Here is a 57671-nt window from a genome sequence, read left to right as displayed (position 1 = left end):
TACGGGCGGGATGCAGATGATGCTGCCCGTACTGGCGAAAGAATCACATAGCGGAATCACACAGCTGCCAGCGTGCAGCGCCCGGGCACGCACTGCCGCAGGCCGCAGACAACGTGCGCGTGGCGGTGCCGCAACTTCCCTACGGATCGTAGGCTTTGGGGATGGCGAAAACCGCGGAGCCCAAGTACGGCGGCTTGATCTTCGACTTCTTCGGGGTCTTGACCTTCAATATGGTCGAGGTGATCTCCTCCTTCGAGGATCGGGAGAAGATCGCGCGGGGGACGTTCCTTCGTGGCTGGGCCGACCCGCGAGGGCAGGAGCTTTTCCGGCAGCTCGAGCTCGGCGCGATCAGCCAGAGCGACTGGAACGAGGGGTTTGGCGCCCTGATCGACGTCGCGCCTCAAAACCTGCTCGCCCGCTATCTCCACGATGCCTTCCCGGCCTACCACGTGCTCAAAGTGGCGCGGCAGGCGCGGGCCGCCGGGATTAAGACCGCGGTGTTGTCGAACAGTCTCGGGCGGGAACCGTACGACCCTTATGCGGGGTTCGACCTTCACAACACCTTCGACGAGGTGGTGTTCTCCGCGGATCACGGAGTGCGCAAGCCCGATCCCGCCATTTTTCACCTGGTGCTCGACAAGCTCGGTGTGCCGGCCGGGCGATGCTTGTTCGTCGACGACAGTGAAGGGAATCTCGCTGCCGCGTACAGGCTCGGCATCACGCCGCTGTTGGCACTGGACGAAAAGGTCGTGGCCTCCCGTCTGCGGGAAATGCTCGGTCTACCCGACCTGTAGGAATTCGCGTACGGCTGCGTGCGCGGTGTGTGTCGCCAGCTGGTTGCGAAGTCCCTTCAGTTCGGAGGCCGAGCGCGCGGAGTCCACCGAGCCGAGGCATCGGGCTGCGTGGCGCGCTTTGGTGATCGCGGCGTCCAGGTCGTGCATGGCAAGGTGCGCTTCGGCGGCACGGGCCAGGTAGATGGCGTGGGTTCGCGGGTATTCGTCGTCGCCGGGGTACGACGCTTCCGTGGCGGCCTCGAAGCGGCGTACCGCCTCGGCCGGGTCGCCGAGTTGCAGGGCGGCCGAACCGGCGATCATCTCGATCTCGCCGTAGTCCACCCAATAGAGGGTCTTCGGATCGTCGTCGTGAGTTCCTTTGTCCAATGCGGCACGAGCGACCTCGAGTTGGTGCGCGCACTCCCTTTTGGCGCCGGTCTTCGACAGTGCCCGAGCGGTGCGGGCGGCCAGCATCGCGTGCATGCGCGGAGTCGCCTTCCACCGCACCTGTTCTTGCGCCGTCTCCAAGAGCGACAATGCCCGGCCCGCCTGCCCGGGAGTGGAGTAGCACTGGACTGCGGCGAATGAGAGCGCGTACGCGCCGCTGATCGGATCCCGGGCTTCGGCGGAGGCTCGGAGGGAAGCGTCGAAGAAGCGCTGGGCGATGCCGGGGTGGCCTTGGTCGAACGCGTTCCACGCCACCTGCCGAGCCGCTTCGGACGCCGTGGAGTACAGGTGCTCCACGGTCGATGCGTCGTAGCGACCCGACTTGATCAGTTTCACGATCAATGTCAGTTCGCCACGCGCCAGTTGACACACCTCGCCGCTTCCGAGTTCGTCGTCGAGATGCCTCAAGTGATCAAGACGGCTGTCCACATGTGCCAACAGCGCCGGGCCGCTGGGGAGGTTCGTGGGTGTCCTGGTTGTCCGGATCGGCTCCAGGGCTTTGGACCAACTGTTCGTCGAAACGGAAAGCGCCGCCCCGGCCGTCAGGAAACCTCTGCGATCCACGCTGCTTCCATTCAACAGTTCGGCGAGAACCGCCAGGCTCTCCGGCCGGTCCCACGGCACGTCCCTGCCGATCGTCGAACCGGTTTCGTGGAGCGCCGCCGCAAAGGTGCCGCCGGTGCGCAGCACCCTGTCGTAGGCGGCGGCGACGGCGGCGGTCACCGACCGGTTCCCGTTCTCAACGTTGCGCAGGTACGCCTCGCCGAACCCCGCTTCACGTGCGAGCCTCGCCCAAACCATGCCGGATGCCCTGCGTGCTTCCCGCATGGCGTCACGAAGCTGTTCGGGCATCGAGGACAGCCTCTCCCTGCTTGGGATCGGTGCTGGATCGGGCCACGCCATTGTCTCCGGTTCGGTGGCGGTGTGTGCTCGTCTCGGGACATAAAGCGAGGATCTTCGCCCATCCGCCCACCATGTTTGCGCGGGTGATCCGAGTCCTTCACCGGGCGCTGCGGAAGCCCGGGGCCGGTGAAGGCAGGTCACGCGTCGGCACCGGGCCGCCGCCCGATGTTCCCGGCAGGGTTCCTCCGACAAGGATCAGGAGCACAGATGAGCACGCAGAACATCGCGCCGAGCGTCGAACCGCCCCAGAACGACGTCGTCGACGAAGCTGACGACCCGTTCCGGCTCGACATCACCCTCATCGAGAACACTCCGGCGACCGAGACGGTGCTGATGTGCAGCACCGGGGACAACTGCGGGAGTTCCTGCCCGAGTGCCTGCACCACCTCGTAGCCCAGGAAGGCGGCCGGGGGCCTGAGCCGAACGGAGCCGTCCGTTCGGCCCACGTGCCCCTCCTTCACGAATGGAGTGCGGGTGATGACGCGCTTACGACACAGCATGTATCGGGGTGCCGGCGAAGGGATACTGCGAGCCGCAGTGAACCTCGCGGGTCCGGACATGCCCTCCTGGCCGGGGCCGGCAGCGCTGCCCGAAGACTGGCGTTCGTGGCTGGGCGTGGTGTGGGCCGACGACACGTTCCGGAGGGCTGTGTCCGATGCCAGCCCCGATCTCGACCGGCAGGTTCGGGCGATCCTCGACGGGCGACCGGCGACGGCGCGCCGGGCGCGCCGGGCGGCACTGGCCACCGCCCGATACGCGATCAGGTACGCGCGCCGCTCCACGCCATTCGGCTTGTTCGCCGGCGTGGTGCCGGTCGAGTTCGGCGGTGCCACACGGGCACGCATCGGCGACCGGCACCGGGTTGTCGTCCGACCGGACCCCGTGGCGCTGGACGCGGCGATCGGGGAGTGGGAGGCGGACGGCGAGAGGATGGCCGAGGTCGACGTATGCGCCAACAACCTGGCCCGTCAGAGGGACGGTCGCGTCCACATCCCGTCCGAGGGCGCTTCGGAGTTCTCACTCGCGCTGACACCTGCGGTCGCGCTGGTCCTGGACGCGGCCCGCGCACCGATCCGTTACTCCGCCTTGGCGGACAAGCTCTCCGCCGAATTCCCCGATACGGACGAGCGCCACCGGACCCGGTTGCTGGAACAGCTCCTACGGGTACGGCTGCTGCGGTCGTCGTTGCGTGCCCCCGCCACCCTCGTCGATCCCACCACTCTCCTGCCGCCCGCCCTGCGCCGGATCACTCGCGCCCAAACGACGGCGCCGGATGTGCGACTGGACGCCTCGGTCCGTTTGCCGACGGCCGTGGAGACGGAGGCGGAGACCGCCGCGACCATCCTGACCAGGCTCGCCACGCACCCGACGGGGACAGAGGCATGGCGTCGCTACGCCGAGCGGTTCGCCGACCGCTTCGGCGAGGGCGTCGAGGTGCCGCTGGATCTGGTGACGGATCCCGACAGGGGCCTGGGCTTTCCCGAGGGATTCAACCACGTCTCCGAGCCACCCCGCCCGATGACCCGCCGGGATCGGCTGCTTCTGGAATTGGCAGGTACCGCCGCCGTCGAAGGCACCCGGTCGGTGGTGCTCTCCGGCGCCATGATCGAGCGATTGGAGGCCGCAGCGGGCAAGCCCACTTGCTGCCCGCCCCACCTCGAACTGTGTGCGCAGGTCCAGGCCGCCTCCAGGCAGGCCTTGGACCGTGGGGACTTCCGACTTCGGGTGGCCACGGTCTCCCGCGCGGCCGGGTCGATGACGGGCCGGTTCTGGCACCTGTTCCCGCAAACGGGTTCGACATATGCCGCCTTGCCCGCGGTTGAGTCCCACGCGGAAACGGCCCAGTTGTCGTTCCACGCCGGCCGCGTCTCGGCCGACCTGCTCACCCGCGCCCCGCAGGTCCTGCCCCGGCTGGTCAGCGTCGGCGAGTTTCGGTACCGGGAGGAAGGGGTGCTGTTCCCGCCCGACCTGGTCGTCGGTATCCGCGACGGTCGCCTCCATCTGGCCGAGGCCGCCACCGGGACGCACCTTGAGCTGCTCGCGGCGACCGCGATCAACTTTCTGTGGAACAACTACACCCCGCCACTGGCCCGGTTTTTGGCCGAGATCGGCCGCGCCGGGACCCCGCAGGTGACGTGGTTCGACTGGGGCGCCGCGTGGACACTTCCGTTCACGCCCGCACTGCACTACCGACGTTCGATCCTTGTACCCGCCCGATGGAAGCTACCCACCCGGACGCTGCCCGGCTCCACCGCCACGTTGGACGAATGGGCAGAGGAACTGCACGCCTGGAGGGGACGGTTCCGCGTGCCGGACCGGGTGCTCTTGGCACAGGACGACCAGCAACTGCCGCTCGACCTGTGCCATGACATGCACCTGGACCTGCTGCGCACGCACCTCGCAGCCGCCCCGACCGGCGTCGCGGTCCTGTATGACGCGCCGCCGCGGGATGCAGACGGCTGGATCGGTGGACGTGCCCACAGCATCGTCATCCCGCTCAGGGCACACCAATGAAGGCGACGGCCATCCCGCACAGAACGCAGGACCTGTCCGAGGGACCTCTGGGGGTAGCCCTCCTTCACCTCGAACGCGGTGACCTCGCTTCCGCGCGCGGCAGTCTGGCCCGTGCGGTCGCGGGCGGAGTGAGCGCCGGAGGCAACGCGTCGTTGTTTCATGGTGCCCCTGCGCTGGAGTTCGTGCTCGGCTGTGCCGGACGCACCGATGGTGACGTACGAACCGCCGTCGACCGCATCGTGACCACCCGACTTGCCGCAGCGCGTCGGCGGCAGGATTCCGGAGCACTGCCGCATCTCGCGGAGTTCGACCTCATCCGGGGCCTGAGCGGTTTGGGCGCGCTCCTTCTGACCCGCAACGGTGACACGTCGCTGTTGGAAGAAGTGCTGACGTACCTGGTCTCTCTGTCGCGGCCGGTCCTCGTCGACGGCTGCGTACTGCCGGGCTGGTGGTCGGACACCGGTCCCGCCGGCCAGGAGATGGACGGTGGACACGGCAACAATGGTGTCGCGCATGGGATCGCCGGCCCCTTGGCGGTGTTGTCCCTCGCCATCCGGCACCGAGTCCACGTGCCGGGACAGCGCGACGCCATAGAGGTGTTCGCGCGCTGGCTGGACAAGTACGGCCACTGCTACTGGATCACCCGCGACCAATTGGCCGCCGACGGGCCACCTGTCGCCGTGGCCGCGCGTCCGTCCTGGTGTTACGGAGAACCGGGCATCGCCCGGAGTCGGCAACTGGCCGCGATCGCCCTGAACGACCAGGCTCGTCGACTCGCCGCAGAGGACACCCTCGTGCGCACGCTGGCCGATCCGGAGCGCCTGGTACGGATCTCCGACTCCTCGCTGTGTCACGGCTGGGCCGGCCTGCTGACCCTCGTTCGTGCCCTTGCCCACGACAGTTCCGATTCGGCCCGGTTCACGTCGCTGATCGAAGACTTGGACAAGCGCCTGGCCGCCGACCCGGACCGGTTGTCCAAGCCCGGCCTCATGGAAGGCCGGGCCGGCGCGCACCTGGTACTCGAGGGCACGAACACCACCGCGTGGACCCGCGCCCTGCTCATCTCCTGACCCACCGATCATTCGCCCCGAGCCCTACGACCGAGGAGCGCCCACCCCCGTGGACATCGACGACGTGTACCTCACCGCCGAGAAGGGTTGGTGGCATGCCACCGTGATCTTCCCGGTTGGCAACGGAGTGAGTCCGGAGGCCACCAGGGCTCTGTCATGCGCACTGCGCGACCAGCGGTTCCACTTCCTCCGCAAGGACGAGGGGTTGAGACTGCGTACTGAGCGCTCCGCGGCGCTCCTGCTGGACGGGCTCGCAGCCGACGGGGTGATCGGCGGCTGGGTCGGCGGCGTCTACGAGCCGGAGATCGAAGTGTTCGGCGGCCCCGACGGCATGGACGTCGCGCACGATGTGTTCTGCGCGGACAGCCGTGCCGCCCTGGCCGAGACCGGAAACCCGGGTGCCAGGGAACGCTGCGTTCTGTTGCTGTCCGGCTTGAACCGGGCGGCCGGCCTGGACCCCTTCGAGGTCGGCGACGTCTGGGCCAAGCTGGGCTTCCTGCGGCCGACCGTGACCGCGCCCACCGGCCTCCCACGCGAGCGGGCGATCACGGCCATGCGGCGTCTGATGAATGCCGACTCCGCCCGGCGACCGGACGCGGAGCCCGGCTGGGCCGAGCGCGTCGCCGCGTTCGAGGACGCGGGCCTTCGGCTCGCACGACTGGCCGCCGCTGGGCGACTGACGCGGGGGCTGCGTGCGGTACTCGCGCATCACGCGGTCTTCGCCCTCAACCGCGCCGGTGTGCCCGTCGACGAGCAGGCGGCGACGGCATGGCTGGGCCGTCAAGTCGCCTTCACCGGTGCGGATGAGGCGGACGTGTCCACCGGCCGGTACACCTCTCCGGCCCCTACCCTCACTCGGATGGAGAGCACCCTGAGCCCCGCGACCGACCCCGCCGAGCTGCGCGAAGCGCTCGTGAACCGCCTCATCGACAGCGGCCACCTGCACACCTCCGCCGTCGTCACCGCCTTCCGGGACACCGAGCGGCACCGGTTCCTTCCCGGTGTCGACCTTCAGACCGCATACGTGGATGACGCGGTGCCGATCAAGCACGACGACAGCGGCGAGATGATCTCCTGCATCTCCGCACCCTCGATCGTCGCCACCCAGATCGAGCAACTCGGCGCCGAGCCGGGCCACAAGGTCCTGGAAGCCGGAGCCGCGACCGGCTACAACGCCCATCTGCTCGGACAACTCGTGGGCCCCGACGGCCACGTGTGGACCGTGGACGTCGACCAGGACCTCGTCGACCGCGCTCGGAAGAACCTCGCGCAGGCCGGAGCCTCGAACGTGAGCGTCGTCCTGGCCGACGGCGCAGCCGGCCTGCCCGAACACGCGCCCTTCGATCGCATCCACTTCACCGTCGGCGCCGGCGACGTGCCCATGCGGATCCTCGACGAACTCGCCCCCGGCGGACGCCTGGTCCTCCCGATGCGCATCCGCGGCAGCATCTCCCGCAGCTTCGCCTTCGAACGCGACGGCCGGACCTGGAAAACCGTCTCGTGCGAGATGGCCACCTTCGTGCCGCTGCGCAAGGGCGTCTGCGACGACGTCTACACCCTTGTGCCCATGGAGGGTGAAGGGAACGTGCGCCTGGAGACCTTCAGCGAACAGGACGTGGACCGCGACGCGATCCGCACTGTCCTCGACCACCCCTCCGCCAAGGTCTACTCCGGCGTGAAGTTCCGCCAGGGCGACCCGTGGGAGTGGCTGTACCTGTACCTGGCGTCGGTGCTGCCCAACGGCCTGTCCCGCATGCCCGGATCCCGTCCCGGCTTCACCCCGCACTTCGGATGGGGCTCCATGGCCGCGCTCGACGGGGACACCCTGGCGTACCTGACCGTGCGCGAAGGCGAGGACGAGCAAGGCAGGTTCTGGGAGATCGGCGTTATCGGCCACGGCCCGCGCGCTGCCGCGCTCGCCGAGCAGGTTGCCGGTGAGATCGGCGAGTGGGACCGCGGCTGGGGCAACACCGCGCCCGAACCCGGGTTCCGTATGGCCGTCGGCGACGCCCGCGACCAACTGACCGCCGCTGAACCGCGCTTTGTCGTCGACAAGACCCACAGCCGCCTCGTCGTCGACTGGCCACGCAGGAGCTGAGCCGATGATCCCCGCCATTGCAGCTCGCATCCCCCTGGTGCGCCGGCCCAAGGCGCCCGGGTTACCCCTGGCCGAGCGCATCAACGAACTCACCGCGCTGGCCATCCCGCCTGCCGACGCGGGTCATCGTGTTCTGGTGGCCCGCGCGAGTGGGGTCCTCAACTACGCTGCGCTGATCGCGTCCGACGTCGGGATGCCCGACCTGGCCGCGCAACTGTGCTGGAGGCAGCACCGCGTCTTTGCCGAAGCCGGACGCCTCACCGGGGACATCGCCGTGATGGCGCTCATGCCGGTGGTGAACTTCGCCCGACTCCTGATCCGCGAAGGTGACGGGGAAGGCGCCTACGAGGTCCTCGCGCGGTTGTACCGCGCCGCCCAACGACGCGGTACAACCGAAATCCGAGACGAGGCGGTCAACCTGTCACTGCTGACCGGCACGGACGCGGACCACCGGAAAGTTTGCGAGGAACTGTGGGTGACGGTGCTGATCGACGGTGCCAGGGCTCTGGCACGGATCGGCCGATGGACCGAGGCTGCCGAAACCATGGCCGCATACCGCGGCGTCGGCAACCGGCTGCTCGACGGCCGCCAGATCATGATCATGTCGATGATGGAACGCGGCCTCGACTGTCAGGCCCGCGCCGTGATCGAAGCCACCGTCCCCGCCGAACCGTGGGAGAACGTCGTCGCGGCCCTCCTGCGAGCCTGCTGCCGGCCCCGGCAGCCCGAGCCTGACCTTGCCCTGATGGAGGTACTCCCGGTTATTGCCCCACCCGACCCGGCGACCGCCGCCTTCCAGGCCCGAGTCGGGCTCACCGCGCTCGACCTGTGCCCCGAATCCATGAGCTCCGACGCCGCCTTCGTGCGCGCCGCTCTCGCCGATGTCGCCGTCCTCGACGCCTACGCCGCCCGCGACGTCTTGACCCACGGCCCGCTGCGTTCCCGCCTGAGCGGTGGGCAGACGCGGGAACTTCAAGCCGTACTGACCGCATCGGGGCTCGGTGCCGGAAGTCTCGCCGCGGTGCACGCGCATGCCCTTGCCGCAGCCGTGGATGCGGCCGAGAGTGCACTCCGCAGGCAGCTTTTGACGCGCCCATCGGACGATCGTGTCGTCGCGGACAACAATGCCGGGCCTCCTCCTCGACCCCATGATGTCTGTCGGTAGGGATTTCTACACTCTGCGTGATGAATTCGAGTCCGTGTCTTCCCTTCCCATACACAGCCCTCGCTGATCCGGCTCGTACCGACGGCGCGATCAGGAGACCGCAGGCCGAAGCCGGGTTTTGCCGGCCATCGGGGGCGTCTCGATGAGTGGTGAAGAAGGTGCCACGGCACCGAACCGGCGCGTCGGGTCCGGTGCGGGCGGAGTCTTGAACGTCGTCGGCGCCCACCTCTACCTGGAGGATTCCCGGGGGCGGGTTCTGCTCGGGTTGCGGCACCCCGATTCCCTATACGCGCCCTCGACCCACCACTTCCTGGCCGGGCACTGCGAGCAGGAGTCCGCCGTCGCCTGCCTCGTGCGCGAGGCCCAGGAGGAAGCCGGACTGGTGATCCACCCCGACGACATCGAGTTCGCACACGCCGTCCACCTCATGGAGCCACCGGGCACCCGACCCCGCATGCAGATGATCTTCAGGGCCCGGCGGTGGACGGGCACACCCGAAGTCCTCGAACCCGACAAGTGCCTCGGCTGGGGATGGTGGCACCCCCATGACCTGCCGGACCCGACCGTCCCCTACACGCGCGCCGCGATCCAAGCCATTCGAGCCGGCCGCCTGTATACCGAGCTCGGCTGGACCTGACACCGAGCACGTGCCCCGTCCGCGCAGAGAGGTCTCCCGCCCGTGAGCGAGCATGCACCACCCGCCCCTGTGACCGTTCCTCCGTCGCCTGGATACCGAACTACCGGGGCGCCGACGACCCGCCCACCGAAGACCACCGCCCCGAATCAAGCAGCGACGACCGCCGGTCGCAGGGCTGGGCCGAAGTGCGCCCACCCGGACGCCGGCCCGTCGGAGGGTGAGAATTGAGCGCGCCGGACCGACACGTGGAGCCCGTGGACGTCCACTTGATCCTGCGCCGCGACGGCGCCGCTGGGCCGCAGGTGTTGCTGTCGCGGCGAGCGGGGGCGGTGTATGCGTCGGGCCTGTGGCATCTCCCGTCGGGCCACCTCGACGGCCCGCACGAGGACATCGTCGACGCGCTCCTGCGGGAGACGACGGAGGAGACCGGCGTTCTCGTCGACCCGGCCGATGTCCGCGTCGCCGCCACGGTGCACCATCGCAGCCCGGAAGGGGGCGCCCGGGTCGGATTCTTCTTCGAGGTCCGGCGATGGCACGGCACACCGCAGGTCATGGAACCGGCCGTGTGCGACGCGATGGGCTGGTACCGCCTCGACGCGCTGCCGGCACCGATGGTGGCCTACTGCCGGGCCGGACTCGACACCTACCGGGCCGGCGGCCGGCTCGCCGTGCACTTCCAACTCCCCGGTGATCCGATCGCGTACGACGCCACGAAGGCCCGGCTGCGCATGGTCCCCGCCGTCGGTGACGCGGGCGCGGCACTGCCCGGGAGGGCCGCACGGATGCCGGCCGAACGTCCTGTTGAGAAGGGGAGCGGGGCATGACGGAAACCACGGGCCGGCTGCACGGTGGAGACGCCGACGCGGGGGAGCCGGATGCTGATACCCCGACCCGGGAGACGTTGACGTTCGACCACCCGGGCGGCGACAGCCTGGAGTTGGCCGAGCTGCTGACCGGCCGCAGCATGGCCCGCCGGTTGCCGTCGCTGATCCGCCGAACGTTCGCCCTGGCGTGGGAGGTCGACCGCACGGCGGTCGTGTGGCTGTTGGCCTGCCAGCTCGTGTCCGGAGTGTCCGCCGCATTGGGATTGTTCGCCACCACGGCCGCGTTCTCCGTGCTCATCGACACCGCCCACGACCCCGGTCGGCTCGGCGCGGCGGTCCCGGCGGTAGCGGTACTGGCCGGCGCCGCAGGCTTGCGGGCGTTGTTGGGCATCGTGATCCAGGGCTTGTCCAACAGGCTCTCGCCCCGGATCTGCCGCGAGGCGGAGTACAGGATGCTGGAGGCGGCGACCAACGCCGAACAGGCCGCCTACGACCACCCCGGCTTCAACGACAGATACGACGCGGCCGAACGGGGCGTGGACGTCAGCCAGGACATGATCGGGCAGTCGCAGAACTACATCTCCTCCCTGGCCACCCTCGTTGCCGCAGGCGTGGTGCTGGCCACCCTGTATCCGCTTCTGCTACCGCTGCTCCTGCTGGCGGCCGTCCCTCAGGCCATGGCCGCGATCCGCGGCGAGCGCGTTACGTACCTGGCGGTTGTGGCCACCCACAAGGACCGCCGGGTGATGTCCATGCTGCGCTGGCACTTGATCGCCAAGGAACAGGCCGACCAGGTTCGCACCGACACCCTGGCCCCCTATCTCCTCGACAAGTACAAGGCGAGCGCCAAGCGGGTGGAGGCCACCAACGACCGAGCGGCCTGGGAGCGGGCGAAGATCGCCGTGGTGGGCGCCGTCGCCACCGGACTGGTGTCCGCGGTGGTGTGGGGCGCGGTGGTGCTCCTGCTCGGGACCGGACGCATCTCCGCAGCGTCCGCCGGTACGGCGATCTTCGCTCTGCGGTCGGCGGGCACCGGACTGCAGGGCCTGGTCGGCTACGGCCGCGACCTGCTCCGGACCGGCCTGTACCTCGACGACTGGGAACGGTTCGTCACCGAAGCGGCGGGAGAACGCCTGAAGCGCGGCGACATCGTCCCGGACCGACCGCGGCACATCGCCCTTCGCGATGTCGTCTTCCGCTACCCCGAGGCCGACCGGGACACCCTGCGCGGCGTCGACTTCGATGTCCGCCAAGGAGAGATCGTGGCCGTCGTCGGCGAGAACGGTTCCGGCAAGTCGACCCTGATGAAACTGCTGTCGGGGCTCAACCTGCCCACCACCGGCACTGTTACCTGGGACGGGGTCGGCGTCGCGGACCTGGAGGCGCAGGCGATGTGGAAACAGACCTCGGTGGTTCCCCAGGTCTTCGCCCGCTGGCCCGTGACCGCGCGGGAGAACATTCATCTGGGCCAACCCCGCAAGGAGGGCGAGCGAGCCGTGCTCGCGGCGGCCCGCGCCAGCGGCGCCGACGACGTGATCCAGACCCTGCGTTCCGGAATGGGCACCCTCCTGGCTCGGGAGTGGTGGGGCGGCGTGGCCCTTTCCCCGGGACAGTGGCAACGCATCGCCGTCGCCCGAGCGATCCATCGCGATGCCGGTCTCTTGATCATGGACGAGCCGACCTCCGACCTGGACCCCCGCGCCGAGCACCGGATCTTCACCGGTCTCCGCGCTCTCGCCGGCGACCGTGCGGTCGTGCTCGTCACCCACAACCTGGCCAACACCTCCGTCGCCGACCGCGTGGTCGTCATGGAAAAGGGCCGTGTCGTGCAGAGTGGCACCTTCCACGAACTGATCGGCCGACCCGGCCTGATGCAGGACCTGTGGCGCCTCCAGCAGGACCGGGACGCCTACCGGCCGGGAGGAGACTCGTGACCGACATGCATCGGAACACCCCTTGCCCGTACGTGCCGTCGACCAGAGATGAGCGCAAGCCCGTGTAAAGCGACGCCTGGACGAAATACGGCACGTATCACCTCCAAAGAGGGACCGAAGCCTTTGAAGTCAACTGTCTCACCTGCGGATTCCAGCCGACCGCTTCCGGTGCCGAGGCGTTGGGCGACGTCACCGTCCGCCGGGACCGTTCGGGTGAACTCCCCCGCCCGTTCGGTGAGGTGGTGGCGGGTCAGGGGTAGCCGGTCCCCGGAAGTCGCGGGGCGCCATGTTGCAAGCGAGCCTGGCGGTTCCCGGTTTCGAGCCCCCATCCTTCAGGAGTTGTCCCCATGTGTATGCGCCTCCGACCGCGTGCGGCTCTGGCTGTTACCGCCGGCGTCCTCGCTCTGTCCCTCGTCGACCTCGCCATCGCCACGGCGGCCCCGGGCGTGGTGATCATGAACCGCCTCGGCCAGGAGAAGGCCGTCTCCGATCCGCAGGCCGACCAGTGCCAACCCGGGCTCGGAACCGGCACCACGATTTCCAACAGGACCGAGGGCACGATCCTGCTGTTCCCCGACAGCAACTGCCAGACGAAGGTCTACGACCCGCTGGAGCCGAGCCAGACCCGAACCGCGCAAGTCGGCAGTTTCATGGCTTTGGACTGAGCCCCGTACCGCCTCGCCTGCTCACCGCTCCGGACCTCGCCGGACCCATGGGCAGGCGATGGGCGGCGTCGAGAACCCGGAACGGGGAGCCGGGTCGGGGGTACTCGTTGTCGGCCGAGGTTCCGGCCGTGGACAGGGCACCATCCCCGAGCCGGGTCCCGCCCCCGCCTCCACCCTGTCCGGGGCCGAGGTACGGGTGCGGGTCTCGGTCGAACTGCTGGACATGAAGCAGCACGTACGCCCATGAGCGGTACGTCTACCGTCCGCGTTTGGATCCCGTTACGAAGCTGCGGGCGGCATGGTGTTGGAGGGCCCCACCAGCGTTGGGGCCCTCCGTCTTGCATGAGGGCTAGTCGTCGAATTCGCCGTTTCGCGCTCCTGCCAGAAACGCGGCCCATTCGCGGGCGTTGTACCTCTGGACGGCTCCGTTCGGGTCGGCCGGGTTTCGCAGTGCCATTCCCCCATCGGGGAGTGCCGCGATCTCGATCCGGTCGTTGGGGTCGGCTCCAGGCGCGGTCAGCCAGTGCGCCTCGGATAGATCCAAGGCGTAGAGGTTCGCCTTGTCGTCCGAGGTCATGCCTGGACGAACCTTCCGGTCTTGGCGGCGTCGACGAACTCGTGCCAGGCAGAGGCGGATACGCGTGTGACGGGCAGATCCGTGTTCTTGCTGTCTCGGATCGCCACGGCGGCAGACCCGGGGATGACGCCCGTTTCAACGCAGTCTCCTGCGTTGGCGGTAAAGGAACTCTTCTTCCAAGTTATGCCGTCGAGGTCGAGGGCATAGACGTCGTTCAGGTCCATGTCAGGTCCGGTTTCTCTTGGCCTTGATGAGGGCACGGGTGTCGTCCGCGCTGAGCGCGACCTTCCCCAGGTTCTTGAAGAGCCTGTTCACGCGCACCAAGTCACGGGGATCGTTCATAAATACGCTACCGCTGACGCCTTCGGAGAACGCCACGTCGGGGTCGCCGCCGTCGTAGGAGAAGACGTTGAAGGCTCCGGTATGGGTACCTCCCGCACCTGCTGTGTACGGGATGATGCGGAGGTCGACGTTCGGGAGTTTTGTGATTTCCAGAAGGTGATCGAGAAGTTCAAGATGTGCCTCGGGGCCGCCGACCTCGAAGGTGACGGCGGCTTGAGTGATAACCGCTTCGACGAAGAGCGGCTTCGGCTCGTAAAGGCGGCGTTGCCGCATCGAGCGAACCTCGACCAAGCTGTCGATCTGGTCCGGGCCGAGGGCGCTCCATCCGAGACTCGTCACCTCCCGCGAATACGCCTCGGTCTGGAGATGGGCGGGGATCAGGACGGGTTGGTAGTCGCGGCGCAGGCGGGCGTCGGCCTCGTATTCGAGGACCGTGGCGTAGTTGGCCGACACGACCTCGCCGAAGGCGTACCACCATGGCGGCGTCTCATCGCGGGCCTGTTCCAGGAGTTCGCGTAGGTCGACGAGGTCTTGGCCCTCGATTCCGTAGAGCTCCACGAAGCGGTCGAACATCTGGTCCGTGCAGGTGCGGTCTCCGGTCTCGATCCTCGTCACCTGCGCCGCGGTGACGCCGATCGCGTCGCCCACCGCCTTCGCAGGGGTTCTTCCGCGCCGGGCGCGAAGTCGCGATCCGAAGTCTCGTCGCGCTCGAAGGTTGCCCGGGCCGCTCGTGGCCATGTCGTCCTCCCCGTCGTCGTCGCGTAGATCCGCCGTGCCTGCTACCGCCCAGCATCCCGGAGCCGCTGCGAGCCTATACACCGAGGTTCGATGGGAATGTTCCAGGAAGTATTCCTGGAAGTGACTTGACGCCATACCAAGGAGAGATGGAGTCTGTTTCCAGTCACCGACTGCGTTGTCATGATCACAAGACGCAGCAGTGTGCGATGCCCGTGCGACCCGCAGGGAGACCCGCATGGAACTGCCCGCTCAACGACTGGAACTCCCGAGAACCACGCTCGCCGCCAAGAGCGCCCGCCTGCACACCGATGCCGTGTGCGCTGCCGTCGGCGCGTTGTCCGACGACGATCCCCGCTCGGTGGTCGTCGAGTTGGTCACAAACGCGCTGGAACACACCGACGGATCCATCGACTTGTTCTGGTGGGTCGATGGAGAACGGCTGCTCTTCGCGGTGACGGATGACACTTTCGTGGTACTGGCCTGGAGGGCACCGCGCGCCGAGCCCGATGCCGATGCGGAGGACGGACGGGGGCTGGAGATGGCCCTCGTCCTGGCGCACGAGGTGGCCTACGGGCCGTGCCCGGGTGGCGGGAAATGGATCCGGGCGGCATTCGCCCTACCGGCGTCGTCCGCCCCCGAGACGCTCGCGGCGCGGCGTCGTGCTGCTCTTGGACGCCCGATCTGGCACGACGCCCCGCCCGCGGCGTCGTACAGGTGCGACGCCGACGACGGGGCTACCCGACAAGCCGGGCCTCCGTCGATTGCGGTCTCGGGCCTACCCGCGATGCGCGGCGGGCCGCATAACCGTCGTGCGGTGGCTGTGGCGCAGCCGTGGCTGATGCGTGTACGGGAATTGTTCCGAACTCGAAGTCAGGCACACCGTCGAGGCGTTGCCGGACCGCGAGTCGCCACATCCAGATGTCGCGCTCGCTCTGTCTGGTGCTGTGTCTCGCCATCCTGGCCTCAACCTCCGACCGCCGGGCACGCAGATCGGCTTTGCCCCGAGCGAGGACCACAATCGGTTCTCCCGGCCCGGCGTCGACGGTGGAGACCTGTTTCCGCGTCGCCGAGCTACGAATTCGCCCCTTCTTCCCGGCACAGGTCGATGAACTCCTTGCGTCGGGTCGGGCCGCCTCGCTGCCTTCCGGGTCGGCCGGTCGGACGCGAGCCGCCCGCACGGCTCGCGTTCGATCCCATTCAGCCTCTCCGCCCCGATCCCCCCTTCGACCCCCTGCAGGGAGCCCGGGCCCGGAGTGCTCGCACGGGGATCAACGGCAATCCGACGGCGGCGCAGGCGAATCAACGGCGATTCGCCTGCGCTCGTACTTCCCCCCACATACCTCTTCGTCGCCTGCGAGGAATTGTGATCACGAACACCACGCACGAACACACCATGCGCGCCGGCCTGAGACGTTTCGGATACGCCCTCCTGGCCGGCGAGATCGGCCGGATCTGGACCGAACGCATCCGTGAGGAAGCCGTGGGTCTGTTCACCCCGGTTGCCCACGACGGCTGCGACGCGAAGTTGGTGAGGCCGGCTCGGAACGTCCGGTCGCTCTCGCGAGAGATCGACATCCTCGGGGACTCCGTCACCGTAAAGACGGCAGTTCGCCGGGTGTTGGCGGCGGATCACGTCGCCACCGTGACCTACGAGTTACTGCGGATACCCGCCCGAGACGGCGAACAGGCGCTCATCCAGGACGCCGTCGTCGAGGGTTTCGACGCCGACACGCACGTGTGCGCGTACGTCGCATTGGACTCGCTGTACGCACGTCACGACGCCGTCACGGTGTACCCGCAGGCCCACGATCGGGCCCGGACGCTTCGTGGGGATCCACCCGGCATCGACCCGAGCGCGTTACCGGCGTCGGGCGCGCGGCACATCCAACTGCGCCCGGGCGATGTCCTGTTCGTCCACGGATGGCTGCCGCACGGCTGGACCAACAACGCCGGTGGCCGGGATCTGCTCGTGGTACGGATCCTCTACCGAGGAGTCGAATCGCGGCCCGTGCCGAAGCCCGACATGGAATCCCCGATCACGGAAGCCCCGCGCCGCCGTGGCGACGAGTTGGGCCCGCAGGCGCGAACGATCCGGGTGGTGGCGTCGTGAGCGATTCTGTCTCGGATGCCGATGTCGACGCGGCCCGCCGGATGTACCACCGCGACGGATACGCGCAGTTGGGCAACGTGCTGGCCGAAGACCGCGTGGCGCGCCTGGAGGCGGAGGCCGTGCGCCTGTACGAACGGTGGGGTCCGACGCGCCGGGACGTACTTCGCCACCCTGTGGGCGCCGCCCGCAACGCCGACTCGCTCGACGGTGCCGCGTTGTCCGTGCTCTTCGACGAGTTGCTGCACGACCGCGAACTCGATCGCTGGGCAGCTCGGATCCTGGGTGGCGCGGTCGAGCCGGTTGACCTTGCCTTGAGGTACATGCTCCCGCGCACACCGTCTTCGCCACCGGTGCCGTGCGGACCTTGTTCGGCCATGGGCTCGTCGAACGACAGCGTCCACCTGTGGATCCCGATTCAGCGAGACGGCTCGTGGTGCCTGCGGGTCGCCTTGCGTAGCCACGTCCGTGTGATGTCCCCGGGGCCCGGTCTGTTTTGCCGCAGGCGCAACGGCCCTGGTCGGGTGGGTGGTTGTGGTGGATCGGATCCGTGCGTCCTCGCCGTGCACCCGCGTCTGTGGGTCGGCATGGGCGCAAACGAGAGCAGATACCTGCGGGCCTCGGCCACCCTCACCTATCGTCGCCACCACGCCGGAGACGGTCCGTGCCACTGACCCCCGATCCCTCGAAAGGCGCCTCGCCCGACATGCGTTCGGGCGGTATGGCGACGGCCGGGCACAGGCCGCTCGCGATGGAGATGGTGCTGCGCGAATCCGGGGGAGGACGGATCGGCTCCGCGCCGACGGCCACGGTTCATCCCGAGCGCGTGCTGCGGATCGTCATCACCTCGCCGGACAATCCGACGGCAGTACGGGTCGTCACCGCAGGTCAGGCGATCGCCGCCATCCGAACGGCCTTCGGGCACCGCATTCCTCGCCGGCCCCACCTGCCCGGGGGCAGCCCGCACCGCGCGACGCCGACGGTCCTGCACGCCTTGCACCGTCGCGCGTGCGACCCGGCCGGTCCCGGGCTCCGTCGTGTTCCGCCGCCGACGGTGGGTTGGCGACCGTTTGCCCGGACCGGCGTCACGGTTGTCGCCACTTGGCCCACCTCGAACTGACGCTCACTCGACTCGCCCGATCCCTTTGCGGAAGTGCACCGACCAGCGCAGCCGGCGCCGGGTTCGGCAAAGCCACCGCGCCTTGATACGCGGCGCCGGAGCAGCCCCGGTAGGCGGCTTCGCGCCGGCGTACCTCGTTCGCCCTTCCTTCCCATTGCCCTTTCGAACCCGGACAGGACCATGACCACCCACCACAACCACTCCCGACAACGACGCGCCCACGACCAGGTGACCGCATTCGCTGACGCACGACTGGCCGCGATCGTGCCCACCCTGTTCGACGGCACGATCGAATGGGGTGACGCCCACTCGACGTCCACCCACCACATCCGCGACGCGCTGCTGCACCGGGTCGGACAGGAACCATTCGCGGTCACGGCGTCCCTGGCCTACGGCACCCCGCTGCCCGAACTGCTGCACGAGCAGGGCGCGAACGTCGCGGCGCGCATGACCGCCGCCCACGGGCGGGCGAGCCGCGAGACCACTCGCGTCGTGGCCCACCGGGCGGTCCTGGCCGCGATGGGCTGCCCACCGGCGCCCGCCGTGCCAGCCCACTTGGGCCCGGTCCTGGTCGTCGAACGGACTCCGTCCGGCGCGACCCTGGCGTCGAAGATGCTCGATACACCGCACCAGGTCGTCGATCACATCGACCGGCTGTGGGGCTCGCTGGCTCTGCTGCGGCTGCGGACCGCCGCGAATCGCATGGCCGCCGCTGCCTCGCTGGACCGAGTCGGTTCGATCGAGGCGCAGTTCGCCGAGCTGTGGATGGCGGACCTGCTGCCCGACCACATCGCCGAAGCAGGCCGCGGATGGGTCTCCGGCGCCGCGCTGTCGGGGTTGCGTGCACGTCTGGTCCACGTCGCCGTGCGCCTCATGCTCACGGTCCCCGGAACCTCCGAGCGAGTGCTCGCCCACGGCGGACTCGACCCCGCCGACATTCTCATCCGCCTCCCGGCGCCTGTGCCGTCCTGCCCGCGCCCACACCTGGCCACCCCACACGCCGACCTGGCGACGCTCGTCAGCCGCACGGCCCAACACCTGATCGGCGCCCGAACCGGCACCGTCGTCGCGGACACCGTCACCACCGATCTGTACACGTGGATCACCGCGGTCGAAGGCCCGTTGGCCGCACACGGGATCCGCCGTACCCAAGGGCTACGTGACGTACTGCGCCTGTGGGCGATGGACACGCTCACCACCGTCGCCGGCCACCTTGCGCTGCCTCCGGACGTACCGATCCTGACACCGGCGCAACGCGGCCTCGCCGAGCGCGCGATCGAGGTCCTCGACCTGGTCGAGAGCATCACGCACAGCCTCCTCGGCGCCCACACTCCACCCGCGACCGCCCTGGCCGACGCCCTCGACCGCGTCATCGTCGCCGCCCGCGCCTGAACTCGCCCCGCGCGCCGCCCGGTCTCGGAACAGCCCGGCCCGGAGCCGGCCAAACGCCAACCCCGCACAGGAGATACACGTGCACGACCACGCCATCACCGGCGGCCCGAACACGCCACGGACCACATCCCACGGCTCGTCACCACGACTTCGCCAGGCAGACGCGAGCACCGTGCGACGGAGACTACGTGACGCGAACCGAGCCCGCGGATGGGCGGCACACCGCATGGATGTGGTCCTTCGCCAACTCCTCGACGGTGCGCACATCGTCCCGGGCACCGACCTCGGAGACCTATCCGGCCACACCGTCAGCGCCACCGCGGACAAGCGGCCCGTGACGGTCCGCATGGACTACGGGCGACCGGTCGCCGCACTCCTGTACGACGCCGAAGCCGCCGACGCGACCGTGACCTCGCTGCTGCACCACGGCCACGATCGCGTCGGCCGCCGCGTCCAACGCGATCTCGCCGACGCGCTCGCGTTCACTCGCGCCACCGGGCTCGACCGACCCGAAACCCTCGTCTCCCAAGGGCCGATCACCATCACCGAACACCCGGACGGGACCAGCCTGTCGGCGGCCGTCCTGGAACACCCGCACCGCACGAGCGCACTCCTGGAACACCTGTGGACCGCCCTTACCGCCACCCGCGACCCCGGCCTCGCCAGGACGGTGCCTGTGTCTGCGTCGAGCGGCCGGTCGGGCATCGAGGGCGAGTTCGGCTCGCTCTGGCACGGGATCACCCCCGCGTGGCCGGCCGACATCGGCACCGGGTGGATCCGCGCCAAGGATCGTCGCGCGTTCCGCGACCGGATCGACCACCTGTCCGTGGTCCTGGACGAACACCGCCCCGACGATCACCAGGACCGGCACGTCCTGGTCCACGGCAACCTGGACTGCGACCGCCTCGTCCTGGCCACGGACGGCACCTGGACCACCAGCCCGCGACCACACCTCGCCGACCCCGAGGCCGACCTCGCCCTTCTGGTCAGCCGCCTGATCCAACTCCTGATCGGCAGCGCCGCACCCCCCCACACGGTCGTCGCGGTCACCGACGCCCTGCATTCCTGGCTCACCGCGGACACCGGCCCGCTTCCGCCCGACCGCGACCGGTCCACCGCGCTGCGCGAGGTCCTTCGGCTGTGGGCCATGGACACCCTGACCATCCTGGCCACCTGCCTCGCCCTGCCTCCGTGCGTCCCCGGACCCACCGACACCCAACGCCACACCGCCCGCCGTGCGACCCGGGTGCTGAGCGTCGTCGCCACCATCGCCCGTGGCCTCGAACTCCGCCCCACACAACCCGAGTACGCCCTGACCTCGGCCCTGGCCCGCGTCCACGCCGCCTGCGCCGTTCCCCGACAGCACCGACCCGGCACCCGCAACGCATCCCACGGCTGACGGCCGCCCGACAAGGACGCGCTCCACAGGACCGTGGCGCCGCCCCGAACCGCCTCGACAACTCCCACACGAAACGAACAACGCCCCTCCCGACCACGACCGATCCACGTATCCACGCCTGAACGAAAGGCCCCGACGCGACCACCACCACCATCGACTTCATCACTGCCAACTTCGAGAACAACGGAGGCGGCGACCGCCAGAAATGGCACCGGACCCACGAGTACTACGCCTCGCTGCGCCCCGCCGTGCTCTTCCGGCAGGAGATGTGGGACGCCCTCGACAACAACGGTGAACTCGCCGACGCGGCCGAAACCGTACTCGGCATGACCGGATGGGTCGGCAAGGGCAGCTCCACCGCCCTGTACATCGACCCCGAGGTGTTCGAATCCCCGCGCGGCTGGGATGACAGCGGATGGCAACTGGAGCCCACGGCACGCGCGTTGCGCCTGCGCGACACTCACGCGGAAACTCTGCCGATCGTCTGTGTGTCCCTTCACCTCCCCTACGCCTCCTGCACCGGCCGCGCGATCGAGGGGGAGTACCTGACCCGCTTCCTCGACAAGGCGCACATCACCGGGAGCGGCGACGTGGTCAAACTGCCCGCCGTCCTTGGCGGCGACCGCAACAGCTACACCACACCCGTCCCCGGTGGCCCGCTCCTGCCGCCCATTGAGACGTTCACCGACCGCGTCCACCAAACCCACCGCTCCCGCTGCGGCCCCGACGGCGTGCGGATCCCGGACACCCACACCGACCAGGAGATGCGCACCGCCGGCGCCGAGGACGCCGCCCGCCACGTCGCACTCACCTACGGGCGCATGTCCGCACTCGCACCCACCGTCGTCGAAAACCCGAACAGGGCCCCGCGACCGCGGTCGACGGCTTCTGGCTGTCACGGATGCTCCTGCCGGCCCTGGTCGACGTCAACGTGATCGACATGACCGGACTCTCCGACCACCACGCGGTCCGCGCCCGCTTCCACCGCCCCACGCTCGCGGACATCCTGCGCCGCGCCGCAGCGCCATGCGCCGACCTCGGGCAGTCCTCGACCCGGACGCGGAGCGGGGCCCGATGAGCGGCACGAGCCGACCCCGCCTGGCATCGATCGTGCCACCGATGCCCGCGAAATCGACTGGCCGGCCGGCGGAACCGACAACTACCCACCCGACCGACCATTCTCCACGTCGCGCCCTGGGCCACACTCCGAGCAGGCGTCCCTCTGCGACTTCCGGGCACGCCGGGCTGCGCGCACCACTCGCGAAGGACAAACGCCGCCGTTGACGGCCGCACCGACCGGCACCGAGGGCTGCGGCGCCGGGGCGGCGACCCTGGTCATTCGGGCCGTGACGCCGGGCGGTCGTGGAAGAGAACCGCCTTCGCACGGCGTTGCCTGCCGGGAGTGCGCACGTTCCTCGGGGGGTATTCGCGATCACCGCCCTGAAGAGGAGACGTCCGCGATGCCCCCGTACCCCTTGCTGCCGGCCGCCCCGAAGCAGGCGGGCCCGGAGCTGTTCACGGTCGAGGACTCGGGAACAAGCGCCCTGATGAAGGCCAAGAGCGTGTGGTCGCCGGCACAGGGCGACACCTCCCGTAGCGGCCACTACACGGACGCCAAGGCCGTGACGAACAAGAAGTGGGGCAAGGTGGTGGTCGCGGCCCGCACCACGATCAAGCCGCACGTGGTCGTCATCGACCACGCGACCCGCAAGACGCTCTGGCACGAGAAGGACAAGGCTCTCCAGGACCTCTCGGGCGGGGTGCATTCGGCGACCGCCCTGCCGGACGGCAACGTGGTGGTCCACGCCCCCTGCTCCCAGGCCCCCACCAAGGACAACCTGGCCCTGGTCCGAGCCGCCGACCCGGGCAAGGTGATTCCCTACGACTTCAAGGACTCCCATGCGTCGGTGTGGATCGACGCCGGGGACGGCCACGGCGGAGGCCACCTGTGGGCGGTCGGACGCACCGGGCACGCGAAGGACAAGACAGGCAAATGTGTCCTGCGGGAGTACAGCTATCAGTCCGGCGATCACCCGTCCCTGACACAGGTGGCCCAGTACGACCTGGTCGCCAAACCCCTGGAACTCACCTACCTGAAGCAGACGGGCCGGTGGGAGAGCCCCCACGACGTCGCCCGCCATGACCGGGACACCGTGTGGATCAGCACGGAATCTCGCGTCGTTGCCTTCGACCTCGCCACCCGCACCGTCGGTGCCGCCCCGCCGGCCCGCTCGGTTTTCCAATCCGCGCACGAGCAGGGCGACCCGTTGACGTCCGCCACCAACCTCAAAAGCCTGAACATCCACGACGGCACGATCATGTACACCCAGAGCATGGGCGACGAAACGGACGCCAAGACGGTCTCCGTGGTGAAGGACGGAAAGAAGCACACCCTCGATCTCGGACCGGTCTACAAGGCGCGCTGGGCCTGGCCCGCCGGTCACTAGCGGTTCGCCGGGGTGTCCGTGCCGCCGTCACCCGCGGTTGGCCGCCGCTCGATGCCGGTCGCCGGTCGCCGACCCAGCCCTCCGCCCGACGCCGCATCCCCACCCGGAGCACCTCCGAAAGGGCTCACTTTGCGACAACGACCCACGAAGTCCGAGCTCGGATCGTGTACGGGGCGGGCTCGGCCGAGGTGGGCGCATGCGCATCTCGGCCACTGAACTACGCAGGCTTCTCGCTCCCGTCGTGTCGGGCGCGGGCCGCATTCCTCGGGCGACTCCCGCCAGAGGGCCGGCCCGGTTGACCGTGGGGATTTGCACCTACGACGACTTCGATGGCGCCTGGTTCACCATCGCCTCGCTGCTGCTGCATCACGGGGATGTCATGCCGGTGACCGAGATCCTGCTGATCGACAACAATCCCGAAGGAGCCGTAGCGGGCGTCCTGAAGTCCCTGGAGGCCGGTGTGCCCAACCTGCGCTACGTTCCGGTGACCACGGTGCGCTCCACGGCCGTCAAGCACATGGTGTTCCCGCTCGCCGCAGGCGAGATCGTCGTTGTTCTGGACAGCCACGTGCTGCTGGCTGCCGGTGCCCTGCGAGCGGTGCTCGACTACTTCGACCGGCGCCCGGGCTGCCGTGACCTGGTGCAGGGGCCGCTACTGCACGACGACGCAGTGACCGTGTGCGGTACACACTTCACACCCGTGTGGTCCGACGGGATGCACGGGCAGTGGGCGGTGGACGACCGGGCGAAGGACCCGACGGCCGCGGAGTTCGATATCCCGATGCAGGGCACGGGAGTATTCGCCTGCCGCCGTGACGCCTGGCCCGGCCTGAACACCCGGTTCCGGGGTTTCGGATGCGAGGAGGGCTATCTGCACGAGAAGATCCGCCGCAACGGCGGGCGCACCGTGTGCCTGCCCGCACTGCGCTGGCTACATCGCTTCGAACGTCCCTCTGGTGTCCCCTACCGCCTCGCCTGGGAGGACCACCTGCGCAATTACCTCATCGCGTGGAGTGAACTCGGCTGGGATACGGATCCGGTCCTGCGCCACTTCGCCGAACACATGGCACCGGAGTCCGTCCGGTCCATCCATGACGCCGTGGGTGTCGAACTCACACACCCAGCGGCCCTTTTCGACGGCGCGCTCTACCCGATGGAGCTGGGGGAGGGCCGCCCGCCGCCCACCGCCGAACATCCGCCGCAGGGCACGAGCGCGCGCCCACCCGTGCCCTGCGGCGATGCCGTGGCCGCAGTTACCCACGACGACCCACAGGTCGCCGAGCTGCTGACTCACCGCCGGCTTTTGACCCATGCCCATCTCCACGGCTGGGACAGCGTTCTGGTGGCGGACAGTCTCGAGACATTGTCCGCCTGTACGCACGAGAGGTTGCGGTGCGAGTACCCGCCGCATCCCGACCTGGCCGTCCACCTCCCGGAGGCGAACGGCCGAGGCAACGGTGGGACCGCGGGGATGATGGTGGCCTATCGACGCGCCGCCTATCGGTCGGTCCTGGCCGAACTGCCCGCGGGGCCGCGGGCGGCGCGACGCTGGCTCGACCGGAACGGACCCGTGCCCGCGTGGCTCGCGTCCAAGGCGGCCGAGGACCCCGGCCCTTGAACACGACCTCACTTGCCCGGCTCCCATGCGAGAACACTTCCCGAGCACTTCCCCTGTCCGCATCGGAACGGGATGGGGAGCCCACCGGCCTCGCGGGTCATTTCACCTTGTCGTTGGCATCGGTGATCTCATAGATGACGCCCTTGTTATGTCCCGGCGAGAGGTACCAGGTGGATGGCCCGGCACCGCCGGTGGGTTCCCCTCGATAGAGGCGTTCGCTCGCCCTCCCTCCGCTGGTGGTGGGAATGAGGTCATAAGACTTATACGTATAGCCCTTGGGAAGACTTCCGTCGCTGTTGCTGTAGCTGTGTGGGTATCTCCCGGCTTTTTCCAAGTCGGCTTCGGTGCCGTGCTTGACGTCTGAGATGGCCTTCTCGACCACAGTCCAGCCGTAGTTGGCTCCAGTGCATTCTTTGAGCTTCTTCTGGACCAGTCGTGTGGGCTTCTTCGTGGTCGTCGGTTTCTTGGTCGTGGTGGGTTTTTGGGTAGTTGTCGGTTTCTTAGTCGTGGTGGGCTTTTTGGTGGTCGTCGGTTTCTTGGTCGTGGTGGGTTTTAGGGTGGTCGTCGGCTTCTTGGTCGTGGGCTTTTTGGTCGTGGGTTTCGGGGGTGGCACCGGTGTGCTCCCTTCGGGTTCGCAGGCGGTGTGATGTGTGGTGAGTGGGTTCGGTGCGGCGGGCCGGAGGGTTGCCGCACCTTCGGGCGACGCGTCCGCCATACGCTTCAACCATTCCGGCCGGGTAAGGACATAACCGGCCTGGACCGGGCCGGTCGGACGGTCGAGGCGGTCCGGCGGCGCCGGCCGCCGGGGGTGTCCTCGGCGACCGGGCCGCGCCTGGGCGGGTCGGTCCGGGTGTGGCACTCGACCGGCGTCGTCTCGGAGTCGGGGCAGAACCACCTGTCACATGGGCCGGCTCTCCTCGCCCGCACGTACGCCGAACGGGAAGAAGGCGAGCAACTTGTTGTCCTTGTCCTTCAGCCTGACTTCTCCGTTGCAGTAGTAGTCGACGTCGACTTCCTGGGTGATGGTCAACGTGGTGGGCAGCTTCGCCCACTGCAGCACCTCGTTGATGGGGGCACACCACCACCAGTGGCCTTTGTGCTTGTCGTTGAAATAGCCGATCAGGTCTCCGCCGACGGTCGCATGGAACGTGAACCTCGCCTTGAGGGTTCCGCGGCTTGCGGAGAGTTCGGCGACGACCGACTGGTGCGGCTGCAGGGTGACACTGACCCCGCTCTGCGATCCGACGGTGATGTCCTTGGTCTCTGTCTTGCTGTGTCCCCACTCGTGGGAGTAGGTCAGCTGTGTCGACCCTCCGCCTCCGGTTTCGAGGAATTCGACCTGGTAATTGAAGGTCTGGCCGACGTCGACCCTGTTGCTCTGGGTCCAGGTGTCGCTCACGCTGCAGGTCACACTGTCCTGGACGGACGCGTTGAACTCGCCGACCTTGGTCGAATCGTTGGTGAACGTCTGGTCCTTCACGATGACCGGCTTCGTGTCGATGCCGATGATCTCGGACTTGGCCAGGATCAGCGTCGTGCTGGGAACGGTCCAGCCAAAGGTCTTGTAATGTTCGTCGCTCCAGTAGACGTGGTCGGGTTTCCCGTCGAGGATCTTTCCGAATCCCTCCTTGATGGTCGACCCGGCGAGCCTGAAGGACTTGGCCTCCTTGTCGGTGACGTGGTGGATCTCCTTCCCGCTCCCGAAGGCCTTGCAGTGCTCCTTGTTCTTGGCTGCGGCAACGTGCAAATGGAACGTCATGCGATTCTCCGTTCAGAATTTTGCCGACCTCCCGCCGGTGATTTTCGCCGGTAGACGGCCCCGGATTCATCCGGATGACTCGACCGGTCCCGGCCGATCAAATTCGGGTCTCCGGAAGCTGAACCGTGGTTCGCGTCATCCATGCAAAGACGACGCGTAATCCCCATCGACATGCCCGTCGTCCGACTCGGCCGAGAAGGGCGGCAGTTCAACCGCACGGCGCCGGCCTGTCGGACGTACTCGTCTCGTCGATCGTGTGTCCGCGTTCGCGTGCTCTCCGGCATCCACGATGTCCGGGTATCGGATGGGCCGCATCTTGATGCAACCAAATGGACGGTTTTATCGAAGACGCCGCCCGCCCCGAGGCTTCCGGCGATGAGTACTCCCGGCGGTTGCGTCGTGTGCATCTCGGTCTCGCCGGGGTGGTCAGGGCGGCGGCATCGACCCCGAGGGGTGCCCCATCCGGGAGCCGATCCGTAACCGCTGGTTGCCGTCGGCGACCGTGGTGCGCGGGCGCCCGTTCGCGGGGCGGACGGTGTGTGGCGCGCCTTCGTCGACGACGTGGGGAGAAGGGGTCGATGTGGGGGTGTCGCAGAAGGTGGTTCTCCGGTTCGGGGACTGGGACGAGGTGAGGCCACGATCGGTGGTTGGTCACTCCGTCGACCGATAGTCGGTCATTCAGGGCATCGCGAGTGGAGAAGGACCGGTTCGGCCTTGGGGTGCGACCCCGTGTTCCGGGCGTGACCCGGACCGGTGCGCTTCCCGAGCGGCCTGCCTCGGTGGAGCCCGCCGAGCGGCGGCAGCCCCGGCCGAATCCCGATGAGACATTCGACCTGCCCGGATCGCCTGCCGATCACTCGAACGACGCCGATCACGTGATCGCTCATCAGGTGCTCGGCTCTCGGACCGTGGGCAGCGCCAAGGGAAGCGCGCCACGAGCGGAAGTCGATGTCCTGTGCGCCGGTCCACCCGGAGAGCGACTTCGGTTGCTGGGTCGCACGGTTTCGCGGCTCGCGGGTACGGTCGCGCGCCAGAGTACGGCATCGACGGGCCGGGATTCGCCGGGATCGGTCTCGTCGAGGACCGCGGTGTTTGCGTCGGTCGACGATCCGCAGGCACGGTACCCCCGCCGTCATGGCGGCTGGTCGGTCCAGAGTTACCGATCGACGGTATCGATGTGTCGCCTGGCGGCGTCGGCGCGACAAGAATCCCACCAATGGGTTAGTTGGACAGGTTGTACGAGCCTTCCCCGAGCCAAGCTGAGGCGGGAACCCGACGCGGCCACACGTCCCGGTCGCTTCGAGTCCTCCGGTCGGCATGCACGCCTGTGCCCATCCCCAGGGAGCAGCCATGAACGCCTCCTTCGCCTTCCGCTCCGCCACCACCCGCCGCGCGCGCCGCCGCGGGCCGTGGCGCATACGCGCGGCTCTCGCCGTCTCGGCAGCCTTGGCCTACGTCCCGGCCGCCGCCGTCCCCGCGTATGGCTTCGGCCCCGATACGCACACGGACATCACCACGCGGGCCCTGTCCGGTTTCCAGAAGGTGTCCCTCGCCGCGATGGCCGCGCACAAGATCGACAACACCCACTGGGGCGCCATCCAAATCAGCGACCACATCCACGCCGAGCAGACCCGCTACCACTGCGACGACGCGGACTACCTGGCGACGAGTTCCTACCCGCGCACCAGGCAACAGGCCACCAACGAACTCCTCGCCTGCGTGGAAACCGCCATCGTGGGATTCGACAAGGCGGTGGCCGCCGCCGACCGACTCGTCGACGCCGGGGGGCACATCAAGCCCGCAGAGGTCGCCCTCGGCCACCCCTGCACATACGACGACCGCCGCGGCCGCGCCAAGTGCGAGGTCTTCGAACACCTCGGACACGCCTGGCACGTCGTCGAGGACTTCTACGCCCACAGCAACTGGAGCGACGAGGCCGACCCGAAACACGGCATCGGTCTGGGCAACCCGCCCGGGCTGCGCCAAAGGAAACCCGCACCCTTCTTCACCCTGCGCACCTACAGCCACCAAGCCACCGCCGCGTGGAAGAAGGACGCGGCCGTGGCCGTGGACCCGAAGCTGACCACCGGCTGCGTCCCCGGCGAGTACGAGTCCGACGGGAAGAAGGCCGACTGCAAGGGCCGCATCAATCACTACGACTCCGCCGGCCAGAAAGGCCTCAGCAAGGAAGTCTCGCGGGGCAACGTCGGCGATAACCTCAACCAGGCCGTCAAGGTCGCGGTCGCGGACATCGAACGCCAGTGGCAGGACTTCCGGGACGAACTCCTCGCCAAGTACCCCGGGCGCGGCAAGAAGATGATCTGCGCCCTCACCCACGACACACCCACCGACTCCACCTGCGGATAGTCGGTGCCCGGCGGACGGCCTGCCCAGGGATCCGGTGGCCCGGACGGCCGGGCCGCGGCGCGGCGACGAGCCGTACTTCGGCCGCGTCTGCTTCGCGGCATCGGGTTTCGCCTCGAGTTCCGTGTTCAGGGTTCGATGGCGGGACGGACGGTCCCTTGCGAACCGCCCTCCAGGGAGATCGGGAAGTCCACGGGTGCCCCGACGCACGTGAAGTGTCCCGCCCGCTGAACCTCCAATTGGCCGGACGGAACGCACAGGGAACCGGAAGGCCGAAGGAGATTCGATCCGGCCTTGTCGCCGACGCGGCAAGGCCGGATTCCAAGCTCACAGTCCAGTGGCATGTGATTCTCGTCATCCAACAGTTTGGTGGACGTAGTGGCGACGATTCGTGCAGTCTGTGCCTCCGATGGAGGAGGTGTGCCGAAGTGGGCGAGAAGCCTGATACGCCGGCTATGACGCTGGCCGCGAAGCTCGACCGACTGTTCGATGTCGTGCGCAAGCCCGATGGCGGTGCGTACAGCAACGGTGAGGTCGCGCGGGGGATCAAGGAGCAGGCCGGCTCGGGAGGGGCGACCGTGTCCGCGAGCCTGGTACAGCAGCTTCGGACCGGGGTGCAGACGAATCCGACGCTGAAGACCATCGACGCGCTCGCCCGGTTCTTCGGCGTCGAGCCCGTCTACTTCTTCGACGACGCGGCGGCGGAGCGCATCGCGGCCGACCGGGACGCGTGGTCGCGGATGCGGGAGAACGACGTCCACCGCCTGGTGTTTCGCGCCGACGGCCTGTCGGCGGACAGCCTGCGAATGGTGAGCGCGGTGATCGAGCAGGCTCGGCGCCTCGAAGGGCTCAAGCCGGATGCCCACGACGCGGGTGAGACGCGGGCGGGCGAGCGTGATTGAGATCTTCACCCGCGACATCAGCGGCGTGGATCGGCTTTGGCGCTCGTCCCAGGACTATCGAAGGACTTCGTGCGTGGATCTCAGGCGGCTTCGGGACGACTGCCGCAAGCGGTTGGAGACCCTGGACATCGACGTTCCCGATCCGTTCGACGCGCAGCTCCTGTGCCGGTGAGCTTGCTCCGCTTTGACGGACACCTTCGTTGTGGTGTCAGACCGCGAGTGTGGCTTCGTATTCCACGGGGCTGCGGTAGTCGAGGCTGCTGTGCAACCTGCGGATGTTGTACCAGGCTTCGACGTACTCGAACACGTCGGTGCGGGCTGCCGCCCGGCTCGGCCGGGGCCGATCCGCTCCCAGGTCGGATTTGAGGGTGGAGAAGAACGACTCCGCGAGCGCGTTGTCCCAGCACACTCCGGTGCGCCCGACGGACAATCGGATACCGAACTCGCCTGCCAGGACGGCGAATTCATGGCTGGTGTACTGACAGCCGCGGTCCGAGTGGAAAATCGTCCCGGGTGCCGGCCGTTGCCTTCGGACGGCGTCGCGCAGGGCGTTGGCGACCAGGCCGGTGCGCACGTGGTCGGCGGTGGCCCAACCGACGACCTTGCGGGTGGCGATGTCGATGACGGTCGCCAGGAACAGCCACCCCTCGTCCGTGGCCAAGTAGGTCATGTCGCCGCACCACCGGGTCCCGGCCGCCGACGGGCCGGGGCGGAAGTCTCGACCGATCAGGTCCGGACGGGCGGCGATCGGATCGGGCACGGTGGTGCGCCGCCCGCGTCTGCGATGCCGGCCGGCGAGTCCGGCCTCGCGCATCAGCCGAGCAACGCGGCGGCGCCCGATGCGGGCGCCGCCGCGGACCAGGACGGCATGGACACGCGGGGCGCCGTAGCTGCCGCGCGAGGCGGTGTGGGCCTCGGTGGTCCGCTCGGTGAGCTCCGCGTCCCGCACCGCGCGGGGCGAGGGGGCCGCAGTGCGGCGGTGGTAGTAGGCGGCACGGGAGACCTGAAGAAGTCCACAGGCGCGTTTAACGCTGTGACCTGCGCGTTTCTCCGCCTCGATGAACGGGTGCACCGTCACCGGGTCTCCCTCGCGAAGAAAGCCGTGGCCCGCTTGAGGACTTCCACGTCCTGTCGGAGCCGCGTGTTCTCCCGCCGCAGCGTGGCGAGTTCCTCCCGCTCGGACGAGGTTGGGCCGTCGCGCTCACCCGCGTCGACCTCGGCCGGGACTGTAAAACTAACGGCTCTGCCTCACTTCCGGTGGTGACGGAGTGTAAGTCCGTGATCATGTGCGGGTGTTGAGTGCGAACGAGCTTGTGAGCGTGGTGTTTTCGGGGCTGGCGCCGCTGGTGGTCGAGGAGGTCGCGGACGAGGGCGAGGTCATCCGGGTGCGGGCACGGACGCCCGATGGTCCGGTAGATTGCCCGGATTGCGGTAGTCGGACCGGTCGGGTGCACGCCTTCCATCAACGCACTGTGGCAGACGTGCCAGTCGACGCCCGCCGGGTGGTCGTGCTGGCGAGGCTTCGCCGCCTTGTCTGCCCTACCGCGGCCTGCCCTCGGGTCACGTTTCGTGAGCAGGTCCCCGGTGTGGTGGAGCGTTACCAGCGCCGGACGGTGCGCCTGCTCGCCCAGGTCCGAACCGTGGTGCGGGAACTCGCGGGCCGCGCGGGCGCCCGGACGCTGGTGGCGCTCGGCGCCCGACTGTCGCGGTGCACCGCCTTGCGTGTTCTGACCGGAATCCCGCTGCCGGCCCTCCGAGTTCCGCGGGTCCTGGGCGTGGACGACTTCGCGCTCAAGCGCCGCCACCGCTACGCGACCGTGCTGACCGACGCCGAGACCGGCGAACGCATCGACGTCCTGCCCGGCCGCGGCACCTACGCTCTCGAAGCGTGGCTCCGCCGGCACCCGGGCGTCGAAATCGTCTGCCGGGACGGCTCGGGCGCCTACGCCGAAGCAATACGTCGCGCACTACCCGACGCAGTCCAGGTGACCGACAGATGGCATTTATGGGCGAACCTGTGCGACAAAACGCTGGCCGAGGTCCGCTCCCACGCCTCGTGCTGGGCCACGGTCAACCCGCCCCAGCCCGGCGGAACACATGAGCAGACCACCCGCGAACGCTGGAACCGAGTCCACGAACTCCTCGGCAAAGGCGTCGGCCTGCTCGAATGCGCCCGCCGGCTGGACGTGTCCCTGAACACCGTTAAACGGTACGCACGCATCCGCGAACCCGACGCCCTGCGACGCGCCCCGCGCTACCGGCCCACCCTCGTCGACCCCTACCGCGACCACCTCCGCACACGCCGCGCTGCCGACCCCGCCGTTCCCGTGACCCAACTCTTCCGCGAGATCAAGGAACTCGGCTACACCGGCAGCTTCAACCTCCTCCACCGCTACCTCACCCAAGGTCGTGCCGAGGGCGACCGGCCCGTCACCACCCCGAGACGCTTCGCCCGCATCCTCCTCACCCGCCCGGACAACCGCCGCGAGAAGGACACCGAACTCATCCGAGACCTCACCGCCGCATGCCCTGAGATGGCACAACTCCACACCCACATAGCCGAGTTCGCCTCGTTGCTGGCCCCCGCACCCGGGAACGACACCGGGCTCACCGCATGGATCGCAGCCGTCCGCGCCTCTGACCTTCCCCACCTGCATGCCTTCGCCAACGGCCTCGAACTCGACCGCGCGGCAGTCGACGCCGCCCTTACCACGCTCCACCACAACGGACGCACCGAAGGCGTGAACACCCGAACCAAACGCATCATGAGGCAGATGCACGGGAGAGCCGGATTCGACCTCCTCCGCCACCGCATCCTCCTCCCGTGACGCTCACGCAGAGCTACCACCGGAAGTGAGGCAGAGCCGTTCGATTTACAGACCCCCGAGATCACCGACGACGACATCGACGCGCTCTTCAGCGCGTAACCTCACCCCGACCGAGAGCGTCGAACGCCACTGTCGCAAGCCGGAGTCGGACGGGACGCCCGTCCCGTCGCCCGGAACGCCGGATTCCAGGTGTGGGTGGCCGAGCGCGCCCCCGGGCATTCCCGGGGTCAGTTGCCGCGGTTCGCCTTGTCGAGGACGGATTCGTAGGCGACCTCGCTGTATTCGGTGCCCTGGATCTCGACCGCGATGCCCACCAACGAACGCCGCAGGGCGTCCTTGGAGGAGGCGAAGAGCATCTTCTGCTTGACCTTGGCCGTGTCCGGCGCCCACGAGACGAACGTGAGCTTGTTCCGCTTGCCGGCTCCTTCCTTCTCGAACTCGAAGTCGTAGACGGCCCAGCGGCATTCCGTCTCGGGGAGGTCGGCGATGAAGTCGTCGTAGTCCTGGGAGGTGGAGGTCTTCTCGACGATGATCTCCGTGTTGTCCTTGTTGAGGTTGAAGACGATGTACTTGTACGTCTTCTTGAGCTTCAGGGCCTGGTACTCCTGCAGGCACTGGTCGTTGACTCCGACACCTGATGCCATGACGTTCTCCGCTCGCGAATGATTGCACTGGGCGTCCGAATGCTAACGGAACGTCAGGAGGGTGGTGCTCACATCGGGCGCGAGTGCAGGCGAACCGGCCCTTCGGGCCACCGGGCATCTTCCCGCAGCAGCGGGAACCACATCGTGCGCAGCGGCATCACCGCCGGGCCGTCGGGCTGCTCCACCTCCACGTCGCCCACCACGTCCCGCCAGCCGAGCCGACCGTAGAGGCGGGCAACATCGGGCCGGCAGAACAGGATCGCGAACTCGAACCCCCACGCCCGGGCGTGTTCCATCGTGCCGCTCACCACCCGCCGGGCGAGCCCTCGGCCGCGCCGATCCTCCACCACGCCGACGCCTCCGAGACCTACCACACGCATCCGGATGTCGCCGACCGACAACGGCAACACGACCAGGCCCGCGTGGGCGACGAGGCGACCGTCGGCCCTGATCCCGAAGTGGTGATCCTTGAGCCGCCAGACCAGGCCCCACTCGGCGACCCGGGACGGGTCTGCGGTGTCCCCGAAGATGTCCCGGTTGTCGTAGGTCTCCAGACGGACCACGGCCGGTGCCGACGAGTAGCGGTGCCCGGTCATCGAACGATGGTGGCATGCACCGGATCCGGCTGCCGACTCAGTGGCCGTGGGTCGGGGTGTGGGTGTCGGGGTGGACGGTGGGTTGTTCGGGGAGGGGGGTGGGGGCCGGTTCGGGGTGGTGTTCGGTCGGGACGTGGCCGGCGTGGACCTCCATGGGGCCGGCCATGTAGGCCAGCAGCGCGGCGGAGACGATGAACGCCATGTGGATGATCGTCCCCCACATGAGTTCGTCGTGGGTGGTGTGTTCGATGTTGACGAACATCTGGAGCAGGTGGATCGAGGAGATCCCGACGATCGCGGTGGCGAGTTTGACCTTGAGCACGTTGGAGTTGACGTGCGAGAGCCATTCGGGCTGGTCGCGGTGTCCCTGGAGGCCGATGCGGGAGACGAACGTCTCGTAGCCGCCGACGATGACCATGATCAGCAGGTTCGCGATCATCACCACGTCGACGAGCTTGAGTACGGCGAGCATGACGTGGTTCTCGCTGGCGTGCCCGCCGAACACCTCTCGGACCAGGCTCCACAGTTCGTCGAAGAACTGGAAGACGTACACCCCTTGCGCGGCCACCAGGCCGAAGTACAACGGCGCCTGGAGCCAGCGCGTCGCGAACAGCGCGAATCCGAGCGTGGGAACCGGTTCCTCCTCTCCCTGCGGCTTCCTCCACGACCCGACCACCTGACCGACCACGACACTCTCCGAACACGATGTGGACACACGGAACAGCCCTGGGAAATCAATAAATCCCCGAAGCGATGCCATGCTGTCGCAAGGCGACCACAAGAGGCGAAACCCCCTCACACCACCGGCCCATTCGACCGATCTTCCGATCGGCGACCCACAGCGTGAGAAACGTCGAACGACCGCCGGCGGACGCGGACGTGGCCGAATTCGTCGCCGTGGTCGGGCACACCCGCGACGTGCACGAAGGACACGGAAACGTGGAGCACTGACCGCGCCTCGATCTCGTGCCACGGGGAATCCTGCGAGAAGCTGTCCGATCGCATTTACCGTGGCGGCGCCTGGCACCCGTGACCGATCGGGAGGATCCGCCGGATGCGCGGGGTGAAGCCGACACGCGAACTCCACGCCCCCGCCGCGCTCGACGGCGAGACCCGGGGCGGGTTGCCCGCGTGTGCGGGCCGCGGTGCGGGTCTCGGTGTCGCCCCGCCCTCGAACTCGGTCGGTGTAGGCGTTCGCCCTCTGTGTGCCTCGCTGCGGTCGGGTGCGGTTCGTGTGGTGGCGTACGGGTGTTGTCGGGGCCGGTGACGTATGCGCCCGCGTGTCACGGGGAACCGTGCCGACGTCCCACCCCCCCCGAGCCAAGGCGGTACTCCCATGCGACGCATCGGCATCATCCTCACGACCACTCTCGGCGCGGCCCTCCTGGCCGCGGGCACTGCGGCCCCTACGGCCTCGGCCGAAGCCCCCCGACACGACACCTCCGCGCACGCCGGTATCGCCCCGGCCCGGGCGGCGGGCTGCGTCAACGCCGACCGGTGGCCCTTCGTCGTCACCAACAACAGCTCCGAGCCCGCGCTGGTCTTCGACCAGCCCAACTGCACCGGTGACGTCGTCGGCGTCGTGCCGCCCGGACAGACCCAGACCTTCGAGTTCGGCCAGAGCGCCTACTTCCCGCAGTAGTCACCCGGTCCACATGGTGTACGCCCAACCCGACCCACCAACGCCGGGGTAGGCCGGCCCCGGCACCCGTGGCCGAACTCGGGGGTACACCGAGTCTCCTTGGCCCGGCCTTGCGACGTGGTGAACGGATCGGCCCGCAGGAGGTCGTACTTCCTGCGACGCGCGGGGGAGTTCGGTTCGCCTTTCGAGACGGCATGTGCGATGGGCAGTCCGGTACATGGCCGCCGAGCCCGTAGTCGGCACTCGGAGCGCACCTACCCGAACGGGTGAAAGCGGGGCCGGTGGTGGTGGGTCTCGCGGCCTTGGTGGCCGGAGCGTGCGAGCATCTGCCCGTCGAGTCGATGCCCGACCTGTCCGGAGTTCCGAAGGCCGCACCGTGAAGCGTGTCCGCCCCAGTTCGCCTTCGCCGCAGCCGTCGCCGCCATGCTCGCGCAAGCCACCCCCGCCCACGCCGTCGACGACGGCACCTACACCTACATCATCCGCGACGCGCGGACGGGCAAGTGCCTACCGCCGCCAACGAGCGGCGGTACATCCTCGGCGCGTGCACATCGCGCGCTTGCCGTCGAATCGGTCGCGTGGGGTTGGCCGGGACGCGGCACGGGGCGCTCCGGCGCAGGTCGCAGTGGGTGTCGAACTGTTCGTGTTCGCCGGTGATTTCGCCGACGTCCAGGGTGAGGCGGTCGTACGCCCGGGCGTCAAGCGTTGTCCGGCGAGGCGGAACTCGATGTCGGAACGGCCGCTTCGGGCGGCTGGGCCCACCCGGGTGATCTGCCGATCCGGCCCTACGCGTCGGGGACGCCGCCGCGTCCCGTCGAAACGGCAAGGGGCGGCGTCCACGGTTCCGGTGTCGGCCCGGTGTCAGTCTTCGAATCGCTTCAGCAGCCAGGTGCACAGTTCCTCGGTCGGGAGGGTGTGCGGGGTCGTCGTGGACGAGCATTGGAACGCGTCCAGGCCGCTTTGGGAGGGGTCCAGGCCGTCGACCCTGGCGTACAGGTCTTCCTGGCGCTCGAAGTCCAGGATGTCGACCGCGCTGACCGACGGGACGAAGCACACCTTCGGGTGCCGCAGGTCCGCCTTGCCGCCCTTCTCGACGATCGAGTCGGCGAGGATCTGGTAGGTCGCGAGCGTACCGCCCGGAGCACCGTCCAACTCGGGGAAGCCGCTGGTCTTCACGGTCCGCTCCGTCGGTGGCACCAGTCGGTTCAGGTAGGCGACGGTCACGTCGTCGCCCTGTGCCTGGGTGTAGAAGGTGGTGCCGGGGTAGAGGACGTCGAGTTGCAGGGCCACCTCGCCGGGCCCGACGTCGGGCAGCCCGATGCCGTCGCCGCGGCCGTTGGAGACGGCCAGCTTGCGCGGGATCTGCGGCCACTGGCCGACCCGCTCCAACTCCTCCAGCAACGCCGTGCGCTCGGGGGCCACCCCGATCTCCTTGGCCACGTCGTCGTAGTGCCGCCACAACATCTGCCGCGCGGCCGGGCTGTTCATCTGCTGCTTGAAGGGGTTGGGCTTGAAGTTCACGGGCGGAAGCATGTACGCGAACGCCTGGACGCCGACGGGGATGCCCACGCCGCGGTGCGGAGTGTCGAACGAGAAGTAGACGCCCGTCTGGTGCTCGTCCTCGTGGAAGTCGGTTTCCATCCTTGCGAGGGTGTAGCGGGTGATCAATCCGCCCATGCTGAAGCCGCCGACGATCAGCCGTTCGGAGCCCTCGCGGAGCCGGATGGCCTTGCGGATGGTGGCCTCGGCCGCCTTCGCGTTCTCCAGGATGGACGCGGTGCGATCGTCGAAGCCGAGCAGGATCACGTCCCGGCCGCCGCTCCGGAGTTCGGAAAGGAGAGGGTAGGCCTCGCCGTCCAGGAACTGGTACAGATTCTCGAGGTTGCTCCTGCCGTGGTTGAAGCCGTCGGCGATGATGATCGGCCGGGTGAGGCGGTGGTCGTCGCCGGCGTGGAAGACCCAGGCGAAGCCCTTCTCGATGTCGTCCCACACCTCGTGCTCGGGGACGTCGATCGGATGAGTGGGCGCATCGAGCGGGTCACCGATGCTGATCGGACCGATCTCGGGCTCGGTGGTCTCGGACATGGTCGTACTCCTCGGGGGAGGGAGGGTGGGGAACGACCACATCATGGGGGAGAAAGTGTCGGTATCACCCGTTCAGCCTGCGAAGTTCATTACAAATGATGCAACGTTCCGTGAGAAGTGGTCCGCTCGGCGGCATCGGCGCCACCGGAGTCGGCGCCACGGTCGCCGCCCGCTCTCTCCGACTCGACCTGGCTGCGCGCCGCCTGCCGGGTACGCCGCACGGCGAGGTCGACAACGGACGCGTGGTGTCGATGTCGAGGGTCGTGCCGATCCGCTCTGCGGCAGCGTCCAGCACGGCCAGACGGTCGTGCGCCCGCTCCGGTTCCCGTCCCTGCCGGCGTTGTGACGTGCCGGCGTCCACCACCACGACGATGCCCACCACCCGCCCGCGGATGTCCAACCACCGATAGCGCGCCCAGAAATCGGGGGAACCCTCCAGGGCAGTCTCGCGCAGCCGTCCGTCCGCGAGAACCGAGGCGAGATGTCCGTCCGCCTCCCGGGCGAAAATCGTTCGCCCGACCGGCAGTCACACGAGATCAGTGGTGATCCCGCCCGATTGGTCATACCCGGTGGTACCTGGAGGCCGCCCCGAGCACGGGTGTCGGGGTCGGCGGGTCACGTGGTCCAGGTGAAGGTGAACCGGTTGCCGGCGGACGTCCCGTGGGTGAGTCCTTCGGGTAGTTGGCTCTTGTTCGGGTCGATGGCGACCGTGCCGGTGTTCTGGTCGTGGGTGAAGTACACCGATCCGGTGGCGATGTCCTGCGACGTGGACACGCGTCGGACGACGGCGTGTGTCGTCTGGACGGTCTGGGTGTCGAGGGCCCTGCACGGCGCCCCGGAGGTCAGGATCTGTTGGTCGTCGCCGACCTTGAGGACCAGGGCGTAGGTGTCTCCGTCGGACGCGTGGAGCGAGGCGCAGATCTGGCGGGGCCGGAGCGGCCCGCAGCCCTGGTCGCGTTCGAGTGCCACGGCCAGGATGTGGGAGGAGCCGGCCGCGGCCGTGACCCTCTTGCCCGCAGTGGCCGCCAGGATCCCCGACACCTGCCCGTGGTAGTCGCTTCCGGCGGCCAGGAGTGTGCCGTCGTCGGTCAGGGCCAGGCTCACGAGGCCGTAGGTGGATACGGCGGTGATGTTCCTGCCCTCGGCGGCCCGCAGGATCCCGGGCACCTGCTCGGAGCCTCCGGCGGCCAGCAATGTGCCGTCGTCGGTCGTCGCCAGGGCGACCTGCGCGGCGGACACGGCTGTCACCCTCCTTCCCTCGGCGGCCCGCGCGAGTTGTGCCAGGTGTGGGGGCGCGTCGGCGGAGATCAGCAGTGCGCCGTCGTCGGTCACGGCCAGCGCGAAGGTGCTGCCGGCGGACACGGCGGTGATCCTTCTGCCCTCGGCCGCCTTCAGGATCCCCGGTACCTCCAGGCGGTCGGCACCCCCGAAGGCCAGGAGCGTGCCGTCCTCGCCGACCGCCAGGGCGTAACTGCTGCCGCCGGCCACGGCCGTGATCTTCCTGCCCTCGGCCGCCGTCAGGATCTCCTTCTCGCCCCATCCGGCCGCAAGGAGCGCGCCGTCCTCGGTCACCGCCAACAGCAGGGCATCCCCGCGTTCGACGGCCTTGATTCTCCTGCCCTCGGCAGCCCGCAGGATCCCCGACACCTGCTCCCGATAGTCCTCGCCGACGGCCAGGAGCTGCCCGTCCTCGGTCACCGCCGCACTGACGGCGGAACCGGCGGCCACGGCCGTGATCCTCCTGCCCTCGGCGGCGCGCAGGATCCCCGACACCTGCTGCTCGTGGTCCTGTCCGGCGGCGACGAGGACACCGCCCGTCGCGGCCCGGGCACGTGGCGGCCCCGATCCGGCCGACGGCGGCGGCGTGGCGGATTGCGCGTCTTCACGGGTCACGGGCGCTCCCTGAACTCGACGGTCGGTGTCCCCTCGAACGCTAGGGCCGTCCTCGGCAGCACAGCACCGGAATCGACCCAATCACCGGAAACCGGCAACCGAATGGCCGAACAGCGACGTTCCACGTTCCGGACGAGACCTCCCCGGCGCAAGGGCCGTGCACCTGTTCCCGACGCACCTGAAGTCGTGGGGCAGGTGGTGATCATGCCGGCGGCTCGGCGCATTCCGGGCCTACTTCGGCGTGGCCGGATCGAGTCTTGCCCGCCGTCGGGTTCCGGCACAGTCAGGCGCCGGTGCGGAGCGGTGCCGTGCGCCGATCGCCGGCGAGCGGTGGACCGGTCAGGCCAGAGCCACGTCTTCAAGCACGTTCGTGGTCCATTGATGGGCGTAGGCGATGAACAGGAATCGTTCTCGGACCTGTCCATGGCGTCGAAATCGTCGTACGGGCACGCGACGGTTGTCGCGACGATGCGGCCATGCCGGTCAAGGCGGGGCGCTCGTCGGGAGACGGCGGGCGGGCGAGGGGAGGAGAGTCAGGTGCACAGGTGAGTCCTTCGATGTCGGGTCTGCTCGGCCGCCGGTTGCGTCAGGCTCGCTCCGTGCACGGCCGGGTGGCGGGCAGCGCGGTGACGAACGTATGGACGAGCTCGGCGGGGGTGCTGAACACCACGCGTTGGGCGAGGACACGTAGACGTTTTGCCGACGTCGACTACACCCCGACCGCCGTTTACACGTGGGTGGCCAGGATGTGGTGGGGTCCGCCGGACCCGGTGAGCCGTGCCCGCCCGTTGCCGGCCGAGGTTTTCGTAGGCGACTTCGAGGCTCGCTGCGTCGACTGAAAGGGTGTCGTGCGGGCTGCCGGCTTTGGGTGATGTGAGTGGGGCGAACCTGCGGATGTCCTTCCGGGTACGCCCCACCCACAACGTCACAGTCTCCGGTGAACACCGATGACGACCGCGGGGGCGAGGCCGGGCCGGGTGCCGACTGCGTCCCACCCCAACTGGGCGCTTACCGACCGACGCCGACCGAAAACCACGGAAAATTGACCGGATCAATGATGGGGAAACGCTTAGCGCTCGTGGTGAATGGATGGGATCACCCGAAGGACGTGTCTGTTCCTGCCCATGGAATGTCGAATCCGCGAGGTCCCGATCGCGTCGTCGGTACTGGACTACGAGGTCGTCACCGACCCGACGCCGCTGCTCGCCCGGCCCGGGACGCCGGCTGTGGGAACGGTGCGGGTGGTCGTGTCGAACCCGCATCCGCGGGCGGGAACGGTGAAGTGGTTCACCATCGAGGTCAAGGTGCCCGTCGGCACCGGCGCGAGTGACGTGACGTCCGGCCCCACCGAGGTCCGGCCGGCGATCACGGAGAACTCCGGCGGCCGACGTGTAAACCTCACCGCCGCCGCCGACGTCAACGGACTGGTCGCCTATCGTGCGCAGGTGAACCACGAACTCTGGGCGGCCAGGTCCGAGGCGACCGAACTGACCGCCGGGCCGGCACACGTACCAGACCTCACCGCGATCACCGCCGATCTGTGAGACGTCACCACGACGACCACCGGCCAGGTCAGCGCCACCGGGCAACTCCTCGCCGAGGTCGTCACCAACGAGTTCTCCACCGGCCAGGCACGCGTCATCGGACAACTCACCGCCGAACGTGTCCACATCAAGGGAGAGTTCAGAACCGACGCCGGCCGATCGGACCCGACCGCCATCCGGTACATTGCCGGACGGAAGACGCACCCCGGAGCGCGGTTCGGCGGCTGAGCGCGCTGTCCAGCGACGCCGGTTTTGTTCGGCTCGCCCGGGCGTTGTTGTCGAGGGTCGCCCTGCGGCCGGAACTCCACGGGATACACGGCTCGTTCCCGGATGTCCGGGCCGGGTCGGGCTGGATCGCGCCACATCCATGGCGGATCGGCCAACCTTGATGCCCGTCACCGGGAGGAGGCGGGTCCGTTGCCTGTCGTGATCCGGGTATGCCGACGTCCCCGGAGAGGATCACGAACATGACGACTCCGGTCACCGCCGACGTGAAGGTCGCGGAGAAGTCCGCGTGGGTGAGCAGCGGATCCTCGAGCCAGACGCATACCGGGTTCGTCACCCTGCGGAACTCCTCGGAAACCCCCGTGCGCTCGCCTTGAAGCATTGGGCCGCGCTGGACGGTCTGGCCGACGCCCTCGTCGTGCGCTCACACGGACGTTCGGGGATGAGGTGACGTGGTGCGATTCGCCGGCTGCACCGCGGCTCGCATCGGGGAGGTGTCGGGTGTGCGCATCAAGGACATCGACACGACCACGTGGATGTGGGACCCGTGCCGCCAGACCACCACCTCGCCCGGTGGGCTGGTGGACAAGGGCACGAAGGGCAAGCGCCGAAGATGGGTGCCAATCATTCCGCAGGTGCGTCCCCTTGTGCTCCACCGGATCGCGCTCGCCGGGCCGGACCCCGACCCGATGACGCGGTTGTTCACCGGGCCGCGTGGAGGGCGGATCACGACGGCGATCCTGCGTGATGCCACGCACTGGGACGAGGTAGTCGCTGCGCAGGGCTACGAGTTCCTGCTCCGGCACGGATTGCGGCACACGGGGCTGACATGGATGGCCGACGCCGGGGTTCCGGTGCACGTGCTGAGAAAGACCGCCGGGCACGGATCGCTGTCGACGACGCAGCGATATCTACACCCGGAACTCCGGTTGGTGACCAGTGCATCCGAGGCGCTTCAGGTGCATTTGAACCCGGGCTGGTCCCCAAATGGTCCCCAAGAGGTTTCCGGGGCCTCTTCCAACCGGTAAGTGGTCTAAACCTGCAAGAGGCGCTGACCTGGGCTTTTGCCCCTGTCAGCGCCTCTTGAACACCGTCGGGACGACAGGATTTGAACCTGCGACCCCTTGACCCCCAGTCAAGTGCGCTACCAAGCTGCGCCACGTCCCGGTGTTCGGTTGGCCGAACACGGAAACCATATCGCACTTGGGGGGGTGGTCCGCCACGTGGTTGTTCGGTGGTGTCGGGGGTGGGCAAGGGGTGTGGGTCCGGGAAGATCTTCGGGTGGCTTATCCGGTGAATGTCGATGTCGTGCCCCTCGAGACCTATCCCGATCTGGATGAACTCCAGCGGCTCGGGGTCGGGGCGTTGCTGAGTGACGGGCTCGATGCCGTGGAGGGGTTCGAGGAGGCGGACGGGGTCGGGGTGGATCTGGTGGACCATCGGGTCACGCCTCGGTCGGATGGGGCCGGGGTGTTGTTGTCGGTGGACGCGCCGACACTGGAGGCGGCCGAGCGGACGGCTCGGCAGATCGTGCTCGCGGTGTTGGAGGCCAGCGTGTTGCTCGCGGATTGGCGGGTGGTGCGAAGCGAGGTGCAGCTGCACGACGAGCTCGTGTACGAGAGTTTGCTGGCCGCCGAGGGGCCGGACGCGCCCGCGGAGGATCCGACCATGCGGGCGCGGCGGCCGATGCCGGAGGAGCGGCTGCGGATCGAGCGGCAGGCCGCGGGGGTGCGGGCGTTCGGGCTCGACGCGTTCGGGTGTGAGCCCGACACCGCGCAGCCCGACGTGCCGGAGGAGAAGGCCCGACTCGCGGCGGGCGCCGTCGCCGCCTCCGTCGGGGTGCTGATCGACCTCCTGTTCACCGACCTCGTCAATCTGCGCGAGGAGGACGGCGCCTCGTTCTTCGTCCTCGACGCGTTGCCGCTGACCGAGGAGGGGTTCGTCCGCCGCTTCGTGGTCGCCGCGGTCACCGTCACCGGGCGGCTCGCCGGCACCGAGTGGGCGCCGCCCGGCTGCTTCGCCGAGGAGATGGCGCTGCGGCTGCTGGTGGATCAGGCGGCGTCGCTGCTGGAGCGGCACGGGCTGTACGACGACGACGTCGAGGCCGCCTTCGTGACCTTCAGCGACGCGGCATCCGACGACCCCGAGACCGTCGAGCCGCGCCTGTCGGACCCCGGCCCGGAGGAGTGGTTCGACCCCATCGTGCCCGGGCGGGCCGTCCACGGATATCTGAGAGCGAACCGACATGAGTGGTGAGCCCGACCCCGGGGCACGACGCGCGGGCCGAGGCGGCGGCGACGTCCTCGGCCCCGCCGCCGTGGACCGCGCCGTGTGGACCCGCGTACACGGTGTCCAGGACGCGCCCCTGGACCTGATGACCGCCCGCTTCCGACGGCACCGCTACGCCCCGCACGCGCACGAGGAGTACGCGATCGGCGTCTGCGTCGAGGGCATCGAGCAGATCAACTACCGAGGCGCCGTACACCGCTCCGGCCCCGGCGCGGTGGTCGTCGCCGAGCCGGGCGAGACGCACACCGGCGGGCCGGGCATCCCCGAGGGGTACGCCTACCGGGTCTTCTACCCCTCCACCACCCTGGTCGGCGAGGACCTGCCCGGCCCCGCGCCGCACTTCCCGTCGCTGATCGTCGCCGACCCGGCGCTCGCCGCCGAGATGGTCGCCGTACACGTGCACCTGACCACCGGCGGTGACGCCTTCGAGGGCGAGTCCCGGCTCGTGGAGGTGCTGCGCGCCCTCGTCGGCCGACACGCGGTCCGCGAGCAGGCGCGCCGCCGGACCTCGCCCGACGCCGCCCGGGTGGCCCGCGCCGTCCGGGAACGGCTGGCCGACCAGCTCGTCGAGCCGCCGTCGCTGAGCGAGCTGGCGGCCGGGATCGGCCTGTCCCGCTACCAGACCCTGCGCGCCTTCCGCGACGTGGCGGGCCTGCCCCCGTACGCCTGGCTCGCCCAGCACCGTGTCGCCCGCGCCCAGGAGCTCCTGGCCCGCGGGATGACGCCCGCCGGAGCCGCCCTGGCCGTCGGCTTCGCGGACCAGGCGCATCTGGGCCGGTGGTTTCGCCGCGTACTCGGCGTCACGCCCGCCGGCTACCGCAGCAGCGTGCTGCGCGACAGCGTGCTGCGCAACAACGTTCTAGACCGATCGGCCCCGCGTGGTTGATCATCCTCTTCGATCCAGAGATTGAGGGGACACGGCCGTGAGTCGTCGTGGGGCGTTGTTGTTCGCGTGCATGTGCGTGATCTGGGGGATCCCGTACCTGCTGATCAAGGTCGCGGTGGACGAGGTGTCGCCGGGCGTGCTGGTGTTCGCGCGTACCGGGCTCGGCGCCCTGCTGCTGCTGCCGTTCGCGCTGCGCGGCGGGGGGATGCGCGGGCTGACCCCGTACAAGTGGCCGCTGCTCGTCTTCGCGGTGACCGAGTTCGTCGGGCCGTGGTGGATGCTCTCGGACGCCGAGCGGCGGCTGTCCAGCTCGACCACCGGGCTGTTGATCGCGTCCGTGCCGATCTTCGGGGCGGTACTGGTCTACCTGACCGGCGGCACCGAGCGGATGGGGCCGGTGCGGTGGGCCGGGCTCGCGATCGGGTTCGGCGGGGTCGCGGTACTGGCCGGGCCGACGCTGGGCGGCGGCGACCCCTGGGCGGCGGTCGAGGTATTGGCCACGGCCCTGTGCTACGCGGGCGCGGCGCTGGTGGCCGAGCGTCGGCTCAAGGACGTGCCGAGTCTGCCGATGACCGTGGTCTGCCTCGGCTTCACCGCGCTGGTGTACACACCGCTCGCCGCCGTGCAGTGGCCCGCGCACGTGCCGGGCGGCAAGGCGCTCGGCGCGATCGGCGTCCTGGCCCTGGTGTGCACGGCGATCGCGATGGTGATCTTCTTCGAGCTGGTCCGCGAGGTCGGCGCGGCCCGCGCCACGGTCATCACGTACGTCAACCCGGCGGTCGCGGTGGCGGCCGGCGTGCTGATCCTGGACGAGACGTTCACCCTCGCGATCGGCGCGTCGTTCGTCCTGATCCTGGGCGGAGCGGTACTGGCCACCCGCAAGAACGCCGCGCCCGTTGCCGGAGAGATCGAGGCGACCGAGGCGAGTGCCGCGACCGACGACCTGCCCGGGGCGATGGACGCCTCGACGCAGAGCGGCTGACCCCCGGTCGGTGGAAGGCGCCCGCCTCCGTCCCCGGAAGGACTCGCCCCCGTCCCCGGAAGCACTCGCCCCGGCACAACCCATCGGTAACAAACGCCCGTTCCCCTCGGACACCGCCCGCCCCCGCGTGGCATCGTGGCGGGATGACGAGCCATGGGGGAATCGATCCGCACCGAGGCGGCACCGGCCGAAGGCACCGCTCACGCCGGCCCACCGAAGCCGAACTGCGCGCCGTGATCGAGCCGTTGGCCGAGATCGAACGGCTGCCCACCTCGGCCGGTGAGCGGGAGGCCGCACACCGGATAGCCGACCTGCTGCGCACACTGGGCGCGACCGACGCCGCGGTCGAGGAGGAGCCGGCGTACACGTCCTACGCGCGCCCGATCGGCACCCTCACCGCCCTGGCCACCGCCGCCGGCCTGCTCGCCGGCCGCTCCCGCCTCGCCGCGACGGCGGTCGCGGCCGCCGCCGCACTGGGCATCGCCGACGACATCTCCTACCGCCGCCAATACGCCCGCAGAGCCCTCGGCGGTCGCCGGCGCAGCGCCCACAACGTGGTCGCCTCCGTCGGCGACCCGGACGCGCCACGCACCCTCGTGGTGACCGCGCACCACGACGCGGCGCCCACCGGCGCGGTGTTCGACGAACGAGCCGCACGCTGGTTCGCCACCCGTTACCCGCACCTGCTCGACCGGGTGAGCGAGAATCCGCCGCTGTGGTGGCCGGTCGTCGCCGGCCCGGCCCTGATCGCGCTCGGCACGGCCACCGGCGCCAAGAGCCTGCGTCGCGCTGGCATCGGCCTCGCCGCCCTGTCCACCGCCGCGTTCACCCAGATCGGCCGCAGCCGCGCGGTCCCCGGCGCCAACGACAACCTGTCCGGGGTGGCCGTACTGGTCGCCCTCGCCCGCACACTGCGCGACGAACCCATCGACGGCGTCAGGGTGTTGCTCGTCTCCGCCGGCGCCGAGGAGGCCCTGCAGGAGGGCATCCGCGGCTTCGCACGCCGACACTTCCCCGACCTGGACCGCGAACGCACCTGGTTCCTGAACATCGACACCGTCGGCTCCGGAAACCTCGTACTCCTCGAAGCCGAGGGCCCGTTGCGCATGGAGCCCTACGACGTCCCGTTCAACAACCTGCTCTCCGAGTGTGCCACCCGCAACGACATCAAGGTCCTGACCGGCCTGCGCTCGCGCAGCTCCACCGACGGCGTGGTGCCCAACCGGCACGGTTACCCCACAGCGACGCTGGTTTCCATCGACGACCAGAAGCTGATCCCGCACTACCACTTGCACACCGACCTGCCCGAACACCTCGACTACGACTGCGTTGCCGACGCCTGCGCCCTGGCCGAAGCCGCCGCCCGGGCGCTGGCGCCGGAGCAACCCGAGTAGCCCGACTAGCCCGAGCAACCCGAGCAACCCGAGCAACCCGAGCAACCCGAGTAGCCCGAGCCACGCCCACACCCGACCCACACCCGCACACGCCTTGCGCCCGCACACGCCTCGCGCCCGATGCCGAAACCACCGACACCGGGCGCGAGTCGACGCACCATCACCCCGAACTTCCGGCTACGAACGCTCGAACAACTCCTCCCACAGCCGCTCCAGCCGGTCCAGGAAGTCGTTGCCCGTACTCGGATGCACGCGCAGCACCTGCGGATCGTGATCGCTCGCCTGGTCCGCGAACGCCGCGTTCACGTGCACGATGTCGTACTCGAACCGGCTGAGCCGAGGGCTGGTCAAAATGTGGTCGAGCATCTGGCTGTTGCCGTTGAACACATACCCCCACCGCTCGTTCGCCGGCAGCGTGTCGACCATCGTGCGCAGCGCCCCGCCGTCCGTGAGCGTCTTCAGCGTCGGGGAGAACGCGAAGTCGTTCAGGTCGCCCAGGAGCACCAGGTTCGCCCGCGGATCGGAGCGGAACAGTTCGTCCACGAAACCGCGCAGCACCTTCGCCTGCGCCACCCGCTGCACCTCGGAACCGCGCGTCGGCGGCTGGAATCGGCTGTCCAGCGCCTGGTCGCCGCCCTTGGAGGCGAAGTGGTTCGCGATCACGAACACGGTCTTGCCGCGGAAGCGGAACTCGCCCGCGAGCGGCTTGCGGCTGTTGTCCCACGCCGCGTCCGTCGGCGCCACCCGGCCCGGAGACTGGGTCAGTTGGGTACGTCCGAGCCAGTCCTTGCGCACACCCACCGCGCTGGTCGAGCCGCCGCCGGGACGGTCCACGAACTCCACGCGCGTAGCGTCGAACAGGAACGCGGTGCGGATGTTCCCGCCCGGCTGGCCGCCGTCCTTGCCGTCGACCGGCTCGATCGAACGCCACGAATAGGCGGGCCCGCCCGCGGCCTTGATCGCCGCGACCAACTGGTCCAGGGTCTGATTCGCGGCCACCACACCGTCGTTGGTGGGTCCGCTGTTGTCCTGGATCTCCTCCAGGGCCACCACGTCGGGCGTCGAGAGGTTGGTGACGATGCCCTTCGCGAGGCGGTCGAACTTGGCCTGCGGGTCCTTGGGGGAGAGGTTCTCCACGTTGTAGGTGGCGACCGCGAGTTCGGAGTTCTTCTGATCCCGCGTGGTCTCCGGCGTCAACGTTCCCTTGGTCACCTTGCCCAGGGTCGTCGCGGCCAGCGTGTACCCGCCGAACTGGTCGTAGGTGAACGGGCCCGTGGTCTCACCGGTGAGCGTGTCGCCGACGTTCGCCTGCGGGAACGGCTCCTGGGAGAACGGGATCAGCGAGGAGACCTTGATCCGACCGCTGTTCTGCGCGTCGTAACCGGCGTACAGCGTGCCGCCCTGCGCGGTCGGGTTCTGTGTCGGCTCGACGGTGACCCACAACTCGCCGTGCGTGTTGCTCGGGCCGACCACACGCGAGTCGGCTACGCGCGTCAATTGGCCTTCGAGCGATTCGTACAGGTCCAGCGCGTACTTCGTCGGCTCGAGCGGCAGTGCCTCGATCGACGGCGCCCCGACGGGCACGTACGCATCCGGTACGGAGGCCGCGTCCAGCAGCACGGGGGCGGGCAGCGCCTGACCCGACGCGTCGATCACCCAGGTGGCGTCGGCGAGTTGGGTCAACGACTGGCCGCCGATGTCCGCGCCGCCCGGGTAGAACTCGTCGACCCGACCGGTCACCTTCACCGCGTCGCCGACCGCGACCTTCGGCGTCACCGAACCGGTGAACACGAACAGCCCCTCGGACGTGCGCGGATCGTCGTCCGCCAGGGTGTCCTGGAACCAAAAGCCGCGCGCGGAACCGAAACCGCGAACACCGGTGACCACGCCGGGCACGCTCGTCACCCGCGCGCCCTTCTTCGGCGACACCCGCGTGGTGCCCTGGATGTCGTGGATCCGCGCACTGGTCGGCTCCGGCTCGCCGCCGCCCGGGTCGGTCGGACCCTGCCCGTGCGCGTTGAGCGGCGTCGGCGCGCCCGCCGCGAAGTCGGCGCCGTTGTCGTCGGTGTCCGCGAGCGCCGAAGTGCGGGCCACCGACGTCGAGTTCGTGGCGGCGGCCGCGGGGGCGCCCTCGCGGACCACCGCGTCGCCGTAGCCGACCACGTCCACGACCCGCCCGTCCGCGAGACAGTCCGCGGCGGTCAGGCAGGTGAGTGCGGTGGTGCCGCGGACCAGGGCGACGGTGCCGGCGGTCCCGGACATGTTGATCGAGCCCGCCGCGTCCGGGGCGGGCAGCGCGACGGTGCCGCCGGCGCCCTTGGCCTCCCCGATCAGGTACCGGCCGCCCGGGGCCACCGAGCCGGTCAGCGCGGTGACCTGCCAGGCCGAGGTCGGCTTGGGCGCGGCCGGGAGGTACTGCACGCTCCAACCGTCGACCGCGACCGCGGCCGAACCCTTGTTGGCCAACTCGACGAAGTCGTTGGTCAGGGTCGCGCCGGTATTGCCGCCGCCGCCGTAGACCTCGGCGAGCAATACGTCCACGGCCGGCGCCGCGACGGCCGGAGCGGGCGCGACGACGAGCGCGGTGCCGGCGAGGGCGCCGGCCACGGTCGTGGCCACGACACCGATCCGGCGCCGCGACCCCGACGCGGATCGTCGTCGAGACGATTGCTGACGGAATGTCACCCAGAGCCTCCGAAGTGGGAAAGGGACAGGTTCGGGACATTCTCCGGACTCCGGGTGAACGGCGTCCATCGTTTGGGCGGCCCGAAGGGGGCCAAGGTTCACCCGGCGTCCGAATCTTTTCCGCCCGACCCCTCCGGGCCCGTCGGCCTTCGCGCAACGACGCACCACGCACGACCACGCACCAAGCACAACGACGCACCACGCACGACCACGCGCCAAGCACCACGCCACGCACCACACAGCGCAGCACGCGCAGCGCGTAGCAGCAGCCGGCACACATCGACATCCGCGCGACGCCCGTGCGCCGCTTCGGAGATGGAGGCGGGATTCGAACCCGCGTACACGGTTTTGCAAACCGCTGCCTTGCCTCTCGGCCACTCCATCGGGACTACGAGGTGGAGACGGGACTCGAACCCGCGTGAACGGCTTTGCAGGCCGCTGCCTAACCTCTCGGCCACTCCACCGGGCCTTTGTTCTCTCAGCCTTTGTTGCTCCCCAACTCCGTTGTCACCTGGCACCGTTGCCCCCGGACGGGCGATCCGCCGGCCCCGCACACCGGATCGCCCGGACCCTCCGGGGCTGCGCCGCCGGCCCCCTCCGTCCGGCGACGCATCCTCGAACCGGTCCCGCACCTCGGGATCCCCGTCACGCACGCGTCCCGACGTGCGCGGCTCCCACAGGACCGGCGCCGACCCGACCGAAGCCGGCTCGGCGAACTCCACGAACTCCGTGAATCCCACGAACTTCGCGAACTCGACGAACTCCACGAACTCCGCGAGTTCGACGCACCATTCGACGCCCCGCCCGACTCAACCCAACGCGGCCCGATCCTGCGCCGACGCCCACTGCGCGGCGGTCGGCGACGCCGGCGACTCGGGGAATCGCCGCCGCCGGCTCTCCGCCAGCACCGCGAGATCCGTGGTCTCCCGAAATTCCGGCCGGCTGTACAGGTCACGCGCGTATCCCCACAGGTGGGGGTAGTCCACCAGCGTGCGTCCGTCCTCGGCGATCGCCGCCCGATAGGTCTCGGTGAAGCGCACCAGCTTCACCCAGAACCGGACATCCGAAATGGTCAGCCGATCCCCGAACAGGTAGCGCTTGTCGGCCAGATGCGCGTCCGAGCGCTCCATGGTATGGATCGTCTCGCCCTCCTCCGACGTCCACAGGCCGCCTTTGCGCGCGGCGGTGGCGAAGTCGGTGTCGGTGATGTCGATCGCCTCGCGCAGATCCTCCGGATACAGGTCCGCGGCCTGCTCGCCGACCAACTCCGGAAAGGCGACGGCGAGATCGTTCGGGATCGAGTCGTAGGCATTGGACACGATCCGCCGCGTCCCGCCATCCCACAACGTCGGGACCGAGATGTGCCCCGCGTACCCGGGCACCGTCGCCTCGTACGCCTCCCGCAGCAGGGTGAACCCGTTCACCGGATCCGGGCCGAACCGCTCCCGGAACGCCCAGCCCCGGGCGTCGCGTTCCTCGTCCACGTACGACGCGCCGACGATCCCGGTGAGACCGCGCGCATGTCGGACGATCGCGACGATGTGCGCCCATGGGCAACCATGCGCCAGGTACACGTGATATCGCCCGGCCTCCGCCGGGAATTCGGCGTCACCGATCGCACCGGCGAACGGATACTCCGGGTTCGTCACGCCGTACGGTCCGTAGCGGTCGACGTCGACGGGACTCGCATAACCGAGTTGTGTGGTCACTGACTTGCTCCTGTCACCAGTTCCAACCGATCGCCGCTCGACGCACCGGTCCGCCTCCCGATCCGGGCCCCCGCCCGGTCGGCGGCACCGTCGACCGCCCGCTCCGCCGTCGGATCGACGGCCCGTACATGATCCAGTACGTTCCGGGCCAAGGCGTCGTTGACCCGAAACGACGGTGCGTCGAAGCGCGGCCGGGAAAACCCCGCGCTCCCGGCACCGCCCGCCACGCCGTGCCCGACCGCGAACCGGTCCGGATGTACCGCGCCCCGCGCGTCGACCAACCTGCGGTCGCCGGCCCGAGTCGCCAGTCGCCCGCTCGGATCCGCCGCCGCGTCGCCGCGCGCGGCCAACCGGCGCAGCAGCGCGTCCCGGGTGCGGGCGAGCGAGGGCTCGGGCAGCCGGGCCTCCACCAGCGCCCGGGTCCGTATCCGCGCCGTCGGCACGGTCGGACTCGACGCCCACCACCCGCCCGCCTCCGCGTCGGCGGTGATCGTCACATCCTCGCCCAGGAAACGCACCACGCCGGCCCGGGCCAGCGCCAACATCTCCTCCAGCCGCGGCCCCGGCGGACCACTGGCCAGATAGCTGAAGAAGCCGAGCAGTCTGGGAAGTTGCGCCAACGGCCGCGCACCGCCCTCGCCCCCGTCCTGGAGTCGCAGCAGTACCCCGTACACGCTCAACAACGCGTGTATCACCGCCAGATCCTGGCTGTACCCGGGATCGTGCCGTCGGGCCAGATCGCCCTCGATGTGCGCGAACATCCAGTCCTGCAACGCGCCTTCGTCGGCGAACCGACGTCCCTGTACCGGCCGATCCACCCGCTCGGGGTCGAACCGGTCGGCCGGATCCGGCACCGCCCGGGCGACCACCTCGTCGGGATCCTCGGCCGCCTCGAACTCCGCGTCGAACTCGGCCCAGTCCATCGTGGTGCGCTCGCGGTGCGCGGTGAACAGCCGGTGGTAGTGCGCGCCGGCCAACTCCCGGAGGATCAACGGCCACAGGTCCGTCGCCTCCCGCGCCGCCGCCACGGTGAAGTGCCGGGGGAGCGGCGGCCGTTCGCCCGACCAGGCATAGCCGGTCTTGGACCGGTACGGCACCCCGCGCCGCGACGCCGCCAGCAACAGCGGCTCACGCCCCGACGGCCGGTAGTGCAACACACCCTCCGCGTCGCGCTCGAACGTACCGCCGCGTCCGTGGCTGAGCCGCACCATCAGATCGACGAACGCCAACCCGATCCCGCGCACCAGCACCGGCTCGCCGGGGCGCAGCGCGTCCAGGTCGAGGTCGGCGGTGTAGCCCGTCGGGATGTAGGCCAGCCCGTGCCGGCGGGCGAACCTGATGTGCTCACGTTCGCCCGGCGAGGGTTCGACGTCCAGATGACCCTGGGCCATGATCACCGCGTCCACCTGGAGCGGTGGCCTGCGCCCGGCCAGGTGCACCCGCTGGCGACGCGGTCCGTCGGTGACGTCCACCACCACCGTCTGGTGCACCACCACCCGTACGTTCGCCGGCGCCCCCGCCACCGATGCCCGAAAGAACCAGGCCAGGTAGGCGCTCAGCAACGGCCGGGACGGAAACGATGTCGACGTGCAGTCGGCCAACTCAGCGGCAAACGGCGCCAGTTCGTCGGAACCGCGATCCTCGCCCAACTCCTGGGCGCGGTCCGCGGCCCACTCGGCCAGCGAGGGTCCCGGCCGGATCGGCCCCTCGATCGTGGATGCCTCGTCGGTGAACAGGGTGATGTCGGCGGCCAACGAATTCGCCCACAGCAGCGGCGACTGGGCCCGCCGCCACACCCGACCCGCACCCGGGGGGTAGGGGTCGACGACGTGTATGTGCAGCGGGCGGTCGCCGAGGAGTTCGGGCACGTTGGCCAACAGGCGTTCGAGCACGGACGCGCCGCCCGGACCGGCGCCGACGATGCAGACGGCGACGGGGCGGAGGCGTCCGGACGGATGGTCGGGCATGGCTCTCCCCTCGTGGGGCACAGCAGGAGTACACGAACCGGCGCGCCGGCGTCCGCACGAAGGCGACGCCACGCGGCAGCGGTTCGATCGGGTGGGAATCCGGCGGGAATCGGGTGAGAGGGGCCTTGCGCCACAGCACCGGGTGCGCAACCCGGGCGGGAGCTCAGGAGTCCTCGGGGCGGCACCGCGAACGGCGGCGCACGGTCATACCGAGGAGCGCGGCGGCGAGGTCAGCCGCGCGGACGACACAGCCCGCCGGCCACACGACACAGGTCGATGGGGCGGCACGACACGAGGAAGAGGTCGGGGCTCACGACGTCGACGCTACGGAGCCGCCCGACGAGTTGTCAACGTCGAACGGCCTCGAACGGCTGCGCGCCGCGCCCTCGACGATCACCAAATGCCTTGGGAACGCCAGAAGTTCGAGCGCCTGGAACACGTAGTCGTAGACACGGAACACGGTCAGCGTCGCCAACTTCGCGGCGCACCCGAACGTGTGCCCCGACCCGTCCCTGTCCACGGAGCGAACCCTTCGCGTACGGCGACCCCCGGCGCGGCCACGCTCCAGGAGACCACGAACCGCTTGGTTCCCCTTCGGATCGGGTGGGTCCGCAGCGCGGCGGGCGTCCGGCCCGCGGTGACGAACGCCCGATGCCGACCACCCCGGCCGGCTTCGGACAATTGACCGAGCACCGCCCGGCGGGTTAGGTTCCGGACCATCTCGCCGTGGCATTCCGCCACGGCCCAGCGAGGGGATCCCGGTGGCGCACCACGCGCGACGCAGCGACGGGGCGGTCAGGTCCGCCGCCGGTTGGCTGCTGTCCGCCCGCCTCCACATCGACCTCGGGCGCGTCACCAGCGCCGCCTGTTGTCGCTGACCGCAGCAGGGATGCGCGCACGCGGCCGAGGCCGCGCGGCCGGCGCCCGATCGTCCCGGATCGGCGCACCCGATCGACTCGTCGCACACCACCGTCGCCACACCCGACCCGCCGTCGAGGCACACGGGTAGACCCGCCACGGCCCACTCAGGCGGCCGTTCGGCGGCGGACACCCCGATGTCGGACGGATCACGGCACACGAGTCGCCACCCGGGTACGGACGGCCACCCACGGCCCGCCCGCCCGCCGCGCACCCCTCGCTCCGCCCCCGGCACCCGCCCCGCCCCCGGCACCCGCCCCGCCCCGGCGCCGCGCGCCGGTGCCCCCGGCCCCGCGCCCCACGACCAAGCGCCCCATCCGCACCCCACCCCCGCCCCAGAACCACCCGAACCGAGGTAATCCCATGGCAACCGTCCTGACCGTATGGGGCAGCCCCTCCGCGACCTCCCGCACCGGCGCCGTCGCCCGCCACGTCGCCGCCCGGCTGGCCGCCGACGGGCACGACGTGTCCACCCTCGCCGTGCGCGACCTGCCCGCCCAGGCCCTCCTGTACGCCGACTTCGCCGACCCCGACCTGCGCGCGGCCTTCGCCCAGGTAGCCGCCGCCGACGCCCTCGTCATCGCCAGCCCCGTCTACAAGGCCGCCTACAGCGGCGTCCTCAAGACGTTCCTCGACGTGCTCCCCCAATTCGCCCTGCGCGGCAAGGAGATCCTTCCGGTCCTCACCGGCGGCACCCCCGCACACGTCCTGGCCCTCGACTACGCGCTGCGCCCGGTGCTGACCTCGCTCGGCGCCGACCACGTCGCGCAGGGCTGGTTCGTCCACGAGCGTTTCGTCACCGCCGCCGGCGGGATCGAAGCCGAGGGCGTGGCGCCGCTGGAGGAACTCGCCGACGCGTTCTCGGCCCGGCTGCGCCGCCCCGCCGCCGTCGCCTGATCCGCGCCGCTCGGCGCCCCGCCCCGCCGACCGGCCCGGTCCGATCCGCCCCTCACCCCAGGGAGTTCGCATGACCACCGGCCACCCCCACCTCGGCGTCGCCCTCGACGGCGCGGGCCGTCATCCCGCCGCGTGGCGCTCGCCGCACGCGCGCCCGGCCGACCTGTTCGACCCGAACTATTGGGTCGCGCTCGCCCGCACCGCCGAACGCGGCCTGCTCGACTTCATCCGCCTCGACGACTCGCTCGGCCCACCGTCCGGGCGCCTTCCCGGCCGGCTCGACGCGGTCTCGGTGGCCGCCCGCGTGGCGCCGACGACCGCGTCGATCGGCCTGATCCCGGCCGCCACCACCACCCACACCGAGCCGTTCCACGTCTCCACCGCGATCGCCACCCTCGACCACGTCAGCCGGGGCCGGTCCGGCTGGTGGCCCAAGGCCTCACGCACCGCCGCCGAGGCCCGCCACTTCGGCCGCAAAACCGTCGCCTCCGACGGCGAACTCGTCGACGAACAAGGCGAGTTCACCGACGTCGTCGGCCGGCTGTGGGACAGCTGGGAAGACGACGCGATCATCCGCGACGTGGCCACCAGCCGTTTCCTGGACCGGGAGAAGTTGCACTACGTCGACTTCGAGGGCACCTACTTCGACGTCCGCGGCCCTTCCATCACCCCCCGCCCGCCCCAGGGCCGGCCGGTGATCGGGATCACCGTCGACGGCCCGGACACGCTGGAGATCGCGGCCCGGTTCGCCGACGTGCTGTTCGTCGACGTCTCCGGCCCGGACGAGGCCAGACGGCTGCGCGAACGCGCCCACGCGATCGCCGAGGGCAACGACCGCGACCCCGCCGAACTGCGCGTACTCGCCGACATCACCGTGCACCTGGCCGAAAGCGAACCCCAGGCGCGCCGGCAACGCGCGCTGCTGGACGCGCGCTCCGACGTCCCCGTGCCCGACGGACTCGCCTTCGTCGGCACCGCCGCCGTCCTCGCCGACCGCATCGCCGCCTGGTACACGGGCAACGCCGTCGACGGCTTCACCCTCGTCCCCGGCGTGTTGCCGTACGACCTGGACCGCATCGTCGAGGACCTGGTCCCGATCCTGCGTGCGCACGGCCTCGCCCGCACCGCCTACACCGCCGACACCCTGCGCGGCCACCTGGACCTGCCGCGCCCGGCCAACCGCTACGCCCACACCTGAGGAGGGTACGCATGCCCCACTCCCAGCACTCCCGCCGCCGCACGCGCATCCACCTCGCCGCGCACTTCCCGGGCGTGAACAGCACCACCGTCTGGAGCGACCCGCACTCGGGCAGCCAGATCGACTTCGACTCGTTCGAACACCTCGCCCGCACCGCCGAACGCGGCCGGTTCGACTTCTTCTTCCTCGCCGAAGGCCAGCGGCTGCGCGAACACCAGGGCCGCATCCTCGAACTCGACGTCGCCGGACGCCCCGACGCGCTCACCGTACTGGCGGGCCTGGCCGCGGTCACCGACCGGATCGGCCTGGCCGCCACCGCCACCGCCACCTACAACGAGCCGTACGAGCTGGCCCGCAGGATCGCCTCGCTCGACCACCTCAGTGCCGGCCGCGCCGCCTGGAACGTGGTCACCTCGCCCGACGCCTGGACGGGGGAGAACTTCCGCCGCGGCGGCTTCCTGCCCCGCGAGGAACGCTACGAACGCGCCGCCGAGTTCGTCGAGGCCACCCGCACCCTGTGGGACAGCTGGGCCCCCGACGCACACCTCGCCGACCGCGACACGGGCACGTTCGCCACCCCCGACGCGGGCCGATTCGCGCACCACGGACGGCACTTCGCCATCGAGGGCCGATTCACCGTGCCACGCGGCCCGCAGGGCAGGCCGGTGCTGATCCAGGCCGGCGACTCCGAGGACGGCCGCGAGTTCGGCGCCGCGTACGCCGACGTGATCTTCTCCCGGCACGGCCACTACGACGCGGGACGCGCCTTCTACGCCGACATGAAGGGCCGCGCCGCCCGACACGGGCGCGGCCCCGACGAGATCAGGATCCTGCCCGCGGTGACCGCCGTCGTCGGCGCCACCCCCGAGGAGGCGCGGGAAAAGGCCGCCTGGATCCGCCGGCAACAGGTCAGCCCGCGCAACGCGATCCACAGCGCCGAACAGGTGTGGGGCCGCGACCTGTCCGACCTGGACCCCGACGGCCCGCTCCCGGACTTCGACCCCGTCGCCGACGCCGCCTCGATCAGCCGCGGCCGGGTCCGCTCCGGCACCGACCCGCTGGAGACCGCCCGCGCCTGGCGCGAACTCGCGGCGGCCAAGGGCGGCTTGAGCCTGCGCGAGGTGGTGATCGAGGTGGCCGCGCACCAGACGTTCATCGGCACCGCCGAACACATCGCGGACCGGATGGAGGTACACGTGCGCGACGGCGCGAGTGACGGTTTCATCCTCGTACCGCACCTGACCCCGACCGGCCTCGACGACTTCGTCGACCAGGTGGTGCCCATTCTCCAAGAGCGCGGCGTCTTCCGCGCCGAATACGAGGGCACCACCCTGCGCGAACACCTGAACCTGCCCGCCCCCGGCCCGGCGACCGGCACCCACCGCCACGACGACGTGGCGGGGGGGGGCCCCGCCCCCAACCCCGGGCCCCCCCCCCCCCCCCCCGCGCCCGCCCCGCGGGGAGGGCGGGCGGGGCGCCCCGCGCCCCCCGGGC

At 69.6% G+C, this 57671-nt stretch carries 50 protein-coding genes and 3 tRNA genes; 34 read left to right on the top strand and 19 right to left on the bottom strand.

The window, feature by feature from the left end:
* Window positions 1–161: 161 nt before the first annotated feature.
* Window positions 162–794 carry an HAD-IA family hydrolase gene (locus ACFRCG_RS07465; protein WP_380029767.1) on the top strand — a complete coding sequence of 211 codons (633 nt, stop codon included), beginning with the start codon at window positions 162–164 and terminating at the stop codon, window positions 792–794.
* Here ACFRCG_RS07465 and ACFRCG_RS07460 read toward each other — a convergent pair.
* Entirely contained in the window at window positions 780–2072 is a 1293-nt protein-coding gene (locus ACFRCG_RS07460) for a helix-turn-helix domain-containing protein (RefSeq protein ID WP_380029765.1), read from the bottom strand. The genes ACFRCG_RS07465 and ACFRCG_RS07460 overlap by 15 nt on opposite strands.
* A gap of 258 nt (window positions 2073–2330) precedes the next feature.
* Between ACFRCG_RS07460 and ACFRCG_RS07455 the strand changes: the two genes are divergently transcribed.
* The 9 genes from ACFRCG_RS07455 (at window position 2331) to ACFRCG_RS07415 (ending at window position 13030) form a co-directional block, all read left to right on the top strand.
* Window positions 2331–2516: an FxLD family lanthipeptide gene (locus tag ACFRCG_RS07455; RefSeq protein WP_380029763.1), complete on the top strand. Its 186-nt coding sequence runs from the start codon at window positions 2331–2333 to the stop codon at window positions 2514–2516.
* A 144-nt stretch (window positions 2517–2660) separates the two neighbouring features.
* Window positions 2661–4637: a lantibiotic dehydratase family protein gene (locus tag ACFRCG_RS07450; protein WP_380029761.1), complete on the top strand. Its 1977-nt coding sequence runs from the start codon at window positions 2661–2663 to the stop codon at window positions 4635–4637.
* Window positions 4634–5707, top strand: a complete 1074-nt coding sequence (locus ACFRCG_RS07445) for a lanthionine synthetase C family protein (RefSeq protein ID WP_380029759.1) — start codon at window positions 4634–4636, stop codon at window positions 5705–5707. Before ACFRCG_RS07450 ends, ACFRCG_RS07445 begins: the two co-directional genes overlap by 4 nt.
* 49 nt (window positions 5708–5756) lie before the next feature.
* The gene (gene fxlM / locus ACFRCG_RS07440) at window positions 5757–7805 is read left to right on the top strand and encodes a methyltransferase, FxLD system (protein ID WP_380029757.1); all 2049 of its coding nucleotides are present in this window, start codon (window positions 5757–5759) and stop codon (window positions 7803–7805) included.
* A 4-nt stretch (window positions 7806–7809) separates the two neighbouring features.
* Complete coding sequence (locus ACFRCG_RS07435; protein WP_380029754.1) at window positions 7810–8970, top strand: hypothetical protein; 1161 nt, start codon at window positions 7810–7812, stop codon at window positions 8968–8970.
* Between the two features lie 205 nt (window positions 8971–9175).
* Window positions 9176–9607: an NUDIX domain-containing protein gene (locus ACFRCG_RS07430; protein ID WP_380029752.1), complete on the top strand. Its 432-nt coding sequence runs from the start codon at window positions 9176–9178 to the stop codon at window positions 9605–9607.
* A 254-nt stretch (window positions 9608–9861) separates the two neighbouring features.
* Window positions 9862–10431 (top strand): NUDIX domain-containing protein, encoded by a 570-nt coding sequence (locus ACFRCG_RS07425; RefSeq protein ID WP_380029750.1) that lies wholly within the window; start codon window positions 9862–9864, stop codon window positions 10429–10431.
* Window positions 10428–12365 (top strand): ATP-binding cassette domain-containing protein, encoded by a 1938-nt coding sequence (locus ACFRCG_RS07420; protein WP_380029748.1) that lies wholly within the window; start codon window positions 10428–10430, stop codon window positions 12363–12365. The genes ACFRCG_RS07425 and ACFRCG_RS07420 overlap by 4 nt, the downstream gene beginning before the upstream one ends.
* 347 nt (window positions 12366–12712) lie before the next feature.
* A complete protein-coding gene (locus ACFRCG_RS07415) occupies window positions 12713–13030 on the top strand; it encodes a hypothetical protein (protein ID WP_380029745.1) in 318 nt (105 codons plus the stop codon).
* Window positions 13031–13379: 349 nt separating this feature from the next.
* Here the strand turns inward: ACFRCG_RS07415 and ACFRCG_RS07410 are convergent, their stop codons facing one another.
* Genes ACFRCG_RS07410 through ACFRCG_RS07400 form a run of 3 tightly spaced genes read right to left on the bottom strand, consistent with a single transcriptional unit; the run spans window position 13380 to window position 14687 of the window.
* A complete protein-coding gene (locus ACFRCG_RS07410; protein ID WP_379997506.1) occupies window positions 13380–13607 on the bottom strand; it encodes a DUF397 domain-containing protein in 228 nt (75 codons plus the stop codon).
* Entirely contained in the window at window positions 13604–13831 is a 228-nt protein-coding gene (locus ACFRCG_RS07405) for a DUF397 domain-containing protein (protein WP_379997504.1), read from the bottom strand. Before ACFRCG_RS07405 ends, ACFRCG_RS07410 begins: the two co-directional genes overlap by 4 nt.
* A gap of 1 nt (window position 13832) precedes the next feature.
* On the bottom strand, window positions 13833–14687 hold the full coding sequence (locus tag ACFRCG_RS07400) for a helix-turn-helix domain-containing protein (RefSeq protein WP_379997502.1): 855 nt from the start codon (window positions 14685–14687) through the stop codon (window positions 13833–13835).
* A 1363-nt stretch (window positions 14688–16050) separates the two neighbouring features.
* Here ACFRCG_RS07400 and ACFRCG_RS07395 point away from each other — a divergent pair.
* The 9 genes from ACFRCG_RS07395 to ACFRCG_RS07355 all read left to right on the top strand — a co-directional run bounded on the left by ACFRCG_RS07395 (window position 16051) and on the right by ACFRCG_RS07355 (window position 24770).
* Window positions 16051–16797 (top strand): phytanoyl-CoA dioxygenase family protein, encoded by a 747-nt coding sequence (locus ACFRCG_RS07395; RefSeq protein ID WP_380029743.1) that lies wholly within the window; start codon window positions 16051–16053, stop codon window positions 16795–16797.
* Window positions 16794–17468: a hypothetical protein gene (locus tag ACFRCG_RS07390; protein ID WP_380029741.1), complete on the top strand. Its 675-nt coding sequence runs from the start codon at window positions 16794–16796 to the stop codon at window positions 17466–17468. The genes ACFRCG_RS07395 and ACFRCG_RS07390 overlap by 4 nt, the downstream gene beginning before the upstream one ends.
* A gap of 77 nt (window positions 17469–17545) precedes the next feature.
* Window positions 17546–17914: a hypothetical protein gene (locus ACFRCG_RS07385; protein WP_380029739.1), complete on the top strand. Its 369-nt coding sequence runs from the start codon at window positions 17546–17548 to the stop codon at window positions 17912–17914.
* A gap of 228 nt (window positions 17915–18142) precedes the next feature.
* A complete protein-coding gene (locus ACFRCG_RS07380) occupies window positions 18143–19306 on the top strand; it encodes a hypothetical protein (RefSeq protein ID WP_380029737.1) in 1164 nt (387 codons plus the stop codon).
* A 226-nt stretch (window positions 19307–19532) separates the two neighbouring features.
* On the top strand, window positions 19533–20705 hold the full coding sequence (locus tag ACFRCG_RS07375) for a hypothetical protein (protein WP_380029735.1): 1173 nt from the start codon (window positions 19533–19535) through the stop codon (window positions 20703–20705).
* A gap of 248 nt (window positions 20706–20953) precedes the next feature.
* Window positions 20954–21640 (top strand): hypothetical protein, encoded by a 687-nt coding sequence (locus ACFRCG_RS07370; RefSeq protein ID WP_380029733.1) that lies wholly within the window; start codon window positions 20954–20956, stop codon window positions 21638–21640.
* Window positions 21607–21783, top strand: a complete 177-nt coding sequence (locus tag ACFRCG_RS07365) for a hypothetical protein (RefSeq protein ID WP_380029731.1) — start codon at window positions 21607–21609, stop codon at window positions 21781–21783. Before ACFRCG_RS07370 ends, ACFRCG_RS07365 begins: the two co-directional genes overlap by 34 nt.
* A gap of 382 nt (window positions 21784–22165) precedes the next feature.
* Window positions 22166–23152, top strand: a complete 987-nt coding sequence (locus tag ACFRCG_RS07360; protein WP_380029729.1) for a hypothetical protein — start codon at window positions 22166–22168, stop codon at window positions 23150–23152.
* A gap of 295 nt (window positions 23153–23447) precedes the next feature.
* A complete protein-coding gene (locus tag ACFRCG_RS07355; protein ID WP_380029727.1) occupies window positions 23448–24770 on the top strand; it encodes a glycosyltransferase in 1323 nt (440 codons plus the stop codon).
* A gap of 97 nt (window positions 24771–24867) precedes the next feature.
* Here ACFRCG_RS07355 and ACFRCG_RS07350 read toward each other — a convergent pair whose 3' ends face one another.
* Entirely contained in the window at window positions 24868–25485 is a 618-nt protein-coding gene (locus ACFRCG_RS07350) for a hypothetical protein (RefSeq protein ID WP_380029725.1), read from the bottom strand.
* A 183-nt stretch (window positions 25486–25668) separates the two neighbouring features.
* A complete protein-coding gene (locus ACFRCG_RS07345; protein ID WP_380029723.1) occupies window positions 25669–26529 on the bottom strand; it encodes an ETX/MTX2 family pore-forming toxin in 861 nt (286 codons plus the stop codon).
* Window positions 26530–27879: 1350 nt separating this feature from the next.
* Between ACFRCG_RS07345 and ACFRCG_RS07340 the strand changes: the two genes are divergently transcribed.
* The gene (locus ACFRCG_RS07340; protein ID WP_380029722.1) at window positions 27880–28896 is read left to right on the top strand and encodes a hypothetical protein; all 1017 of its coding nucleotides are present in this window, start codon (window positions 27880–27882) and stop codon (window positions 28894–28896) included.
* Window positions 28897–29348: 452 nt separating this feature from the next.
* A complete protein-coding gene (locus ACFRCG_RS07335; RefSeq protein WP_380029719.1) occupies window positions 29349–29795 on the top strand; it encodes a Secondary metabolite protein in 447 nt (148 codons plus the stop codon).
* A gap of 208 nt (window positions 29796–30003) precedes the next feature.
* On the opposite strand, the gene ACFRCG_RS07330 is transcribed toward ACFRCG_RS07335, so the two are convergent.
* Window positions 30004–30873, bottom strand: a complete 870-nt coding sequence (locus ACFRCG_RS07330) for an IS3 family transposase (protein ID WP_380029717.1) — start codon at window positions 30871–30873, stop codon at window positions 30004–30006.
* A gap of 244 nt (window positions 30874–31117) precedes the next feature.
* On the opposite strand from ACFRCG_RS07330, the gene ACFRCG_RS07325 reads away from it, so the two are divergent.
* The gene (locus tag ACFRCG_RS07325) at window positions 31118–32623 is read left to right on the top strand and encodes an ISL3 family transposase (RefSeq protein WP_380029920.1); all 1506 of its coding nucleotides are present in this window, start codon (window positions 31118–31120) and stop codon (window positions 32621–32623) included.
* A gap of 227 nt (window positions 32624–32850) precedes the next feature.
* On the opposite strand, the gene ACFRCG_RS07320 is transcribed toward ACFRCG_RS07325, so the two are convergent.
* The 3 genes from ACFRCG_RS07320 to ACFRCG_RS07310 all read right to left on the bottom strand — a co-directional run bounded on the left by ACFRCG_RS07320 (window position 32851) and on the right by ACFRCG_RS07310 (window position 34551).
* The gene (locus ACFRCG_RS07320) at window positions 32851–33267 is read right to left on the bottom strand and encodes an actin-binding ADF family protein (RefSeq protein WP_380029715.1); all 417 of its coding nucleotides are present in this window, start codon (window positions 33265–33267) and stop codon (window positions 32851–32853) included.
* Between the two features lie 68 nt (window positions 33268–33335).
* Window positions 33336–33863: a GNAT family N-acetyltransferase gene (locus ACFRCG_RS07315; protein WP_380029713.1), complete on the bottom strand. Its 528-nt coding sequence runs from the start codon at window positions 33861–33863 to the stop codon at window positions 33336–33338.
* A gap of 37 nt (window positions 33864–33900) precedes the next feature.
* Window positions 33901–34551, bottom strand: coding sequence for a TIGR00645 family protein (locus tag ACFRCG_RS07310; protein ID WP_380029711.1), 651 nt, complete (start codon window positions 34549–34551; stop codon window positions 33901–33903).
* Window positions 34552–35199: 648 nt separating this feature from the next.
* Between ACFRCG_RS07310 and ACFRCG_RS07305 the strand changes: the two genes are divergently transcribed.
* Window positions 35200–35505: a hypothetical protein gene (locus ACFRCG_RS07305; RefSeq protein ID WP_380029709.1), complete on the top strand. Its 306-nt coding sequence runs from the start codon at window positions 35200–35202 to the stop codon at window positions 35503–35505.
* Window positions 35506–36366: 861 nt separating this feature from the next.
* Here the strand turns inward: ACFRCG_RS07305 and ACFRCG_RS07300 are convergent.
* Together ACFRCG_RS07300 and ACFRCG_RS07295 are read right to left on the bottom strand one after the other, a co-directional pair.
* Window positions 36367–37590: an esterase/lipase family protein gene (locus ACFRCG_RS07300; RefSeq protein ID WP_380029707.1), complete on the bottom strand. Its 1224-nt coding sequence runs from the start codon at window positions 37588–37590 to the stop codon at window positions 36367–36369.
* A gap of 615 nt (window positions 37591–38205) precedes the next feature.
* Window positions 38206–39483: a hypothetical protein gene (locus tag ACFRCG_RS07295; protein ID WP_380029705.1), complete on the bottom strand. Its 1278-nt coding sequence runs from the start codon at window positions 39481–39483 to the stop codon at window positions 38206–38208.
* A gap of 545 nt (window positions 39484–40028) precedes the next feature.
* Between ACFRCG_RS07295 and ACFRCG_RS07290 the strand changes: the two genes are divergently transcribed.
* The 4 genes from ACFRCG_RS07290 (at window position 40029) to ACFRCG_RS07275 (ending at window position 42280) form a co-directional block, all read left to right on the top strand.
* Window positions 40029–40322 carry a hypothetical protein gene (locus ACFRCG_RS07290; protein ID WP_380029703.1) on the top strand — a complete coding sequence of 98 codons (294 nt, stop codon included), beginning with the start codon at window positions 40029–40031 and terminating at the stop codon, window positions 40320–40322.
* A gap of 285 nt (window positions 40323–40607) precedes the next feature.
* Window positions 40608–41027, top strand: a complete 420-nt coding sequence (locus ACFRCG_RS07285) for a hypothetical protein (RefSeq protein ID WP_380029701.1) — start codon at window positions 40608–40610, stop codon at window positions 41025–41027.
* Window positions 41028–41494: 467 nt separating this feature from the next.
* Window positions 41495–41629 (top strand): hypothetical protein, encoded by a 135-nt coding sequence (locus ACFRCG_RS07280; protein WP_380029699.1) that lies wholly within the window; start codon window positions 41495–41497, stop codon window positions 41627–41629.
* 126 nt (window positions 41630–41755) lie between these two features.
* A complete protein-coding gene (locus tag ACFRCG_RS07275) occupies window positions 41756–42280 on the top strand; it encodes a tyrosine-type recombinase/integrase (protein WP_380029697.1) in 525 nt (174 codons plus the stop codon).
* A 65-nt stretch (window positions 42281–42345) separates the two neighbouring features.
* Here ACFRCG_RS07275 and ACFRCG_RS07270 read toward each other — a convergent pair.
* A tRNA-Pro gene (locus ACFRCG_RS07270) sits at window positions 42346–42419 on the bottom strand.
* A gap of 141 nt (window positions 42420–42560) precedes the next feature.
* Here ACFRCG_RS07270 and ACFRCG_RS07265 point away from each other — a divergent pair.
* The 4 genes from ACFRCG_RS07265 (at window position 42561) to ACFRCG_RS07250 (ending at window position 46803) form a co-directional block, all read left to right on the top strand.
* Complete coding sequence (locus ACFRCG_RS07265; protein ID WP_380029695.1) at window positions 42561–43508, top strand: hypothetical protein; 948 nt, start codon at window positions 42561–42563, stop codon at window positions 43506–43508.
* Window positions 43509–43626: 118 nt separating this feature from the next.
* On the top strand, window positions 43627–44427 hold the full coding sequence (locus tag ACFRCG_RS07260) for a helix-turn-helix domain-containing protein (protein WP_380029919.1): 801 nt from the start codon (window positions 43627–43629) through the stop codon (window positions 44425–44427).
* A 37-nt stretch (window positions 44428–44464) separates the two neighbouring features.
* Window positions 44465–45409: a DMT family transporter gene (locus ACFRCG_RS07255; protein WP_380029693.1), complete on the top strand. Its 945-nt coding sequence runs from the start codon at window positions 44465–44467 to the stop codon at window positions 45407–45409.
* Window positions 45410–45552: 143 nt separating this feature from the next.
* On the top strand, window positions 45553–46803 hold the full coding sequence (locus ACFRCG_RS07250; protein WP_380029691.1) for a M28 family peptidase: 1251 nt from the start codon (window positions 45553–45555) through the stop codon (window positions 46801–46803).
* A 177-nt stretch (window positions 46804–46980) separates the two neighbouring features.
* On the opposite strand, the gene ACFRCG_RS07245 is transcribed toward ACFRCG_RS07250, so the two are convergent.
* From ACFRCG_RS07245 to ACFRCG_RS07220, 6 genes are all read right to left on the bottom strand, one after another.
* Window positions 46981–49422 carry an endonuclease/exonuclease/phosphatase family protein gene (locus tag ACFRCG_RS07245; RefSeq protein WP_380029689.1) on the bottom strand — a complete coding sequence of 814 codons (2442 nt, stop codon included), beginning with the start codon at window positions 49420–49422 and terminating at the stop codon, window positions 46981–46983.
* Between the two features lie 379 nt (window positions 49423–49801).
* A tRNA-Cys gene (locus tag ACFRCG_RS07240) sits at window positions 49802–49872 on the bottom strand.
* 9 nt (window positions 49873–49881) lie between these two features.
* A tRNA-Cys gene (locus ACFRCG_RS07235) sits at window positions 49882–49952 on the bottom strand.
* Between the two features lie 345 nt (window positions 49953–50297).
* Window positions 50298–51197: a glutathione S-transferase C-terminal domain-containing protein gene (locus ACFRCG_RS07230; RefSeq protein WP_380029687.1), complete on the bottom strand. Its 900-nt coding sequence runs from the start codon at window positions 51195–51197 to the stop codon at window positions 50298–50300.
* Complete coding sequence (locus ACFRCG_RS07225) at window positions 51194–53164, bottom strand: FAD/NAD(P)-binding protein (RefSeq protein ID WP_380029685.1); 1971 nt, start codon at window positions 53162–53164, stop codon at window positions 51194–51196. Before ACFRCG_RS07225 ends, ACFRCG_RS07230 begins: the two co-directional genes overlap by 4 nt.
* Before the next feature lie 310 nt (window positions 53165–53474).
* A complete protein-coding gene (locus tag ACFRCG_RS07220; protein WP_380029683.1) occupies window positions 53475–53684 on the bottom strand; it encodes a hypothetical protein in 210 nt (69 codons plus the stop codon).
* Window positions 53685–54445: 761 nt separating this feature from the next.
* Between ACFRCG_RS07220 and ssuE the strand changes: the two genes are divergently transcribed.
* The 3 genes from ssuE to ACFRCG_RS07205 form a co-directional block, all read left to right on the top strand.
* A complete protein-coding gene (gene ssuE / locus ACFRCG_RS07215; RefSeq protein ID WP_380029681.1) occupies window positions 54446–54979 on the top strand; it encodes an NADPH-dependent FMN reductase in 534 nt (177 codons plus the stop codon).
* Between the two features lie 70 nt (window positions 54980–55049).
* Window positions 55050–56177 (top strand): LLM class flavin-dependent oxidoreductase, encoded by a 1128-nt coding sequence (locus tag ACFRCG_RS07210; RefSeq protein ID WP_380029679.1) that lies wholly within the window; start codon window positions 55050–55052, stop codon window positions 56175–56177.
* 11 nt (window positions 56178–56188) lie between these two features.
* Window positions 56189–57671, top strand: a 1483-nt coding sequence (locus tag ACFRCG_RS07205) for an NtaA/DmoA family FMN-dependent monooxygenase (protein WP_380029677.1), incomplete at its 3' end; no start/stop codon positions are given.

The sequence above is a fragment of the Embleya sp. NPDC056575 genome (assembly GCF_042793325.1).
GTDB lineage: Bacteria > Actinomycetota > Actinomycetes > Streptomycetales > Streptomycetaceae > Embleya.
The sequence above is the reverse complement of the archived record's forward strand: the minus strand, read 5'-3'. Positions and strand labels throughout refer to the sequence as shown.

Excerpts from the sequence above, each read along its gene's own strand:
- ACFRCG_RS07445 (WP_380029759.1), top strand. The coding sequence starts at position 4,634 with ATGAAGGCGACGGCCATCCCGCACAGAACGCAGGACCTGTCCGAGGGA.
- ACFRCG_RS07210 (WP_380029679.1), top strand. The coding sequence starts at position 55,050 with ATGACCACCGGCCACCCCCACCTCGGCGTCGCCCTCGACGGCGCGGGC.
- ACFRCG_RS07465 (WP_380029767.1), top strand. The coding sequence starts at position 162 with ATGGCGAAAACCGCGGAGCCCAAGTACGGCGGCTTGATCTTCGACTTC.
- ACFRCG_RS07285 (WP_380029701.1), top strand. The coding sequence starts at position 40,608 with ATGGAATGTCGAATCCGCGAGGTCCCGATCGCGTCGTCGGTACTGGAC.
- ACFRCG_RS07250 (WP_380029691.1), top strand. The coding sequence starts at position 45,553 with ATGACGAGCCATGGGGGAATCGATCCGCACCGAGGCGGCACCGGCCGA.
- ACFRCG_RS07350 (WP_380029725.1), bottom strand. The coding sequence starts at position 25,485 with ATGGCGGACGCGTCGCCCGAAGGTGCGGCAACCCTCCGGCCCGCCGCA.
- ACFRCG_RS07435 (WP_380029754.1), top strand. The coding sequence starts at position 7,810 with ATGATCCCCGCCATTGCAGCTCGCATCCCCCTGGTGCGCCGGCCCAAG.
- ACFRCG_RS07410 (WP_379997506.1), bottom strand. The coding sequence starts at position 13,607 with ATGACCTCGGACGACAAGGCGAACCTCTACGCCTTGGATCTATCCGAG.
- ACFRCG_RS07225 (WP_380029685.1), bottom strand. The coding sequence starts at position 53,164 with ATGCCCGACCATCCGTCCGGACGCCTCCGCCCCGTCGCCGTCTGCATC.
- ACFRCG_RS07320 (WP_380029715.1), bottom strand. The coding sequence starts at position 33,267 with ATGGCATCAGGTGTCGGAGTCAACGACCAGTGCCTGCAGGAGTACCAG.
- ACFRCG_RS07405 (WP_379997504.1), bottom strand. The coding sequence starts at position 13,831 with ATGGACCTGAACGACGTCTATGCCCTCGACCTCGACGGCATAACTTGG.
- ACFRCG_RS07455 (WP_380029763.1), top strand. The coding sequence starts at position 2,331 with ATGAGCACGCAGAACATCGCGCCGAGCGTCGAACCGCCCCAGAACGAC.
- ACFRCG_RS07365 (WP_380029731.1), top strand. The coding sequence starts at position 21,607 with ATGCTCCTGCCGGCCCTGGTCGACGTCAACGTGATCGACATGACCGGA.
- ssuE (WP_380029681.1), top strand. The coding sequence starts at position 54,446 with ATGGCAACCGTCCTGACCGTATGGGGCAGCCCCTCCGCGACCTCCCGC.
- ACFRCG_RS07315 (WP_380029713.1), bottom strand. The coding sequence starts at position 33,863 with ATGACCGGGCACCGCTACTCGTCGGCACCGGCCGTGGTCCGTCTGGAG.
- ACFRCG_RS07280 (WP_380029699.1), top strand. The coding sequence starts at position 41,495 with ATGACGACTCCGGTCACCGCCGACGTGAAGGTCGCGGAGAAGTCCGCG.
- ACFRCG_RS07360 (WP_380029729.1), top strand. The coding sequence starts at position 22,166 with ATGCCCCCGTACCCCTTGCTGCCGGCCGCCCCGAAGCAGGCGGGCCCG.
- ACFRCG_RS07460 (WP_380029765.1), bottom strand. The coding sequence starts at position 2,072 with ATGCCCGAACAGCTTCGTGACGCCATGCGGGAAGCACGCAGGGCATCC.
- ACFRCG_RS07375 (WP_380029735.1), top strand. The coding sequence starts at position 19,533 with ATGGATGTGGTCCTTCGCCAACTCCTCGACGGTGCGCACATCGTCCCG.
- ACFRCG_RS07345 (WP_380029723.1), bottom strand. The coding sequence starts at position 26,529 with ATGACGTTCCATTTGCACGTTGCCGCAGCCAAGAACAAGGAGCACTGC.
- ACFRCG_RS07300 (WP_380029707.1), bottom strand. The coding sequence starts at position 37,590 with ATGTCCGAGACCACCGAGCCCGAGATCGGTCCGATCAGCATCGGTGAC.
- ACFRCG_RS07260 (WP_380029919.1), top strand. The coding sequence starts at position 43,627 with ATGACCGCCCGCTTCCGACGGCACCGCTACGCCCCGCACGCGCACGAG.
- ACFRCG_RS07415 (WP_380029745.1), top strand. The coding sequence starts at position 12,713 with ATGTGTATGCGCCTCCGACCGCGTGCGGCTCTGGCTGTTACCGCCGGC.
- ACFRCG_RS07340 (WP_380029722.1), top strand. The coding sequence starts at position 27,880 with ATGAACGCCTCCTTCGCCTTCCGCTCCGCCACCACCCGCCGCGCGCGC.
- ACFRCG_RS07400 (WP_379997502.1), bottom strand. The coding sequence starts at position 14,687 with ATGGCCACGAGCGGCCCGGGCAACCTTCGAGCGCGACGAGACTTCGGA.
- ACFRCG_RS07385 (WP_380029739.1), top strand. The coding sequence starts at position 17,546 with ATGGAGATGGTGCTGCGCGAATCCGGGGGAGGACGGATCGGCTCCGCG.
- ACFRCG_RS07420 (WP_380029748.1), top strand. The coding sequence starts at position 10,428 with ATGACGGAAACCACGGGCCGGCTGCACGGTGGAGACGCCGACGCGGGG.
- ACFRCG_RS07335 (WP_380029719.1), top strand. The coding sequence starts at position 29,349 with ATGACGCTGGCCGCGAAGCTCGACCGACTGTTCGATGTCGTGCGCAAG.
- ACFRCG_RS07305 (WP_380029709.1), top strand. The coding sequence starts at position 35,200 with ATGCGACGCATCGGCATCATCCTCACGACCACTCTCGGCGCGGCCCTC.